Source organism: Myxococcales bacterium, assembly GCA_012517325.1.
In the GTDB taxonomy this organism is placed as follows: domain Bacteria; phylum Lernaellota; class Lernaellaia; order Lernaellales; family Lernaellaceae; genus JAAYVF01.
In genome coordinates, this window is record JAAYVF010000124.1 from 1 (window position 1) to 42,698 (window position 42,698).

General features: G+C 61.2%; 31 protein-coding genes and 2 tRNA genes. 21 read left to right on the forward strand and 12 right to left on the reverse strand.

The window, feature by feature from the left end:
* A partial coding sequence (locus GX444_20270; protein ID NLH50919.1) for a hypothetical protein occupies nucleotides 1-163 on the forward strand: 163 nt, incomplete at its 5' end.
* Nucleotides 164-422: 259 nt separating this feature from the next.
* Here the strand turns inward: GX444_20270 and GX444_20275 are convergent.
* On the reverse strand, nucleotides 423-1,325 hold the full coding sequence (locus GX444_20275) for a hypothetical protein (GenBank protein ID NLH50920.1): 903 nt from the start codon (nucleotides 1,323-1,325) through the stop codon (nucleotides 423-425).
* Between the two features lie 230 nt (nucleotides 1,326-1,555).
* Entirely contained in the window at nucleotides 1,556-3,004 is a 1,449-nt protein-coding gene (locus tag GX444_20280) for a radical SAM protein (protein ID NLH50921.1), read from the reverse strand.
* Nucleotides 3,005-3,261: 257 nt separating this feature from the next.
* Here GX444_20280 and GX444_20285 point away from each other — a divergent pair, with 257 nt between their 5' ends.
* The 3 genes from GX444_20285 to GX444_20295 all read left to right on the forward strand — a co-directional run bounded on the left by GX444_20285 (nucleotide 3,262) and on the right by GX444_20295 (nucleotide 9,162).
* Nucleotides 3,262-4,683 carry a hypothetical protein gene (locus GX444_20285; GenBank protein ID NLH50922.1) on the forward strand — a complete coding sequence of 474 codons (1,422 nt, stop codon included), beginning with the start codon at nucleotides 3,262-3,264 and terminating at the stop codon, nucleotides 4,681-4,683.
* A gap of 37 nt (nucleotides 4,684-4,720) precedes the next feature.
* A complete protein-coding gene (locus tag GX444_20290; GenBank protein NLH50923.1) occupies nucleotides 4,721-6,430 on the forward strand; it encodes a DUF3459 domain-containing protein in 1,710 nt (569 codons plus the stop codon).
* A 92-nt stretch (nucleotides 6,431-6,522) separates the two neighbouring features.
* Entirely contained in the window at nucleotides 6,523-9,162 is a 2,640-nt protein-coding gene (locus tag GX444_20295; GenBank protein ID NLH50924.1) for a formylglycine-generating enzyme family protein, read from the forward strand.
* A 12-nt stretch (nucleotides 9,163-9,174) separates the two neighbouring features.
* Here GX444_20295 and GX444_20300 read toward each other — a convergent pair whose 3' ends face one another.
* Together GX444_20300 and GX444_20305 are read right to left on the reverse strand one after the other, a co-directional pair.
* Entirely contained in the window at nucleotides 9,175-9,684 is a 510-nt protein-coding gene (locus GX444_20300; GenBank protein ID NLH50925.1) for a hypothetical protein, read from the reverse strand.
* A 152-nt stretch (nucleotides 9,685-9,836) separates the two neighbouring features.
* Nucleotides 9,837-10,355: an EF-hand domain-containing protein gene (locus GX444_20305; protein ID NLH50926.1), complete on the reverse strand. Its 519-nt coding sequence runs from the start codon at nucleotides 10,353-10,355 to the stop codon at nucleotides 9,837-9,839.
* A 449-nt stretch (nucleotides 10,356-10,804) separates the two neighbouring features.
* On the opposite strand from GX444_20305, the gene GX444_20310 reads away from it, so the two are divergent.
* From GX444_20310 to secA2, 7 genes are all read left to right on the forward strand, one after another.
* Nucleotides 10,805-11,545, forward strand: coding sequence for a response regulator (locus tag GX444_20310; GenBank protein NLH50927.1), 741 nt, complete (start codon nucleotides 10,805-10,807; stop codon nucleotides 11,543-11,545).
* On the forward strand, nucleotides 11,542-12,837 hold the full coding sequence (locus tag GX444_20315; GenBank protein NLH50928.1) for a HAMP domain-containing protein: 1,296 nt from the start codon (nucleotides 11,542-11,544) through the stop codon (nucleotides 12,835-12,837). Before GX444_20310 ends, GX444_20315 begins: the two co-directional genes overlap by 4 nt.
* A 133-nt stretch (nucleotides 12,838-12,970) precedes the next feature.
* Entirely contained in the window at nucleotides 12,971-14,326 is a 1,356-nt protein-coding gene (locus GX444_20320; GenBank protein NLH50929.1) for a TolC family protein, read from the forward strand.
* Between the two features lie 31 nt (nucleotides 14,327-14,357).
* Nucleotides 14,358-15,596, forward strand: a complete 1,239-nt coding sequence (locus tag GX444_20325; protein ID NLH50930.1) for an efflux RND transporter periplasmic adaptor subunit — start codon at nucleotides 14,358-14,360, stop codon at nucleotides 15,594-15,596.
* A 9-nt stretch (nucleotides 15,597-15,605) separates the two neighbouring features.
* Entirely contained in the window at nucleotides 15,606-16,352 is a 747-nt protein-coding gene (locus GX444_20330) for an ABC transporter ATP-binding protein (protein ID NLH50931.1), read from the forward strand.
* Complete coding sequence (locus GX444_20335) at nucleotides 16,349-17,578, forward strand: FtsX-like permease family protein (GenBank protein NLH50932.1); 1,230 nt, start codon at nucleotides 16,349-16,351, stop codon at nucleotides 17,576-17,578. Before GX444_20330 ends, GX444_20335 begins: the two co-directional genes overlap by 4 nt.
* Nucleotides 17,579-17,749: 171 nt before the next feature.
* Nucleotides 17,750-20,101: an accessory Sec system translocase SecA2 gene (secA2, locus tag GX444_20340; protein NLH50933.1), complete on the forward strand. Its 2,352-nt coding sequence runs from the start codon at nucleotides 17,750-17,752 to the stop codon at nucleotides 20,099-20,101.
* 123 nt (nucleotides 20,102-20,224) lie between these two features.
* Here secA2 and GX444_20345 read toward each other — a convergent pair.
* Both GX444_20345 and GX444_20350 read right to left on the reverse strand, forming a co-directional pair.
* A tRNA-Glu gene (locus GX444_20345) sits at nucleotides 20,225-20,299 on the reverse strand.
* Nucleotides 20,300-20,352: 53 nt separating this feature from the next.
* Nucleotides 20,353-20,426: transfer RNA gene (locus GX444_20350), tRNA-Gln, on the reverse strand.
* Nucleotides 20,427-20,791: 365 nt separating this feature from the next.
* Between GX444_20350 and acs the strand changes: the two genes are divergently transcribed.
* Nucleotides 20,792-22,756: an acetate--CoA ligase gene (gene acs, locus GX444_20355; protein NLH50934.1), complete on the forward strand. Its 1,965-nt coding sequence runs from the start codon at nucleotides 20,792-20,794 to the stop codon at nucleotides 22,754-22,756.
* Nucleotides 22,757-23,082: 326 nt separating this feature from the next.
* On the opposite strand, the gene GX444_20360 is transcribed toward acs, so the two are convergent.
* The 3 genes from GX444_20360 to GX444_20370 form a co-directional block, all read right to left on the reverse strand.
* On the reverse strand, nucleotides 23,083-25,188 hold the full coding sequence (locus GX444_20360; protein NLH50935.1) for a hypothetical protein: 2,106 nt from the start codon (nucleotides 25,186-25,188) through the stop codon (nucleotides 23,083-23,085).
* Nucleotides 25,189-25,588: 400 nt separating this feature from the next.
* A complete protein-coding gene (locus tag GX444_20365; GenBank protein ID NLH50936.1) occupies nucleotides 25,589-26,080 on the reverse strand; it encodes a hypothetical protein in 492 nt (163 codons plus the stop codon).
* Nucleotides 26,077-26,742 (reverse strand): TVP38/TMEM64 family protein, encoded by a 666-nt coding sequence (locus GX444_20370; protein NLH50937.1) that lies wholly within the window; start codon nucleotides 26,740-26,742, stop codon nucleotides 26,077-26,079. The genes GX444_20365 and GX444_20370 overlap by 4 nt, the downstream gene beginning before the upstream one ends.
* Nucleotides 26,743-26,780: 38 nt before the next feature.
* On the opposite strand from GX444_20370, the gene GX444_20375 reads away from it, so the two are divergent.
* The 3 genes from GX444_20375 (at nucleotide 26,781) to GX444_20385 (ending at nucleotide 31,157) form a co-directional block, all read left to right on the forward strand.
* Nucleotides 26,781-28,091: a glycosyltransferase family 4 protein gene (locus tag GX444_20375; GenBank protein ID NLH50938.1), complete on the forward strand. Its 1,311-nt coding sequence runs from the start codon at nucleotides 26,781-26,783 to the stop codon at nucleotides 28,089-28,091.
* Nucleotides 28,088-29,686 carry a hypothetical protein gene (locus GX444_20380; GenBank protein NLH50939.1) on the forward strand — a complete coding sequence of 533 codons (1,599 nt, stop codon included), beginning with the start codon at nucleotides 28,088-28,090 and terminating at the stop codon, nucleotides 29,684-29,686. The genes GX444_20375 and GX444_20380 overlap by 4 nt, the downstream gene beginning before the upstream one ends.
* A 154-nt stretch (nucleotides 29,687-29,840) precedes the next feature.
* A complete protein-coding gene (locus tag GX444_20385; GenBank protein ID NLH50940.1) occupies nucleotides 29,841-31,157 on the forward strand; it encodes an ATP-binding protein in 1,317 nt (438 codons plus the stop codon).
* Between the two features lie 19 nt (nucleotides 31,158-31,176).
* Here the strand turns inward: GX444_20385 and icd are convergent, their stop codons facing one another.
* Nucleotides 31,177-32,388, reverse strand: a complete 1,212-nt coding sequence (gene icd, locus GX444_20390) for an NADP-dependent isocitrate dehydrogenase (protein NLH50941.1) — start codon at nucleotides 32,386-32,388, stop codon at nucleotides 31,177-31,179.
* 241 nt (nucleotides 32,389-32,629) lie between these two features.
* Here icd and GX444_20395 point away from each other — a divergent pair, with 241 nt between their 5' ends.
* The 6 genes from GX444_20395 to GX444_20420 all read left to right on the forward strand — a co-directional run bounded on the left by GX444_20395 (nucleotide 32,630) and on the right by GX444_20420 (nucleotide 39,228).
* Nucleotides 32,630-33,943: a hypothetical protein gene (locus GX444_20395; protein NLH50942.1), complete on the forward strand. Its 1,314-nt coding sequence runs from the start codon at nucleotides 32,630-32,632 to the stop codon at nucleotides 33,941-33,943.
* A 65-nt stretch (nucleotides 33,944-34,008) separates the two neighbouring features.
* Nucleotides 34,009-36,303, forward strand: a complete 2,295-nt coding sequence (locus tag GX444_20400; protein NLH50943.1) for a hypothetical protein — start codon at nucleotides 34,009-34,011, stop codon at nucleotides 36,301-36,303.
* 259 nt (nucleotides 36,304-36,562) lie between these two features.
* A complete protein-coding gene (locus GX444_20405) occupies nucleotides 36,563-37,105 on the forward strand; it encodes an ECF transporter S component (protein NLH50944.1) in 543 nt (180 codons plus the stop codon).
* The gene (locus GX444_20410; protein ID NLH50945.1) at nucleotides 37,102-37,719 is read left to right on the forward strand and encodes a methyltransferase domain-containing protein; all 618 of its coding nucleotides are present in this window, start codon (nucleotides 37,102-37,104) and stop codon (nucleotides 37,717-37,719) included. Before GX444_20405 ends, GX444_20410 begins: the two co-directional genes overlap by 4 nt.
* Before the next feature lie 7 nt (nucleotides 37,720-37,726).
* A complete protein-coding gene (locus GX444_20415) occupies nucleotides 37,727-38,503 on the forward strand; it encodes an energy-coupling factor transporter transmembrane protein EcfT (protein ID NLH50946.1) in 777 nt (258 codons plus the stop codon).
* Nucleotides 38,497-39,228: an ABC transporter ATP-binding protein gene (locus GX444_20420; GenBank protein NLH50947.1), complete on the forward strand. Its 732-nt coding sequence runs from the start codon at nucleotides 38,497-38,499 to the stop codon at nucleotides 39,226-39,228. The genes GX444_20415 and GX444_20420 overlap by 7 nt, the downstream gene beginning before the upstream one ends.
* A 15-nt stretch (nucleotides 39,229-39,243) precedes the next feature.
* On the opposite strand, the gene GX444_20425 is transcribed toward GX444_20420, so the two are convergent.
* On the reverse strand, nucleotides 39,244-40,629 hold the full coding sequence (locus GX444_20425; protein ID NLH50948.1) for a sigma-54-dependent Fis family transcriptional regulator: 1,386 nt from the start codon (nucleotides 40,627-40,629) through the stop codon (nucleotides 39,244-39,246).
* Between the two features lie 12 nt (nucleotides 40,630-40,641).
* A partial coding sequence (locus GX444_20430; GenBank protein ID NLH50949.1) for a HAMP domain-containing protein occupies nucleotides 40,642-42,698 on the reverse strand: 2,057 nt, incomplete at its 5' end.

The window sequence follows — 42,698 nt, forward strand, 5'->3', positions numbered from 1 at the left end:
ATACGCGGAATACAGGGACGGCGCCTGGCATGAGGAACTGGTCGACGTCCCGGAACACACGACTCCACTAAAATATATTCTGGATTACGACTCGCAAAATCGTCCCGGCGTGGCCGTGCACACCAACGAGGGCGCCATCGACTTCTATTGGCGAAACAAATAAGCGATACGAATTTTCTCCTCTTTACGAAAGCGATGAGCAATGGATCACTGGTCAGTGATTTCTTTGCTTGACCCTGTTTCATGGGATTTATTTCCCTCATTCCCAGCCCTTCTTTCACGAAGCAAAGAATGGAGGCATATTCATCGGAAAGCATTTCACCTGTTTGCCAACCCGCGAAGCCGACAATGAGTTATCGGCGCTATTAAAAAACGGAGGCGGGGTCGCCCCCGCCTCCGAAGTGTTGCGGAATTTTTTCCGACTACTTCGAGCAGCCCGCCGGTTCCGGATTGGTGGGATACTCCGACTCGTGGAAGTAGATGTTGATGTAGGTCAGCGTGTCGGCGAACACGGCCGGCACCGGTTCTTCTTCCTCGTCACCATCGACGTTGGCCGTAAAGGTGTAGGAACCCGGATCCACCAGCAGGGACAGGAAATAGCCGTCGTTCGGGTTGGTGCTGGTGCGGCTGGTGGACGGCATGCCGGTGTCGTCCATGTAATAAACGGTGTCGCCGCCGCTGCTTTCGACCTCGGCGCAACCGATATCTTCCATCAGGTTGCTGGTTTCCCACCATTTAACGCCGCCGACCACCGCGCCCTTGGTGTCATCGGGGGTCAGGCCGAGCAGCACGAAGATGCCCGTCCGGGTCAGATTGCTGACCACGTTAAAATACCAGCTGATGTCGGTATCGTAGTTGAAGAAGTAGGAATCGACGTAACCGGTCTTGGTGAACTTGACCGAGAACTTGTCGCCTTTGTCCTCGCTGTTGAAAAGGCAATAGCCGTTGGCATCGGAAGTGGTGGTAACGGCCGGATCGAAGGGTTCGCCGTCGTCGTTCTGGACCAACTCACAGGTCGCGCCGACAATCGGATCGCTGGTAAGAAAATCGACCAGGCGGATGCTGATCGGTTCCGTGGTCGGGGTCTCGTCGTCGTTGTCGTCGTTGTCGTCGTTATCGTCGTTGTCGTCGTTGTCGTCGTTGTCGTCATTGTCGTCGTTGTCATCGTTATCGTCGTTGTCGTCGTCGTCGCCGGTATCGTCATCCACCGTGTCATTGTCGTTATCGTCGTCGTCATCGTCGCCGGAAGAACAACCGAACGTCCAGGCGGCGGCCAGCAATCCCACGAGCAAGGCCAACCACGACCAATGGTTGAGCTTCTTCATCTTTTCCTCCTCATAAAATATATTTCTCGAAAAATGAACGATTTTTCAGACCGGGCGAGCACAGAATCCAGTTCGATTCCGTCCTTCGGTTCGATTCGATTTTTGCACCCTGCACCAGCCCAATGGCGACTCAATCTTTAGCAAGATAATCGCTAATCGTCAAATATTTATTTACCCAACCTTTTCAATGCTTTAGGCGTTGTCAAATTCGGCCGGCGCCGGCAGATGGATCAGAATTTCTCGGGGGCGCGTAGCGCTTTGCCGGTTCGGCGGTCCTTGGCTTGCCGCATTTGCCGGATCAGCATCTTCAACGCAATGAAACCTTTCAGGAAGTAGCGCGGGTTGTTTTTCAACGTCAATCGGAAAAGATTCCAAATCACTCCCGGCCGCGAGTAAAAAGTTCGAAAAGCCTTGGCGCAGGCTTGTTCGATTTGCTCTTCGGTCAGCGCGGTGACTTTCCCGTCCGGGTATTCTTCGGCGATTCTGGTCTTCGGAATGATATAAAGCGGATGAAAATCGGCCAGATTCGGCCTGTGCCGCAAGACGAAATCCAGGTTGGCCGCCATCGTTTGGTGTGTTTCGCCTGGTAAACCGTAAATATAGGTGACAATTGTCAAAATGCCGTTTTGACGGCAAATGGCCAGCGCGTCGGCCAGCATTTCGGGTTCCTTGGGTTGACGATGAATGTTGACCAGGATGTCCGGTGACGCCGATTGAGCGCCGTAGGAGATCACCCGGCAACCGGCCTTGGCCATCAACGAAAGAATTTCGGCGCGCTGCGAGCCGAATGAGGAGGGGTGCAAGATGCATCCCCAGAGGTTCGACCATTTTTTCGCCGCCAGTTTTTCGCAAAATTCGCGCACCCAACCGATATTGGGCCCAAAGGTGTCGTCCAGAAAGCTGAAGTAGGTGTCCGGCCATTCCTGACGGGCGGCGGTCATTTCCGCGAGCACGTTGTCGACCGAACGCCAGCGGACGCGCTTGCCCCAGACCAGATGCGAACTGCAAAAAGTGCAATCGAACGGACAACCGCGCGAAGCAATGATCGCGGTATAGATCCCTTTTTGCAGCGGGTTCATCGGTTCGCCGTAATACCGCGCCAGTTGCGGAATACGATGGGGAAAAGGCAGTTGGTCCAAATCCTCGATGGGCGGCGCGGGCGGCGTGACGATCACCTCGCCGTTTTGATCGCGGAAACAGAGGCCGGCCAGATCGCCGAGCGGTTTGCCCCGGTGCAGGGCTTCGATCAATTCGATCAGCCGGCCTTCCGCTTCGCCGATCAGCACCGCGTCGGCCCCGGCCTCGACATAAGGCCGCGGCTCGATGGCGCCCGGTCCGCCGATCATGACCTTCGCGGCGGTCTGGGCTTTGATTTTCTGGATCAACCGGCAGACGCCATAGCGGGTCAGGACATTGGCGTGGATGCCGACGATCTCAAATCCCTGTTTCTCGATTTCCGTCAATACGTCGTGATGATTTTTTTCCTCGATGACCTGATCGATGAAACCAAAGCCATAACCGTGGCGTTTGAGAATCGCCATGACGTATTGCAGACCGGAGGAAGGCCGGTGAAGGTCGTCGCCGGTGCGAATGCGCTCCCAATTCGAATCGATGTTGGGATAAAAAAGCAAAACGCGAGGCGTACGCTCCCCCGCGGTTTCGGCCGACGATTTCACCATGCCTGCGGATGCTCCTGGATTTTTTCGGTTTCGCCGTCCGGCGCGGCGAACCTCCCGATCGGATCATCATAGCGGCGATTTCAAAATTTTCAATTTCGTCACCGATGCCGTTCAATCTTCGACCGTTTTTTGACGATCATTGATTTATCCGGCGCGATGAAGCAAACTTCGCGCCAGTACCGGCCGGCCGTCGCACCGGGAAAACCGCGGGGCAGGTCCGCGGTCCGACGGCCCGGCGATTTGAAAAAGGGCAAAGTATGCGGCGCGTATTGCTGGCTTTGATCGCCTGTTGTTGCCTGTTGCCGGCCGCTTTCGTCCGGGCCGCCGATGACGACCTGGCCGCGGTCGAGCGGGCAATCGCCGAAAAAAAATTATCGTGGCAGGCCGGGCCGGCTTACCTGGATCCGAAAGATTTCCAGGCGCGGCTCGGCATCAACGGCCTGCTGAATGAAGACCCGCCGGCGCCGTTGCCGATCCCGCCGGTCGATCTGCCCGAACAATTCGACTGGCGGAACGCAAACGGCGTGACGGACGTGCGCAACCAGGGTCCCTGCGGCTCGTGCTGGGCCTTCGCTTCCATCGCCGCGTTGGAATCCGCGGCGGTCATCCAGGGCGGCCTGCCGAACACCATCGATTATTCCGAGCAATATCTGGTCAGCGATTGCTATCCGCAATACGGCTGCGGCGGTTCGTATTCGATCTGGCAGCCGATCGTCTTTCTGGTCACCAACGGCACCGTGGACGAGGAATGCATGCCTTATCAGGCACAGGACGGGCCGTGCGATCTCTGCCCCGACGCCGACCAACACCTGGTCGGCCTGGCCGACCGCGGCGCCGTGGAGCGCGAAGTGGACGCCTTGAAACAGGCCGTGTATCAGCGGGGGCCGGTCGCGGTGACGATGAACGTCTACGAGGATTTCAACTACTACACCTCGGGCGTCTATGCCTACGCCGAAGGCGCCTACCTGGGCGGCCACGCCGTGTTGGTCGTGGGGTATGACGACAACGAGGAATGCTTCGTGGTGAAAAATTCCTGGGGGCCGGGGTGGGGCGAGGACGGCTTTTTCCGCATCTCGTACGGCGAGGTCCACGGGCGTACCCGGTTCGGATCCGAGGCGGAATACGTGTTTTTCGATACCGGCAGCTATCCCGCCGGTATGACGCCGGCCATCGATAACTTTCGCCTGCTCGACAAAGAGGGGCAACCGTTTGCCGCTCCCTATCAGGTGACGCGCGATCAGAGCATCACGATGCTGTTCACCTTTGATTACACGGACGTCGACGGCAACCTCGAAGCGGGCGTGCTGTATGCGACCCTCGACGGAGCGGTCTACCAACTGGGCCCCCTGTGGAATATGGAAAAGACGGGAACGCTGGGCTTCGCTTTTGGCATGCTGATGACTGACGGCGCGCATTCCGGCTCGTTCTACGTCGAGGATACCGCCGGCAACCGGAGCAACCAGCTGCCGTTCGCCTTCGAGGTCGTCCAGGCGGAAGAGTCCGACGACGATACCGCTGACGATGACGCGACCGACGACGATACCGTCGGCGGAACCGACGACGACGCATCCGACGACGATACCGGCGGTGCGGACGACGATCAGCTCGGCGACACGCCGACCCCGGAACCGGACGAATCCGACGGCGACGATGACGACGACGATCATGGCTGCGCCTAGGCGGTCGCTTTCGATTACTATCCAAACCAGGGGCGTGATGAAGCGGTTCAAGCCGATCATCGGGCTATTGCTTGGCCTGGCGTTCGCCGGGGCGATCATCGGTTCCTGCGCTGAAGAAGAATCGTCGGACGACGAATCCGCCGCGCCGGCCGGCGGCGATGACCCCGGATCAGGTCCGGGGCAGGTTCAAGATGATGACGATTCGGCCACCGGCGGCGGCGAATGGTGGCGCCGGGCGGTGTTTCTGGAAGTGTTCGTCCGCAGCTATTACGATTCGAACGGCGACGGCATCGGCGATCTGCCGGGCCTGACCGAAAAACTGCCCTATTTGAGCGACCTGGGCATCGGCGCACTCTGGCTGATGCCGATTTATCCGACGCGCTTCGAGGATTCCGGCTACGACGTCGCCGACTACACGGACATCAATCCGGAATACGGCACCCTGGACGATTTCGAGGCGCTTCTCGCCGCCGCCCACGCCCGCGGCATCCGGATCTTTCTCGACGGCGTTTTCAATCATACGTCGGTCGCGCACGCCTGGTTTCAGGAATCGCGGCAAAGCCGCGACAATCCCAAGGCCGATTGGTACCTCTGGGCTGACGAGCCGCCCTTCGATTGCGTCGATCCGCTGGCGTCGGCCACCGAGGGCGAACGTTGGACTTTCGACGAGGCGCGCGGCCAGTATTACTACCATCACTTCCGCGAGGGGATGCCCGACCTCAACTACTTCAATCCCGACGTGCGCCGGGCGGTTCTCGATGTGATGCGCTTCTGGCTCGACCTGGGCGTCGACGGCTTCCGCCTCGATACGGCCCACCTCTATTACGAGGACGAGGATTATTGCGAACACCATCCGCTGACCCGCGAATTTCATCGCGCGATGCGGGCGTTGCTCGACGAGTACGACGATCGCGCCCTGGTCGGCGAACTGGTCGGCCCGCCCGCGCTGGCGGCTTCGTACTTCGGCGACGGGACCGACGGGCTGCACATGGTGTTCAACTTTTTTCTCGATTATGCCTTTTTCGCCACCGACTATCTGCACGCCCCCGAATTGGTGAACCTGGTGTTGAACGCGGAAAACGCCGCGGCGCCGCCGGGCGCCCAATGGGCCAACTTCACCGCCAATCACGATTTCTACCGGGATTATGATTTGCTGTTGCGCGACGAGAGGCGGCTGAAACTGAGTTCGACGCTGCAACTGACCTTGCCCGGCACGCCGTTTTTGTACTACGGCCAGGAAATCGGCATGGGCAACGGCTGGCAGCAGCCGATCGATTACCGCGACAGCGCCCGGACGCCGATGCATTGGACCGGCGGGCGTTACGCGGGGTTTTCGACGGTCACGCCCTGGCTGGCGCTGGCGCCGAATTACCGCACCCATAACGTCGCCGTCGAGCGCGACGATCCCCGCTCGCTGCTGAGCCATTACCGGCGCTTGCTTCGCCTGCGCAATTCGTCGCCGGCCTTGAAGGCCGGCGAAATGGCAACGGTCGCCACCGCCGATCCCGCCGTTTACGGGTACTTCCGCACGGCCGGGGCGGAGACGATTCTGGTGCTGTTCAATTTCGCCGGCGAGCCGCGTTCGGCGACGGTTTGGCTGGGCGGCACCCCTTGGGAAGGCGGCGCCGGCGTCGTGCGCGATCTCTACACCGAAGAAAATCCGTCACCGCTCGTCGCGGGAACCGCCGAATATTCCGTCGTTCTGCCGGCTTACGGTTTCGCGCTGCTGCGCCTGGAGGCGGATTGAGCCGACGGCGACGGGGGATTTTTCCACACCGCCCGCCATGCTATCCTCTCCATCTCTTGCACGGTAACGGACAATCGCGAAAGGGACCGACCATGAATAATCTGGCCAAATACCTGCTCGTGTTGTTGGTTTTGCTAGCCGGCGGCCTGGTACTGGCGGGCTGCGGCAACGGCGACGACGATGACGATTCCGGCGGCCTGCCGGCCGACGATGACGACAACGACGATTTCACCCCCGGGGACGATGACGACGACGATAACGATAACGACAACGACGACAACGACACCGGCGATGACGATGACGACAACGACGACGATGACAACGACGACAACGACGACAACGACGACGACACCACGCCGCCGCTGCCGACGGTCTTCGTGACGATTCCCAACGGCGTTTTCACCATGGGCAGCCCGGCCGGCGAAGCGGGACGGCGCGATGATGAGACGCAGCACCAGGTCACGCTGACCAACGACTTCGAAATCTCGGCCGTCGAGATCGACCAGGAGCAATTCCTCGCCGTGATGGGCTTCAATCCCAGTCACTTCCCGTATTTCGGCGAGGATACGTTGCGGCCGGTGGATTCGGTGAGCTGGTTTGATGCGCTGGCCTATACCATCAAACTGTCGGAAGCCAAGGCCTACGCGCCGTGCTACGTCCTTTCCGACATCGTTTGCGAGGACGAGCAACCGGGCGACACCACCGATTACTGCAAGGACCACGGCGGCATCGACAGCGCCACGGTCGCCTTGAACGGCGTCGCGTCCGTTTACGAATGCGAGGGTTACCGCCTGCCCACCGAATCCGAATGGGAGTACGCGGCCCGCGCCGGCGCGACCACGGCGTTTTACAACGGCGGCATCACCCAAAAAGGGTGCACCCCGCGCGATACCAACCTCGACGCCATCGCTTGGTATTGCGGCAACTCGCACGACACGACCTACCGCGGCGGCCAGAAGGAACCCAACGATTTCGGCGTCTACGACATGCTCGGCAACGTCTGGGAATGGACGTGGGATTGGTACAACCAGGCGTATCCCGGCACGGTCACCGACCCGGAAAGCCCGGCCGACGGCTATTTCAAGGTCGTGCGCGGCGGCGCCTGCCGCTTTGCCGGCGCGGTTTATAACCGGCTGGCCCGGCGCGTCGCGCAGACCCCCGGCTGGCGCGATTTCTACATCGGCTTCCGCGTCGTGCGCACGCTGCCGGAATCCGGCGCGAAGCCGTTCGTCGCCACGGCGCCGATCGTCGACCAGGTCGATCAGGTCCCGGCGGATTACCCCGATGAGCTACCCTTCGAGTTCACCCGCCCAAGCGTCGGCGGCCCGATGACCCAGGAGGAGATCGACGCCTTCACCGCGAAAATCACGGGATTTCTAAAGAACAGCAATTACCTGCATTGGCTGCAATGGGTAAGCCACGGCATGGCGCCCGAGAATCCCGGCGGCTTGCCGGATTACAAGCTCTTCTACGGCGACATCAGCCTCACCAAGGCCAGCGGCGTGTTGACCTTCACCCACACCGGTTTCGACGACAACCTGACGATTCCGACTTCCAAGCTGTACAACAACGTCATGGCCTATTACCTGACAACGGGTGACGCGGAAGCCGGCCGGCTGGTGAAGGAATACGCCAAGGGTTACGTGGCGCTCTTCCACGGCATGCAATGGGCCGAGGAGGAATACGAGCCCGAACACCGCATCCTGGCGCGCGCCATCTTCACGCAGAATCACGACTTCACCGAGGAAGGCGGCCGGCTGGGGCACGTCGATTACGATCCGGTCAAGCATTACTCCTACGACTGGAACGCGCACACCATTCCCAATCCGAACAACCCCTATTGGGGCGATATCTGGGTTCGCAACATGCGCAGCAAGGACGACGTGCCGCACATTTACCGCGTCGTGCCGATGCTGATGCGCGTGGTGGAGGACGGCGCCGACGCCGACGTGCGCGAGGCGGCCGCCGAGGCGCTGACCTATCTGCAGGATTTCGCGCGCGACGTGGTGGACACCGGCTGGTTCATCCGCACCAAGGAAGACGGCGATCAATGGGTGCCGCGCGACGAGAACGGCTACGTGGTCGATCTGGCCAGCTACGTGCAATTCACCAAGATCGTCGCGAACGCCGAATGCAGCGGCCGGCTGTCGTCGGCCCTCATCGGTTACGGCGACCCGCTGGACGTCGATTGCGGCAACGGCATCGGCTGGCTCTACGAGATCGTGGCGACCTACGGCCACTATTACAACTACGCCATCGTCCGCTATTTCCACGTGGCGACAATCACCAACGCCCTGATGGTCGGCGCCAACGATACGGCGTATGCGAACCTCGAGGGCCTCGCCGAACGCGTCGATTACATGCTGTATACCGATCCGATGCGCGCCCAACACACCGAGTGGGACGCCGACGGGGCGGCCTTCATCATGGCTTCGGCCACCGCCGGCCTGCCCCTGACCAACGCCGAGGCGCGGCTTGTGGCCGACGAATACGGCAAGGCCGCCGATCATTACAGCACCTGGGGTTATTGGGATCCGTGGGATGCGTCGGTGCCTGACGGTTCGGTGCCGTTCACGCCCAGCCGCGACGCGGTCGCCGGTCCGGTGGTCTCGTGGGACGACATGCTGTTCGTCCTGGAGTATTGCTACTCGCCGTTCCTGAACCCGGCCACCGCGCCGTTGGTCAACTGCGACATCGTCCGCGACCCCGACCTCTGGGGCACGACGCCGTAAGCCGACCGGCGGTCAGCGGTTTTGCGCCGCTAAAAAGGCGGCCAGCGCCTGGCGTTGGCCGGCGCTGAGGCTGCCGAAAAAGACGACTTTCGCCTCGATCATCACGGCTTGGGAATTCGGGTTCCGGCCGCGGTACGACTGGCGCAACCGCTCGCCGAGCGCGGCGAAATCGGGCGCCGCTTCTTTCGATTCGTTTTCGAAGGCCAACTGGACCTGGCGATGCAAGCGGTAAAGCGCCAATGCGGCGGCGGTGTCAGCGGCCCGTTGCGCGCGCAATTCGCGTTGGAGATGTTCGGTGTCGACCGCCAGCATGTATTTCAGGGCGCCGAGCTGGTCGTCGTCGAGCTTCAGGGCGTCGCCCAGATAGGTCAGGTCGGTTCCCATTAATTCAAGGATGGCGAAAGGGGGCGCCGCCAGCGAGTCGGCGGCGTCGTCGTCACCGCCGTACAGCAGCGGGCTAGCGCCGCAGAGAAGAAACATCAGGATCACGACCAGCCATTGTTTTTTTCCGGTGAAGCCCATGTTCACCTCCGCTTACTCCAGAGATCCTCGATTTCAAACTACCGCTAATGGGCGGCGATCTCCGTCGCGTTTGTGTCTTAAACGGTATCCGACGGTATCCGTCTCGCGGCGTGAAAAAAGCCGGGACCCGCCGGACCCCGGCCATCGACGGGCTAAATCTCGATCGACAGGTTTTGTTTTTCCTGTTCGGCCGTCGACGTCAGATACGCATTCAAGGATTCCAACAGGTTCTTGGTGGCGGTGGTGGTCGCCGTCGTCGATTCGGTGCTGGAAGTCGAGTCCTCCTCGTCCTCTTCCTCACTGAGCGTTTCCGCCAGCAACTGGGCCAGACTCACCTTGTTGAGCTCGGTGTTGGAGCCGATGCCCGCCAGGTTGTTGGCCTGGGCTTTCATGTTTTCCTCGAACTTCTTGTACTGGGTCTCGTGCTCGTCCTTGGTGATGACCCCGTCGCCGTTGGAATCGACCTCGGAAAACAGGTCATCAATGTCGGGCGCTTCGCCGTTGGGTCCCGCCGGCGCGTCGGCCATGAAGTCTTCCAGTTCGCTTTTCGTGACCTGACCGTCGCCGTCGGCATCCATCTTGTTCCACATTTCGTCCGAACTCATTTTCGGCGGACGACTCATGGCCCCCACGGACATCTGGCCGGTGACCCCGGAAATTGACGATACCATCCTCTGCCTCCTTTCGTTGGATGAAATGGCGGGAGCCGGAAAAGGTGAAACCAAACTACCTTGGAGGAATCGATTCTCGGACGCTTTTCACTCCGATCCGGCCCCTGTTCATGATCAAACATCGGTAGTTTGATCGATTTTCTCCGTTGTGAATGTGTATCTCTTTGTGGGGCTTCGGCATTTCGGCCGGGATACAGAGCGACACAAAGAGAAACGCAAAGCTAACTGACGTAATCGGTCGCTCACGTCATTGTTTTCCCGAGCGAAGGCAACGTCCGGGCCGCCGGCGTCCCGGGGGCTCCCCAACCCCACAAACCGGCGGACCGTGCCGTTGCACAGGCGAGCGGCGGCAGGCATTGGAAAGCCGCCGCCGATTTGAGACAATCAATTGCCGCCACCGGCGTCGAGACGAAATCGACGCGGCGCGGCCATCGACGGAGACGCTGTTGATGGAGAGTCTGGAAAAAAACCGGTTGTTGCTGATCGAGGATGACAACAAGCTGGCCCAGGTCGTGCGCGAATACCTCGAAACAAACGGTTTCCGGGTACAAATCGAAGGACGAGGCGACCGGGCCGTTCAACGGATCATCGACGAAAATCCCGATTTGGTGATTTTGGACATCATGCTGCCGGGCAAGGACGGCTTGACCGTCTGTCGCGAAGTGCGGCCGCATTACCATGGGCCGGTGCTCATGTTGACCGCGCGCGGCGAGGAAACCGACGAGATCGTCGGGCTGGAAGTCGGCGCCGACGATTACATGGCCAAGCCGGTCCGGCCGCGGCTGCTGCTCTCCCGCCTGCAGGCCCTCTTGCGGCGCGCCGCCGCGACGCCGATCACGTCGACCGATCCCGCCGCCGTTTTCGGCGAGGTATCGATGATTCCCCAGCGGATTGAGATCGGCACCCTGATCGTCGACGCCGGCAACCGGGTGGTCCACCACCACGGCGAGCCGGTCGAGATGACCACTTCCGAATTCGATTTGTTGTGGCTGCTCGCCCGGCACGCCGGGCAGATACTGACGCGCGAACATATTTATACGCGCCTGCGCGGCATCGACTACGACGGGCTGGACCGGTCGATCGATCTGCGCATCGCCCGGTTGCGGAAAAAGCTCGGTGACGACGGCAAGCTGCCGCAGCTCATCAAATCGGTGCGCGGCGTCGGCTACCTGTTGGTGAAGGATCCATGAGACGGCTCTTCCTGCAAATTTCGCTCGGCATTCTGTTTACGCTGGCCGTTTCCTTTTTTCTTTCCTCGCTGATCGTCAAGTCCCGCATCGATCGCGATTTTCACCGCGGCCTGCCTCCCGGTTCCGCCGATACCTATCTTTTCGGCCTGCTGGCCGCCGACCTGGAGAAGCTGGGACCGGAAGAACAGCGCGCGGCGGTGCGGAATTTCCAATCGCGGTTTCCGTTTCCCATTCAATTGCTGGAGAATACCTCTAGCCTGGAACCCGAGCTCCGGAATCGCCTGGCGCAAGGCTTCCCCGAAGGCGGCCACTCGGATCGCGGCCCGCTGATGTATCTGCCCTTGCGCAACAGCCCGCAGGTGCTGGCTGTCGGACCGATAATGCGGCACGGGCCGGTGCCGTTCAGTCACCTGTGGATGTCGCTGCTCAGCACCTTGCCGATCGTGATCCTGGTCGGATTCGTGCTGGCGTATCCGGTCGTCCGCCGGCTGAAAATCCTGGAGGTCGCGGCGGCACGGATCGGCGAGGGCGATTTGTCGGCGCGCGCTCATATGGCTTCGTCCGACGCGATCGGCAGCCTGGCCGCGCGTTTCAATTGGATGGCCGAACGACTGCAGAGCCTGCTGGAAGGCCAGCGCCACCTCTTGCAGGCGGTATCGCACGAATTGCGCACGCCGATCTCGCGGATCGGCTTTCAACTGGAAATCCTTTCCCAGGCGACCGACGAGGAAATCCGCGCGGTCCGCGTCGCGGCGATCGAGGCGGAACTAGACGAACTGGCGAAACTCGTCGACGAATTGTTGCTGTTCAGCCGGCTGGATCGCGAAAAACCGGGTTTGGATCGCAAGCCGATCGTCGTCGGCGATGTCGTCAGCCAGGTGGTCAACCAACTCACCAAGGTGCCGACGCATCCGACCGTCAACATCGTCCGCAACCACGAGCAAGCCGCCATCGCCGCCGTCAACGAGCGCTATTTCCGGCGGGCGTTGCAAAACGTCATCGGCAATGCGATTCGCTACGCCGACAAACAGGTGATCGTCACGATCCGGCGCAATGATACCCTATTAAGTATTGAAGTCAGCGATGACGGTCCGGGCGTCCCGGAATTTGAGCGGAGACGAATCTTCGAGCCGTTCACCCGCCTGGACAACAGCCGCAGCCGCGATTCCGGCGGCGTCGGTCTGGGTCTGGCGATCGTCAAGCGGATCATGGAAGGCTGCGGCGGCGCCGTCGAGGTCGGCGAGGCGGAAATCGGCGGCGCGAAATTCATTTTGACCTGGCCGGTTAGCTGAAAAATATAAGCAAATCAATAAATTCCCCCATTTTGTTACAATCGGTTACTCGCGGGTACTAAATCCCAATAGAAAAAATATGACCGGCTTCTAGTATGCCTCTCGTGATCGGTTACAGGAGGCATGACGCCAGATGAATTGTCAAAAATTATTCACCTCCCTGGTTTTTGCCCTGGGATTGATCGCCTCGGCCGCCGTCGCCGGCGCCGCCGAATTGACCTTGAATGAGGCGATTCAGACTGCTTTGCGGCGGAATCCCACCGTCCAGGCGGCGCAACTTCAGGCGACCGCGGGCGCCTGGTCGGTCGGCGAGGCGGCGGCCGGCTGGTTGCCGCGGTTGTCGTTCGATTCGAGTTGGTCGCGGCCCGACGACCAAACTTATGACGATGCCGATCAGCAGTACCAAGCTGCGAAACGCGCGGGCTCGGAAACCGAACGCACACTCTGGCGCGACAACTATTCCAGTTCGCTGGTCGCTTCTCAACCGATCTTCAACGGCGGCGCCGAATATTGCGGCTTGCGCATCGCGCTGAGCCAGCGCGAGGCGGCCCGTTTTGCCGCGGCCGATGCGCGATTGCAGGCGATCCGCGATGTCACCGTGGCCTTTTTCGGTGTTCAGCAGACGGAGGCTTTGTGGAAGGCCGCCAAGGAGACCCTGGCTTGGGCGAAGGAATCGTTGGCGTTGTACCGAAAAAGGTTCGAACTGGGACAATCCGCGTCGCCCGAGGTGCTGCGCTGGGAAGCCGAGGAGGCCCAGGCGGAGAGCGATCTGGCCGTGGCGGAAAACGACTATCGGCAGGCGCTGATGGATCTGGCGCAGGCGATCGGGTTGCCGCCGTCCGAGGCGGTCGTCCTGCCGCCGGCCGAGGAGCGGATCGACGCGAAGTCCTGGCAACGATCGGCCGAGATTCTGGCCGCCGCGGAACCGGCCACGGCCGCTTGGGATCGGCACCCGTTGCGGCGGCAGCAGCAAGAGACGACGAAACAGGCGGAAATCCAGCATTGGCAGGGAATCGGCTCGTTTCTGCCGTCGGTGAACGCGACTTTCCAATACAACTGGGCGACCAACGACACCCTGGCGCTCGACGACCGCACTTCGTGGACGGCGGGGGTCGGCGTGGAGATCCCGCTCTTCCAGGGGCTCAAGGCCCTTAGCGGCGAACGGAAAACCGCCGCTGAATTGCAGGCCCGGCGGTGGACGGAAAACGCGGAGCGTTGGGCGTTTCAACGACGTGGGCAGGCGGCGTTTCTGCAGTTGAAGTCCGCGCGGTTGCGGATCGTGGCTTCCGAACGGGCACGCGAACAGGCGAAGGCCAATCAGGATCTCGTCCGTCAGCGGTTGCAGGTCGGGCTGGACGCCAATCTCCAACTGTTGGATGCGCAAAAAGCCTACCGGACCGCCCAGGCCGGTCTGATTCAGGCGGTCGGCGATTTTCAGATCGCGCTGGCCGAATGGGATTACGTAACCGCGGTGGCGTCCGGCGACTGACGGCCGGCTGCGACCGCTTTTGAGGTGTGCGATGAAAAGGCAACGTTTGTTGGTTTGGTCCCTGATGTTCGCCCTGCTGGTGGTCATCGGCTCGGTCTGCTGGTACTGCCAGGCGTCCGGTGCGCCCAAAGTCCTGTATCAGCTCTCCAAGGTCGATCGCGGCGACATCGCCGCCAAGGTCACCGCCAGCGGCACCGTTTCGGCGCTAGTGACGGTCGAGGTCGGCAGCCAGGTTTCCGGCCGGATCCAGACTCTGCTGGTCGATTACAATTCGCCGGTGAAGAAGGGGCAGGTTTTGGCCACGATCGATCCGCAACTATTTCAAGCGGCGGTGGAGCAATCCAGCGCCAACCATACCGCGGCGGAGGCGCGGCTGACCCAGGCGACCGTCGCGGCGCAGGAAGCGGAACGATTGTACCGCCGGACTCGCGACCTGGCGGAGAACAAACTGGCGTCGACGGCCGACCTGGAAACGGCCGAGGCATCCTGGAACAAGGCCAAGGCCGAGGTGGCGGCGGTCAAGGCCGAATTGAAACAGGCCAACGCCGCCCTCCATCAGGCGTTGGTCAACCTCGAGTACACCCGCATCGTTTCGCCGATCGACGGCGTGGTCATTTCGCGGGATATCGATCTGGGCCAAACGGTGGCCGCGTCTTTTCAGGCGCCGGTACTGTTCACCATCGCCGAGGATCTGCGGCGCATGCAGGTCGATGCGAACGTCGCCGAGGCCGATGTCGGCAAGCTGAAGGCCGGCATGGCGGCCCAATTCATCGTCGACGCCTTTCCGGAAACGCCGTTCCAGGGGATCGTGCGACAGGTGCGCCTGGCCCCGCAGACGAACCAGAACGTGGTGACCTACGATGCGGTGGTCGACGTGAAAAACGATCCGCCCAAGCTCATGCCCGGCATGACCGCCAACGTCACCTTCGTTTACGACGAGCGTAAAAACGTGCTGCGGATTCCCAATACCGCTCTGCGTTACCGGCCGGCGGCCGACGAAAAAGTGGCCTCGACCGGCCATGCCGCCGCCGCGGAAGGCAACGCGGGCTCCTCCGACTGCGACGGTGATTGCCGTTCCCTCTGGGTACTGCGGCGGCAACTTCCGGAAGCGGTTCGGGTGCAACTCGGTTTGTCCGACGGGGCCTACACCGAGATCGTGAAGGGCGAATTGCATGAAGGCGATCAGTTGATTACCGGCAAGATCGGCGAGGAAAAATCGAAGAGCGCGGACAAAGGCGCCAATCACGGGGGCCCGCCGCGGCCGTTTTAGGAGTGTGCCATGAACGAAGATCGTCCCGTCGTCCGCATCGAACAGGTCGACAAGGTTTACCGGGTCGGCGAGGTCGATGTGCCCGCGTTGCGGGGAATCGATCTGGACATTTTCTCCGGGGAATTTCTCACCATCATGGGTGCCTCGGGTTCGGGCAAATCGACCCTGATGAACATTCTGGGCTGCCTGGATCGACCCACCAGCGGCCATTACCACCTGATGGATCGCGACGTCGCCGGCCTCAACCGGCGCGAATTGGCGGCGGTCCGCTGCCGGACGCTGGGGTTCATTTTTCAAAGCTTCAACCTGCTCCCGCGCACCACGGCGCAGGAGAACGTCGAACTGCCCTTGTACTACGCCGGGGTGCCGGCCGCGCGCCGGCGGACCCTGGCCCGGGAGGCGCTGGAACGCGTCGGACTGGCCGACCGCATCCGCCACCGGCCGAATCAATTGTCCGGCGGCCAGCAGCAGCGCGTCGCCATCGCCCGGGCGCTCGTCAATTCGCCGCGCCTGATCCTGGCCGACGAACCCACCGGCAACCTCGATTCGCGCACCAGCATCGAGATCATGGGCTTGTTTCAAAGCCTCGGCGAAACCGGCATCACCCTGGTGCTCGTCACCCACGAACCCGACATCGCGCGTTACGCCTCGCGGGTCGTGCGGATGAAGGACGGCCGGATTCAAAAGGAATGGCGGCAACAGCCGCTGCTCGCCGGCCACGAACCGGTGTCGGAAGCGGGAGATACGGAATCATGAATCCCTTGTTAGCCGTGCCGACCGCCTTGCGGGCGCTGGCCCGCAATAAGATGCGGTCGTTCCTGACCACCCTGGGCATCATCATCGGTGTGGCGGCGGTCATCGCGGTGGTTTCGATCGGCGAGGGTGCGAAGGCGCAGGTCATTTCCTCGTTCCAATCGATGGGCACCAATCTGGTCATCATCCTGCCCGGCTCGTCGAAGACGGGCGGCATGCGCGGCGGCTTCGGCTCGATGGTGACCATCACCTGGGACGACTACAAGGCGATCCATCAGGAAGTGCCCGGCGTGCGCTATTTGTCGCCCTCGCTGCGGTCGAGCGGCACGCTGATCGGCGAAGGCCAGAACTGGACCACCTCGGTGACCGGCGTTTCGCCGGAATATTTCGGCATTCGCGAATGGTCCGTCGCGCAGGGCGACTTGTTTTCGCAGTCGGATCTCGATTCCGGCAACAAAGTCGTCGTGCTGGGGCAGACCGTCGCGGACGAGCTGTTCGGCGCCAACGCCACGCCGGTGGGGCAGATCGTGCGGCTCAATTCCATCCCGTACCAGGTGATCGGGGTGATGGCGAAAAAGGGCCAGTCGCCGATGGGGCAGGACTACGACGACGAGGTTTTCATCCCTTACACGACATTTCTCGCCAAGGTGCAGGGCGGCTTGCAGAAATACATCGGCGGCGCGGTGATGGTCGGCGTCGAAGCGGCCGACAAGGTGACGGCGGTTCAGGACGAGATCATTCAGTTGCTGCGGTCGCGCCATCACCTGACGGCCGACGAAGACGACGATTTTTCGGTGCGCAATTTCGACGAGGTCGCCAACGCGATGGAGTCCAGCGCCCAGACGCTGATGTACCTGCTGGCTTCGGTCGCCGCCGTTTCGCTGCTGGTCGGCGGCATCGGCATCATGAACATCATGCTGGTCAGCGTCACCGAACGGACGCGCGAAATCGGCTTGCGGGCGGCGGTCGGCGCCGCGCCGCAGCAGATCCTCTGGCAGTTTCTGGTCGAGGCGTTTTCGCTTTCGCTGATCGGCGGCCTGCTGGGCGTGGCCCTCGGCCTGTTTCTGGCCAGCCGGCTCGCGGCATCTTTCGGCTGGCCGTTTCTGATGCAGGTGCAGGTGATCGCCATTTCGATCGGCTTCAGCGCGCTGGTTGGCATCGGATTCGGCCTTTACCCGGCGTACAAGGCTTCGCGCCTCGATCCGATCGAATCGCTACGGTACGAATGAAAACGGCCCCACTGAAGGGGCCGTTTCATTAGTCAAATCAATATCCTGAACGCATCCGCCCATTCGGGTGTCTTCGCGGGTGATAATCAAATATTTTATCCTAATCGCGGTTTTTCGCTGCATCGGCGCCAATCCGTCCTTATCCTTGCGCTACAAGGAACGAACCGGAAGATGAGTCCCATGAAGCCACGTTTGCAGGCATTTCTTCAACGGTTGCGCGGTATTCCGATTGAAACCGACCTGAAACCTTACCGAAAAGACCTGGTGTTCGTCCGGCGACGCCGGGATGAAATGCGCCGTGAAGACGATGACTCGTTGCGCGCGCTGGCCGCCGAATTGAAACGGCGGGCTCGCGCCGGCGAAGACGAAAATGGATTGTTGATCGACACTTTTGCGCTGGCCGGCGAAGCGGCGCGGCGGACGATTGGCCTGGAACCCTTCGACGAGCAGATTCTGGCCGGTCTGGCGATGAGCCGGGGCCGGTTGGCGGAAATGCAGACCGGCGAAGGCAAGACCCTGGCGGCGGTCTTGCCGGCCGCCTGGCGCGCGTTTTCCGGTGCCGGGGTTCACGTGCTCACGCACAACGACTACCTGGCGCGGCGCGACGCCCGCTGGATGGGACCGATCTATCGTTTTCTCGGGCTCGCGGTCGGCGTCATCCAGGAAGGTATGACCGCGGCCGACCGGCGGCACGCTTATCGATGCGACATCACTTACGTCACGGCGCGCGAGGCCGGTTTCGATTATCTGCGCGACCAACTCGTCTTTTCGCCCGCGGAAACGGCACACCGTGAGTTACATTTCGCCATTGTGGACGAGGCCGACTCCCTATTGATCGACGATGCGCGGGTGCCGCTGGTCATTGCGGGTGCGCGCGGGGCGCGGCCGGCGAGCGCGCGGCGCATGGCGGAACTGGTCGGTGAACTGCGCCGGGGCGAGGACTACGACCTCGACGAATACGGCCGCAACGTTTTTTTCACCGAGGCGGGGCTCGATCGCGCCGAGTCGGCGTTGGGCGCCGGCCGGTTGCACGATCCGCCCAACCAGGCGCTGCTGACCGAACTGAACCTGGCCCTGCACGCCGCGGTGCTTCTGCGGCGCGATGTCGATTACCTGGTCCGGGAAGGGCGGATCGAGCTGGTCGACGAATTCACCGGCCGAGTGGCGCAAAACCGCCAGTGGCCCGACGGTTTGCAGGCCGCGCTGGAGGCCAAGGAGGGGCTCGATCCGCGACCGGACGGTTCGATTCTCGGTTCGATCACCTTGCTGCATTTTCTGCGGCTGTACCCCTGCCTGGCCGGAATGACGGCCACCGCGCAACCCGCGGCGGAGGAACTCAAGCAATTCTACGATCTGGCGGTCGCCGTGATTCCGCCGCATCGGCTGTGTATCCGCCGCGATCTTCCCGACCGGGTATTCACCCATCGCGAAGCCAAGCTGGCGGCGCTGACGGCGGAAATCCGAGGTGTTCAGGCGAGCGGCCGGCCGGTGCTGGTCGGGACGACGAGCGTGAAGGAATCGGAGGAACTGGCGACGACGTTGCGGCAGGCGGGCGTGGCTTGTCGGGTTCTCAACGCGAAAAACGACGAACGCGAGGCGGAAATCATCGCCGGGGCGGGCGCGCTGGGCGCGGTGACCATTTCCACCAACATGGCCGGGCGCGGCACCGATATCCGGTTGGGCGGCGCGGACGGATCCGACGGGGAACGCGTCACGGCGCTCGGCGGTTTGTACGTGATCGGCACCAACCGGCATGAAAGCCGGCGCATCGACGACCAACTGCGCGGCCGGGCTGGGCGGCAGGGCGACCCGGGCGAATCGCGCTTCTTCATCAGCCTCGAAGACGACCTGGCGACGCGGTTCGGCTTGGAAGGCCTGCTGCCGAAGAAACGGCGCGGCTGGCGCCGGGACGAACCGCTGGACGACCCGGTGATCGCCTGGCGGGTCGCCCAGTTGCAACGAATCATCGAGGGACAGAACTTCGCCATCCGGCGCACCCTCTGGAAATACTCCATGCTCGTCGAGGAGCAGCGCGTCGAATGGCAGGCCCGGCGAACCGAGGTGCTGCACGGCCGTTTCGACTCGGTACTGGACGAGGAACCGACCCGGGAAAAATTCCGCGCCTTGCAACCGCGGGTCGGCGAATCCGTCTTACGCGAGGCGGAGCGGCGGCTCACGCTTTTCCACCTGGATGAACTCTGGCGCGAACATCTGGCGCGGATCGCCGATCTGCGCGAGGGCATCCACCTGGCGCGTTACGGCAAGCAGGATCCCTGGATGGAATTTCAAAAGGAAATCGCGGCGGCTTTTTGGGAATTGGGCGATCAGGCCGCAGAGCGGGTCCGGGCCAGTTTTCTACAGGCGAAGGTCACGGCCGCCGGCATCGATCTGGAGAGCGAAGGTCTGCGTCGACCCTCCTCGACCTGGACCTACCTGGTGAACGACGATCCGTTCGGCGACGAAATCGGCCGGTTTTTCCTCGGGCTGAAGAAAGCGGTGGTTGCGGCGGTGACCGGAAAGTAAATAATAATGGGGAATGCGGAATGTAAGAGCGGCTTGGCAGCCGCGATACCACTCATGCCGCAAGGAATAATGGGGAATGCGGAATAAAAAAATAGCCCTGCGAAATCGCGGGGCTTATTTATTTGGCAGTCCCAAGGGGAATCGAACCCCTGTTTCCGGCGTGAGAGGCCAGCGTCCTAACCGCTAGACGATGGGACCATTCGGTGGGGCTCGTCGGGCCGGTTTCGCCCGGCCCGAGCGTCTGAGTGCCTTGGCTCCGGGCCAAGGATTCGAACCTCGACTGGCGGAGTCAGAGTCCGCTGTCCTACCATTAGACGAGCCCGGAATAATAAGGAGCAAAAAAGCAAGCGGTCTTATAATCGAGGGTACCGGGGATGTCAAGGCCAAAAAAAGCCGGGAACCGAAAGGATGGGGCGATCCGAGGCGAAAAGGGGCGGATAAGGAACGAATTGGGTCGGATTTGGTATTGACAGCCAGGGGCACTCTTGCTACGCTCTTCGCCTCTGAATTTGAATGAATCTTCATTCATTGCATGGTTTCTTGCTTGTAGTGCACGCCGACGATCGCGACAACCCGATCGCCGGAACCGATTCCGAACGATAGACGTCAAGCCGCCGGCCGTTGGCGCGGGCGGTTAGCGAAAAATTTCGTGTCTCGTTCAACAGCATTTGTATGCAGGAGGGATTTCAAATGGCAGATGAAGTGAAAACCAATCTCGAAGGGAAAGTCTTCCCCGTTCCCGAACTGTTCAAGAAAAAGGCCTACATCAATTCGATTGAGATGTACAAAAAGATGTGGGAAGAATCGGTGAATAGCCCGGACACCTTCTGGGGCAAGATCGCCGAGGAATTCTGGTGGGCCAAGAAGTGGGACAAGGTTTACAACTGCGACTACAACACCGTCAACCTTAAATGGTTCGAAGGCGGCAAGACCAACATCACCTACAACTGCCTGGACCGTCACCTGGCGACCCGCGGCGACCAACCGGCCATCATTTGGGAAGGCAACGAGCCCGGCGAGGAAAAAACCCTCACCTACAAGCAGTTGCACGCCGAAGTCTGCAAATTCGCCAACGTCCTGAAGAGCAAGGGCATCAAGAAGGGCGACCGCGTTTCGATCTACATGCCGATGACCCTCGAATTGCCGATCGCCATGATGGCTTGCGCCCGCATCGGCGCGATCCATAGCATCGTGTTCGGCGGCTTCTCGGCCGAAGCGCTGCGCGACCGCATTCTCGACAGTAAATGCCGCGCCCTGATCACCACCAACGCGGTGTTCCGCGGCAAGAAGATCGTCCCCCTGAAGGACGCGGCCGACGCGGCCATGCAGATGTGCGAAGAGCAGGGCCACAAGGTCGAATTCTGTGTCGTTTACAACCGCGTCGAGAACCCGACCCAGATGAAAGCCGGCCGCGATTTCTGGTGGAACGAAATCATGCAGGGCGTTTCGGCGGAATGCCCGGCCGAAACGATGGACGCCGAGGATCCGTTGTTCATCCTCTACACCTCCGGCTCGACCGGCAAGCCCAAGGGCGTGCTGCATACCGTCGGCGGTTACATGGTGTACGTGGCGACCACCTTCAAGTACATCTTCGATTATCATGACGGCGACGTGTTCTGGTGCACCGCGGACATCGGCTGGATCACCGGCCACTCCTACATCGTCTACGGTCCGCTGCTCAACGGCGCCAAGTCGGTCATGTTCGAAGGCATCCCGAATTACCCGAATCCCGACCGCTTCTGGCAGATCGTCGAAAAGCTGAAGGTCAACATCTTCTACACCGCGCCGACCGCCATCCGCGCCATCGCGAAAGAGGGCGACGAGTGGGTGAAGAAGCACGACCTGTCCAGCCTGCAGCTCCTGGGTTCGGTCGGCGAGCCGATCAATCCCGAGGCGTGGTTGTGGTACTACAACATGGTCGGCGGCGGCCGTTGCCCGATCGTCGACACCTGGTGGCAGACCGAAACCGGCGGCATCCTGATCAGCCCGCTGCCCGGCGCCACCGCGATCAAACCGGGTTCGGCCACCGTGCCGTTCTTCGGCGTCAAAGCCACGATCGTCGATGAAGCCGGTAAACCGGTGAAACAGGGCGACAAGGGCTATCTGCTGATCAATCAGGCGTGGCCGGGCCAGATGCGGACCGTCTACGGCGATCACAACCGCTTCAAGGACACCTACTTCGTGCAGTTCCCCGGTTCGTACACCACCGGCGACGGCGCCTTCCAGGATAAGGACGGCTTCTTCTGGTTGATCGGCCGCCTGGACGACGTCATCAACGTCTCCGGTCACCGTATGGGCACCGCCGAAGTCGAAAGCGCCCTCGTTTCGCACCCGAGCGTTGCCGAGGCCGCGGTCGTCGGCATGCCGCACGAGATCAAGGGCCAGGGCATCTACGCGTACGTGACCCTGAACACGGGCGTCGAGAAGAGCGACGCGCTGAAGAAAGAACTGGTCGCGCACGTCCGTAAGGAAATCGGCCCGATCGCGACCCCCGATAAAATCCAATGGGCCGACGCGCTGCCCAAAACCCGTTCGGGCAAGATCATGCGCCGCATCCTGAAAAAGATCGCGGCGAATGAAATCGGCGACCTGGGCGATACCTCGACGTTGGCCGACCCGACCGTCGTCGATGTATTGGTGAAGGGCCGCCTGTAAATCAGACAGTTGATCGAATCATCCCGGGTCACGCTTCGGCGTGGCCCTTTTTTTATTCCGCTCGGTTCCCACTTTGGCGGCGGCGTCATAAGTCGGCCGCCATTTCATACCATCGTCCCGCGCACCGGAGACTTTCGAGATATTTAAGCGAAAATTGGCATACCGGTAGGAGTGCCTTTCGGGGCGCAATCAGTGCCATCGCTGGTGATGAGTCTCAACTTGCCGCTCGGCGAATGCGTCGGATCTTCATTGGTAGTGGTTTGTATTAAATGAAAAGCCCCGCCGGTCGGGCCGGCGGGGCTTTTGATTCAGCTAATGGTCAGCGATCAGCAGCCGCAGCCGCTGTCGTCATCGTCGTCATCGCCACCGCTGTCGTTGTCGTCATCGGTGACGTCATCGTTGTCGTCGTCATCGGTGCCGGTGTCGTCGTCGGTGGTGTCGTTATCATCGTTGTCGTCGTTGTCGTCGTTGTCATCATCGTCGCCGGTGTCGTCGTCGGTGGTGTCGTTGTCGTCGTTATCGTCGTTGTCGTCGTTGTCGTCGTTGTCGTCATCATCGTCGTCGTCATCGTCGGCGATGCCTTCCATCAGGTTGTACTGGAAGATGTTCGTGGGGGTGAAGCCGCCGGTCGAGCCGTTGACGACGAAAGCGTAATCGCCGAGCTGCGCGCCCGCGGTGCGGTACACCGGGGTCACCAGATCGCCATAGAGGTCCCAGGTGCCCTTCGCCGACAGATCGCGGAGGTAGGAACCGGCGAACAGCGCGCTGGAGGCATCGACGCCGCCCGCGACCGCCAGGAGTTCACCCTCGGTGCCGCCCTGGATGCAGGCCATGCCCCACAGGGTTTGCGGCAGCGAGATCGGGTCGGCCGACCAGGAGTTGCCGGCGATGTCATAGATGTAACCGGAAGCCGTCGGAGTGGAACCGGCCACACCGCCGACCGTGTAGATGTCGCCGTCATACGCGAAGGCGCAGAAGAAGGCCGGGGTGTTGGTCATGTTCGCCATCGCCGTCCAGGAGTCGCCGGTCGGATCGTAACGGTAAACGCTGTTGAGGTTGCCGCCGCCCGGGGTGTTGGCGCCGCCGAGCAGATAGATGTAGCCGTCATAGGCCACCATAGCCGCGCCCCAGGTGCCGCCCGCCGGCACGTTGCCGTGGTCGGCCCAGGTGTTGGCGGTAATGTCGTAAATCTGGAACAGCAGGACGGTTGGCGTGGCGGTGCTGCCGTCGATGCCGCCCGCGGTCACGTAGATTTTGTCATTGAGCGCCGCCGCGGCGACGGTGTAATCCATCGTGTGGGTGGAGTTCGCCATCAGCGACCAGGTGCCTTTGGTAGCAGAGTAGCGCTCGATCGTGTTGGTGCCGGAGCCCGAGAGGGTATAACCGCCGACGCGATAGATATAGCCGTCATAGGAAACGGCGGCGTTATCCTGCGTGGCGATCGTCGGGAGAGAACCGCTCAGAATCCAGTCGGCGGAAGCGGAGGTGGTCAAAGTCATGTCATCGGAATAACCACCAAGGTCGACTTCCACATCGACGGTGTCAAAATCGCCCGGCGAAGCGGTGTCAGGAATGGTGACCACGACATCGAAAGTGCCGACCGCGCCGTCAGCGACGACGATCGACGACGGGCAAACGGTATCCCAGGTGTTGCCCGTGCAATCGATATCGACGGTGCCCTTGGAGCCGGTGTTGTTGAAGACGGACATGGTGTAGGTCACGTCACTGTCCGGATAGCCGTCCAGCGCATCGGGGCCGCTCAGGAACAAGCCGTCCGCGACACCGATCCACACGGCATAGCCGGCGGACAGGAAAGCGCTGTTGCAACCCACGGTCAGCGGATCGCTGCCGTCGGAATTGTTGATGCCCACGGTGGCGCCGCTACCGGCCTCGGTCGAGGGATCCGAATACTGGAGAACGATTTCGCCGTTTTCAAAGAGAATGATTTCGGCGGTGACGTCATCGCAGCCCACGCCGCCCGGATAATTGCACAGGTTCTGGAATTGAATCACGGTGTATTGATTGGGGGTCACGCCGAACGTCTGGTAATAGGTCGGCGCGGACGTGTCGCCGGCATCCATGTCGTCCCAATACAACGCGATGATGTTGTACGGGGTGGTGGAATTCAGCGGGCAGTCGTTGCTCAGGTCGGACGAGCCGGCGCCGAAGGTGATGAAGCCGTTGCTGCCGGCATAAAACTGGGTTTGGGTTCCGCCGTAGAACGGGAAATCGAACCCGATGTTGAAGGGACCGGCATAATTGTCGTCACTCAAGGTGATCAGCGTGCCGGTGCCGGAGATATCGATCCACGAGTACGTGTAAGTCGAATCGTCCCAAGTATACCCGGCCGCGTTGGGACCGCCGGATGCGGCGAAGGCCGCCCCGGTAGTCAAAATAACAACTAAGAGGGAAAGGAAAACTCTTGATCTCATTACCGCCTCCCAAGTTAAATTAGTGGGATTTTTCCCAATTGATGTTACCTGTCATACCAAAAAATCATCCCGGGCGTCAAACCATTAATTGTAATCGGCCATGTTTTTTTTCATGGGTGTGGACAAACAAGATAATTCAATGTTTGTAAATATTTGTAGTATCCAATTGGGTGCGGGAAGTCTTGATTTTTTTTCAAATGAACCGAAAAGCTCGATAAAAACGCTTTCTTGACAAATAGTTAGGACTTTGGGTCTAAAATGTCGGAATGAATGGTGGCTGGTAGCCGTCCGGCTGGTGTCTTTTTTTTTAGGGCGGTTTGAATTTTCCCCAAAAAACTGCTTCAAAAAACGGGAGTGGCGGCTTTAGATAGGTAAGTGAACGGAGAGGCTCGTTTTTTTGTTAGTGCGGCCATTGCCCGATCCACTGGGTAAACCAGCGGCAAAAAGGATCGTTCGGTAAAACGCCCAGTGTTTTCAATGCCTTATCCCGGTCGCTGGATGCCAGATAGGCGATGGTCAGGGCGCGTACATCGGCAAACTGAAACTGGCCTGACGCAAGCAAAGCGTTGCGCGAGGCGATGGCTTCCGGCCGCGGAGCCCGGCACAGTTGCGCCAACTCGCCGCTGATTGTTGCCTTCATCGCCAGTTTTTTATCTTGCAGGTGAAAACGCATTGCCTCGAGATAAAGCCGTTGTCCCCGCAGATACGCCTCGCAGTCGCCATGCAGCCCGGTGCTCATTTCACGATCGGCTTTTTCAAGAATGGCGTGTTCGGCCTGATTTCTCCGCTGCTGAAGATAAAAAGCCGCCACGGCCAGGGCAAAGACCAGCAACAAAGCCAGCCAACCGATCCGGCGGTTGCGGGAGGTTTCGGGTGATTCGGACGGTTTCATGATTCGTCCCTCCGCGGCGGTTGTTCGGTCGTTGCGCGCTTTCTGCGGCGGCGGTCCCATAGCCACCAGGTCAGCAGCATGAAAGGCACAAAGATCATCGAAAAAACGTAGAGTTGCCACAAGGTGACGCCTCGATCCTTCAGGGTCGAGGCGAACAGAACGAACAGCGCCTGGAAGAAAGCGGTTCGCGCCAGGATGCCGACCAGACTGCCGGCGAAATAAGCCCAGAAGCGGAGCTCCACCAGGCCGGCGGCATAATTGAAAAACCGATAGGGCGTCACCGGCAACAGGCGCAGGATCAGAATCGATCGCCAGGTCGCCTGATGCAGTCGCCGGTTGAACATCTCCAGCCGTTTTCCGGCCAAAAGCGCGACCAGGTCGTAGCCGCCGACGCGCGACAGCCAGAACGAAACCACGGCGGCCATCATTTCGCCCAGCCAGATCGCGAGAATGCTGCCCAGGCCGAGTTGATCGGCGCCCAGGAGTTTGACGGCATCGCGGCCCGGCAGCGGCAGCACCGAAATGGCGCAATAGAAAAGGATGATCAGCAGCCACAGCCGCAGGGTGCCGAGCTGCTGGGCCAGGGCGCTGAGTTCGGCCAGCGGCATGTTGTAATGCCAGGCCACCAGGCCCAAGCCGATCAGGATGGCTACAACCGCCAAAAATTTGGTTATAATCCAGGCAATCCGGCGGCGATCGTTTGTCATGGGAGGGTATTGATAGCATAGTTGCCGGCAAAATCAATGAATGGAATTTCCCACGAGGAGGCGGCGCCATTCGCATCCTGCTGGCCAACAATCGATATTTCCCGTCGGGCGGGCCGGAGCGTTATCTGTTCGCCGTCGAAGCCGGCTTGCGCCGGGCCGGGCACGAGGTGTTTCCGTTCGCCCTGGCGTATCCGCAAAACGAACCGGCGGAGACGCGCGCTTATTTTCCGCCGCCGCCGGTCGAGGGTGATTTTTTACTCTACGGCGACCGCGCGCTGTCCCTGGGGGAGAAGCTTTCGCTCGCCTGGCGGGTGGTGAACGATCGCGCCGTTTATCGGGCGGCGCGGGAAGCGTTGCGGGCGCTCCGGATCGACGTGGTCTACGCGCTGCAGATCGCGCACTATCTTTTCCCCGAAGTGCTGTTGGCGGCGCGCGATGAAAACATCCCGGTGGTCATGCGGCTTTCGGATTACCAACTGGTCTGTCCCGCCTACAATTGCCTACGCGACGAAAAGCCTTGCTTTCTTTGCCGCGACGGCTTTTTGCCCGCATTGACGCATCGCTGCCTGAAAAAATCACTGCCGATCACCGCTGTGCGCGTGGCGGCGATGCTGCGGGCGCGCTGGACGGGCGCGCTGGACGCGGTGCGGTATTTCATCGCGCCCAGCCGTTTTCTGATCGGGCTCCTCCGCCAGGCGGGTTTCGCGCCGCATCGGTTGCTGCATCTGCCCACGCCGATCGATCTGCCGCCCGATCCGGGGCCGGCTCATTCCGACGCGCCGCTGCTGTACGTCGGCGGCTTGTACGAGGCGAAAGGCGCGCACCTGGCGATCGAGGCGCTGCGCGGCACCGGCCGGGCGCTGCTGATCGCCGGCGACACCAACACGCCTTACGGGCGGCGGCTGGCGGAGAAGGTGGAACAGGAGCGGATCAGCGAAGTCCGCTTTCTCGGTTTTGTGCGGGGCGAGGCGCTGGCCCGGCTTTACGCGGCGGCGCAGGCGGTGATCGTGCCGTCCATCTGGTGGGAAAACGTGCCGCACGTCGCCCTGGAAGCGATGGCCTATCGGCGGCCGGTGATCGCCGGCGATCTGGGCAGCCTGCCCGAGGTGATCGCCCACGGTGAAACCGGGCTGCTGTTTGCGCCGGGCGATCCCCAGGCGTTGCGGGCGCGGGTCGAAGAACTGGCGCGTTCGGGACTGGTCGAACGCTACGGCGACGCGGGCCGCGCGCGCGTGGCCGCCGGGCACGATCCGCAACGGCATCGGCAACGGCTGGAAGAGATCTTCGCGGAGTGCCGCCGATGAGCGAATTCCGTCTGCCGCGCGCCGCCTGGGCGTTGCTGTCGATCCACCTCGTTCTGACGGCGTCGCTCGCCCTGGACAATCCGCACGTGCATCTGCTGGACGACGCGTTTTATACGCTGACCGTGGCGCGAAACCTGGCCGCGGGGCAGGGCTTTTCCTACGGCGGTTTTCCGACCAACGGCGTGCAGCCGTTGCTGGCTTTTCTCGCCGTGCCGTTCATGGCCTTGGCGGGCGACCGGCCGGAAACGGCATTGCGGCTCATGGTGCTATTGATGGCGCTGTGTTCCACGGCGCTGCTCTGGCTGTTGATGCGGCTGGCGCGCGAGGCCGCCGACGGCGAGGCGGCGATCGCGGCCGGCGTGCTTTACACCGCCAACGCCAACCTGCTGACGCACGATCTTTCCGGGCTGGAAACGCCGCTCCACGCGCTTTTGTTCTGGCTGTGCGTCTGGATCTATCCGCGGATTCGCGACGGGGCGGTCGTCCGGCGCTGGCTCGGCCTGGGCTTGTTACTCGGCCTGCTTGCCTATGCGCGGTTCGACGCGGTTTTTCTGTTTCTCGCGATCGCCATCGATTTGGCATGGCGGCACCGTCGTCGGCCGAGCGATCTGGTGCGGCGCGGCTTGTGGCTGTTCGCCCCGGCGGGTCTGCTGCTGGCGCCGTGGTTTGTTTGGAGCCGGCTGGCCTGCGGCTCGTTTTTCCAGTCGAGCGGCGCGTTCCATCGCTGGCGCGGTTTGCTGAGGCAGGGGGTGCCCGATTCGCTGCTTGGCGAGGTGAAATTCGCGGTGGCCAAATGGGTCAGCCTGGTCGCCAAACTGCTTTTCGAGCCGCTGTGGGGATACGAAGGGCTGATGCGGTGGCTGGCCCGGTCGTTGCTCGGCGTCGAGCGGATGCAAGCCGGTTTTCTCGTCCAGGTGATGCGCCAACGGCCGGCGGCGGGTCTGGCGCTGGTGGCGGGCGGGGCGGCCGTCGCCTTCATTTTGATCTGGTTCGGCCGGCGGCATTTGCGGCGCTTGGGCGCGCTGCGGCCGTATGCCTTCGTGCTGCTCGCGGTGGCCGGCGCGGCGATCTTTTATCCGCTGTACCTGCTCAACTATTCGATGCGTCATTTTTATCCGTACAGCGTCGGCATGGCGTTGGTCTGGGGCGTCTGGCTGTCGGGCTTCGCCGCGGGCGCCCCGCGCGCGCGGAAACTGGCTTTGGGCGCGGCCGCCGCCGTGCTGGGAATCTCGTTGGCCTTGCCCGGCGTTCGCCTCTGGCTGTCCGATGCCCGGCCGGTCGCCGCCTGGAAAATCACCGACGACATCCGTCGGGCCGTGCCGCCCGGCGCCTCGATCGGTTACACCGACTGCGGAATCTACGGTTACTATCTGCCCGAGTACAACATCGTCAACCTGGATGGCATTTTGAATTTCGAAGCCTTGCAAGCCATGAAGGAAGGCGATATCGGCGCTTATCTGGAGCGGCACCGGGTCCGCTATGTGTTGTATCTGCACAACTTCCAGGCCGAATTCGCGGACCAGTGGAATCGCGACGTCGCGCCGCGGGTCGAGCCGGTCGACGGTTCGTCCTGGTTGTTTCGAATGAAAGAGTAGCAGGAGATGAGAGGTGGAAGCGGAGCTTGGACCTCGGAAAAGGAGAATGGTCATCGGTGGCTGAAATCCGGATTGACGGATTATTGAAAATCTGGTAATTATTATTGCCAGTTTAGGCTTGATCCGGGAATAAATATTACCAGTAGGTTTGCCATTGCTTGCGACCCTCCAATCACTGATTCTGGATTTTCAAGAGACAACCTGGGAATCCGGGGTGCCGCGACACCTGAAGATCGAGACAGTCCCGGGCAAGGCTTCCGTTTGTATCGGTGTGCGCCGAAGCGGCAAATCGACCTATTTGTTTCAGATCATGGAGCGGCTTCTCGAGGAAGGCGTACCGCGTGAAAACATTCTCTACCTGAATTTTTTCGACGATCGGCTCCACGACCTGCGGCAAGGGAATCTCGGGTTGATTGTCGAAGCCTATTATTCCCTTTTTCCGAAGAAGAAAGACTCGTCGACCGTTTATTGTTTTTTCGATGAAATCCAAACGGTGTCGGGGTGGGAACCTTTCGTGGACCGCTTGATGCGTACCGAAAAATGCGTCGTCTACTTATCCGGATCCTCGGCCCGGATGCTCTCCAAGGAAATCGCCACGCAAATGCGAGGTCGCGCGCTATCCTGGGAATTGTTTCCTTTTTCATTCGGTGAATTTTTGGATTGCCAAGGAATCGATTACCCTCGTTCGCTGACCACCAAACGGCGGCTGCTCATTCAGAAATCCTTTGCCGAGTATTGGGAAACCGGTGGCTTTCCCGAGGTTGTCGGCTTGGACCGGCGGCTCCGAGTCAAGATCCATCAGGAATACTACCAAGCCGTGCTTTTTCGCGACTTGATCGAACGGTATGATATTTCCCATCCCAAGGCGGTGACGGACCTTGCGCACCGTTTGGTCGATAACATGGCGACTCATTATTCGATCAATAGTCTAACCGGCTACTTGAAATCATTGGGCCATAAAGCCCCCAAGGCAGCCGTGTCGGATTACCTGGAATGGTTCGAGGATGCATTTTTCCTTTTTTCGGTGAGGATATTCGACGCATCGACGGCCGTCGCCAATACCAATCCGAAAAAAATCTACTGCGTCGACCATGCGCTGGTGACCTCGGTCGCTTCTGGTATTCTGGTCAACTCCGGTCATTTATTGGAAAATCTCATCTTTACGGGTTTGCGTCGGGTGACCCCGGAAATCCATTATTACCGGACAGAAAACGGCAAGGAAGTGGATTTCATCGTGCATTTGCCGGAACAACCTCGATTGTTGGTTCAGGTCTGCGAATCGATTGCCGATCCGAAAACGAAAAGACGGGAAATCGAAGCCTTGAGCGACGCCATGGCCGAACAGGGGGTGCAATCTGGAACGATCGTCACTCGGAACGAAGCAGCGAAGTTCGAGCTTGATCACGGGATCATCGACGTTGTCCCAGCCTGGCGTTTTTTACTCGATCTCGAAAAGCCATTAACGATTTAATTGGATTGGAAAGTTCCTTTTATCCCCTGACCATCGCGTCCTCGACCATCTTGCCGAAGCCGCTGCACGAAACGAGCGTGGCGTTGTCCATCACCCCCGCCAGGTCGTAGGTCACGATTTTCCGCATGATGGTTTCCTCGACGGCGTTCTCGATCAGGCGCGCGGCCTCGGGCCAGCCGAAGTAATCGAGCATCATCGCGCCGGATAGGATCACGCTGGTCGGGTTGACCTTGTCCTGCCCCGCGTATTGCGGCGCGCTGCCGTGCACGGCCTCGAAAACCGCCACGCCGTCGCCGAAATTCGCGCCCGGCGCCATGCCCAGGCCGCCGACCTGCGCCGCCGCCGCGTCGGAAAGGTAATCGCCGTTGAGATTGGTGGTGACGATGACCTCGTGCGATTGCGGCCGCCGGATCAGGTCTTGAAACATCGCGTCGGCGATCTTGTCCTGCACCAGGATCTTGCCCGGCGGCGGGTTGTGGTCGGCGTCGGCTTCCTCGGGCGTCGCCAGCCGGTCGCCGAGCAACTCGCGCGCCAGCTCGTAGCCCCAATTCCGGAAGGCGCCCTCGGTGAATTTCATGATGTTGCCCTTGTGCACCAGGGTGATCTTGCGGCGGCCCTTGGCCAGCGAGTACTCGATGGCGCGGCGGATCAGGCGCTTGCTGGCGAATTCGCTGATCGGCTTCAGACCGACGGCGCTGCCTTCCCGCACGTTCGAACCCCAGCCGCGCACCGTTTCGATCAACTGCACGGCTTCTTTCGAGCCGGCCGCGTATTCGACGCCGGCGTAAACGTCCTCGGTGTTTTCGCGGAAGATGACCACGTCCAGCAGTTCCGGACGGAGCAGGGGACTGGGGACGCCCGGAAAATAGCGCACCGGCCGGACGTTGGCGTACAGGTCGAGTTGCTGGCGCAAGGCCACGTTGGCGCTGCGATAACCTTGGCCGACGGGGGTGGTCATCGGCCCCTTGAGCGCGACCCCGTATTCGCGGATCGCCTGCAGCGTCGTGGGCGGGAGAATGTCGCCTTCCTGACGCAACGCCTCCGCGCCGGCGGAATATTCGCGCCAATGGAGGCGCCGCGCGCCGCCGTAAGCCCTGTCGACGGCCTTATCCACCACCTTCAACGCCGTCGTGACGACCTCCGGTCCGATCCCGTCACCGTAGAGCACCGCCACCAACGGGTCGTCGGGGACCCGCAAATGGCCGTTTTCATGGGCGATTTTTCCCGGCATGCCGCGATCCTCCTTTTTCCCGAATATAACCACTCTTTCCGGGATGCCAGGGGCCGGCGCCACGGCGGACCGAAATTCCCTGGCAATAAACATTTGCCCTCATAATATTTTTCTTGACCCGAATATTTTGTTTTGGTATGAAAAAGTGGGGGCGCCGAAAAGGGCGTCCCTTATTTATTTAACGGTCGATCGGGAACCTCTATTTAGTTAATGAAATATAACGCGGATGAAAGGAAGACAAATGAGTTTTCCCCAAGTTATCTTAGTCCTTCTTTGGTTTTTGCTCGTTGGTACTTCCGGTTGTTTCTCCACGGACGACGACGGCGCCGCGGATGACGAACTCGACGCCGATGACGACAACAACGATGACGCTATCGATGATGACGATGATGACGACGATAACGACAATGACAATGACAACAACGACGACGATGACGACGATGCGGCGGATGATGATACGATCGACGAGGATTATCCGACGAACGACTTGTTGGTGATCGGCCGCGATGCGAACGGTCATTTGACTTCCTTTCTGGGGGTGGGCGTCGGGTGGGAAGAACAGCCGTTTCCCGCCAGCCTTGCCGAAGACGAATTTCATTGGGCCGGTCCTTCCTTTTTCGTCGACGGGCAAAAGGGATATCTGGCTTACAACAGAAGCTATTCGGGCCCCGCGGGGTTGGTCTATTTCAATTTGCTGACCGAAGGCTATCGGTGGGTGACCTATACGCCCGACGGCGGCTGGACCTTGCGGCAGGCGCCGCTCGCGTCCGGCATCCTGAACAACGCGGGAATGGTTTTCGCGCCGACCGCGGATACCTTGTGGGCTTATACCAACTTTACCAGCGATCAAACGAATCACGGCTGGCCTGGATATATTTACGTTCAGCACGGCTATCTCTATCGCTACGCGGAACGCGTTCCCTACCGCGAATGGGGCGACAGCAATCAACACATCGATGCGTTGTTTATGCTTGGCCCGGATTACGGACTGGCCGCTGCGCGCCCTGATCTGGGCACCGGTTCATTGCTCGTTTACGACGGCGTCGCCTGGCAACCGCAGGCCATGCCGGAAGGTTTTGAAGACGGCCGGTTCGTCTGGTTTTGGCTGTTAGAGGAAAACAATGGTTTCGGTATCTGGCGAAGTGACGACCGGGCCACCTATGAAGTCGCGCGACTGGCGGACGGCGAATGGTCGCGGCTCGATCCGCCTTTCGGCTGCGCGACCATGATTCCGACCCGCGTCTGGGCGCGCGACGATCGCGCCCTGGTCATCAGCCAAGGCGCCGACAACGATAATCGCTATTGGGATTTGCGCGACGGGCAGTGGCAGTGCCGCTGTTTGGCCGAGCCGGCGAGACTCCTGGACGCCGTGGTTCTGAACGACGGCCGGACATTCATCAGCGGCGTCTGGTTAGTGAACGGCAGTTCGTTTCTGGTGGAAGTCATCGCCGACAACGTGAGGCAGTACGTGGCGCCGCAACTGGATCCGTTGCGATTGCACGCGGTCGGCGACAAGGCGCCGCCGGCGAGTCCCTATTACGAGGTGGAATGGTAAACAATCAATCGATACCCATTATACATTGCATGATGGACGGCATTTTAAACGAGGAGGGTAGAAACATGGGAGTGATCGGTTGGAAATGGTTGGCTTGTTTATTGGTGTTGCTCGCAGCAGCTTTCGGATGTTCTTCCGGCGACGATGACGATTCCGCCGCCGACAGCCAGGATGACGATGCCGCGGACGACGACGCCGGCAACGACGATGACGACGACAACGATGATGATGACAGCGGCGATGACGACGATAATGACAATGATGATGACGAAGCCCCCGGCAGCTTGCTCGTGCTGGGAATGGTCGGCCGCTTCCTGACCTTCTTCTCGGCCGCCGAAAATCAGACGATCGATCCCGCCGAGCAAGTGATGCAAAACGGCGACGTGCGAATGGAACTGATCCACGGCGGCGCCGTCGCGCCTTATCAGGCGTCGGTGGTCTGGCTGAGCGGCGCCGCACCGTTCGCTTTGCCGTCGGTCTGGCGCAACGCGCCGCAAATCGGCTACTTCGATTTGCAGGCCGACGCGGCCGGCTTTTTACACGTCGCGTTTTTCGACGCCGAACACCGGCTCAACTACGCGAACAACACCAGCGGCGATTGGGTGACGCAAGTCGTGGCGGACGATCCGGCCGCCGCGTATTACTCCGAACCGGTCGAATTGAAAATAGACAATGCCGGCGCGGCACATCTCCTTTATCACGGTGATCCGGTCAGCACGCTTTGGTACGCGACCAACGCCGGCGGCCCCTGGCAAGCGGAAGCGATCGAAAGTCGGATGAATGACGGGTATCGCCTGGCCGTCGATGCGTCCGGCCGGCCGCGCGTGGTCTACGAGGTCGCCAAGGTCTGGCAGTCATCCATGGTCAATCTGGCCTATGCCGAACGGACCGCGAAAGGGTGGCAGACCACGATCATCGAGAACGGCGCGTACTCCGGCGGGGCGGGCCTCTACGCCAGCGCGGCGGATATCGTGGTGACCGCGGATGGAACGACGCATCTTTCCTATGCGTGGACCGAGGCCTTCGGCCACTGGTGGTTCCCGGTCATCAAATACGCCACTTTGCGGAGCGGGGTCTGGAAAAAGGAGGAGGTCGGCGACGGCGATTATTACTATACGCGCCTCGCGGTGCGACCGGACGGCTCGGTTCATATTTTCAACAATGATCAATATTTCACCAACGAAGACGGCGCGTGGCGGATGGAAAAGGTGCCCGCCGAGGTCTTGCAAAACGCCTCGCTCACCATGCGCGCGGACGGCTCCTTTGTGCTGGTCCAGGCCGAGGGAAATAACCTTTCCCTGATCGAGAAAAAATCCGGCCAGTGGGAGCGGCGGGAACTGCTGCCCGATCAGCTCACGCAAACCGGCGCGCACCCGTCGATCGCCGTTGACGCCGCGAACGCCGTGTACATCGGTTTTATCAACACGGATGCCTTCTCGGTATGGCATGGAACGAACGCAACCGGATCTTGGGTGATGGAAAGTGTCGCCGGGCCCGCCGCCGCCAGCATCACCGCGACCGATTTGCTCCTCGACGAAAACGGGCATTCGTATCTCAGCTTCCTGCGCGGCATCGAAGGCGGCGAAGCCGCGATTTGCGACAACGCGTCGGGCGACTGGTCGACGACCGTGATCCAGATCCACGGGACGGACGACATCGAGCGGGACAACGGCCTCGCCCGCGACGGCCAGGGTTATCTGCACGTCGTTTACGGCTTTTCGATCGATGACTATTGGAATCACCAGTTGGGCTACGCCACCAACCGGAGCGGCGCCTGGGTTTGGGAGACCTTGCCCGTGGCGGACGAGCAGGACCCCTGGTTCGCCAGCCTGGCGCTCGACGATGCGGCGCGGCCGCTCATCGCCTACTACGACGAGGAATTGGGCGATCTCTGGCTGGCCACGAAACCCGCCGATACCTGGTTGTTCGAGCCAATCGATACGACCGGCGACGTCGGCCAATATGTGTCGCTGGTGCGCGGCGCGGCCGAGCAATGGACCTTGGCGTACTACGATGCGACCAATCGGCAATTGAAATATGCCGTCGGTACTCCCGGCGATTGGGCCATCGAAACGGTCAACGAACCGGGCGAGGGCGGTGCCGCTTGCGTACTGCGGCGCGATGAAGACGGCGCGGCGCACCTCGTTTACGGCGACGAATGGGCCGACATTCTGTATTACGCGACCAACCGTTCCGGGGAATGGCGCACGACGACCGTCGATGCCGAGGGAACCGTCAGCGATCCCTGGGCCGCGCGTAAAGCGTTGGCCATCGACGGAGCGGGGATCGTGCATGTCGCTTACCATTCGGCGAATGCGCTCTACCACGTGACGTTCCCGGCGGGATACCACAACGATTAGCGATTTCCCGTCGGCGGTATCCGGTCGCGGCGATGTCTGATCGGCACTGCCGGGCGGTTTTACCACGCTCCGCGTTGGGGTTATGGGCGGGGCGGTGGTTCATTCCGGGGACCCCGGTCGCTCCGATCCTCCTTACATCGCTCCAAATAATTCCGGTTACTGGTTGACAAACCAGGGAATCGCTAGTAACACCTTTTCAGCATTCGTGCTATCAATATCTCCGTATCGGGCGAATCCCGACAGATTAAAAGGGAATGCGATGAAAGGTTCCTTGCCGACGCCCCACGATCTGGCTTACGGCGGCTTGTTCGGTGCGATGGCGCTGCTCCTGCCGACCGTGTTTCATCTGGTGCATTTGGGGCATGTATTCATGCCGATGTACCTGCCCTTGGTGGCGCTGGCGTTTTTCGTCGCACCGGCCACGGCGGCGGGGACTGCCCTGGTGGTTCCGTTGCTGTCGGGCCTAGTGACCGGAATGCCGCCGTTTTACCCGCCGGTTGCGCCGATCATGTCGCTCGAATTGGCGCTGATGGCCGGTCTCATCGGGGTGGCGCGACGCCTTTTCTCCCCGTTGTCGGTCTGGTGGATCCTGATTCCCGTCTTGTTGATCGGCCGCATCGTCGGGTTCGGTCTGGTCTACGCGTTCGCCTTGATCATGGACCTTCCGGCCGGTTACGTGGCGGGCGCGTCGCTGCTTTCCGGATGGCCGGGTATCGTGTTGATGCTCATCGTGATCCCCCCGTTGGTGCGCCTGACCGGACCGAATCGAAAACGAGCCGGCGAACGAAAGGACACCCCATGAGTTTTGCCGAAAAACAGGCCTATTTCGACGAGATTGCGCCGCATTGGGACCAATGGACGAGCCCGGAGACGGTGGCGGCGCGCCTGCGGTCGGAACTCGCCTCCTGGCGGATCGAACCGGACGAACGGATCGTCGACCTCGGGTGCGGGACGGGCAACCTGACCTTGGTGTTGTTGGAAATTCTGTCGCCGGCCGGGCGAGTGGTCGCCGTCGATCCGGCGGGTAAAATGCTGACCGTCGCCCGCGCGAAAAATCCCGATTCCCGGGTCAGTTGGGCGCAGACGGATGCCGCTCATCTGCCGCTGGCTGCTCGTTCGGCCGATCGGGTGATTTGCTTTTCCGTCTGGCCGCATTTGGACGATCCGGCGGCGGCGCTGGTCGAATTTCACCGGGTGCTCAAGCCGGGCGGATTCCTCCACGTCTGGCACATCGATTCGAAAGAGACGATCAACAAAGTTCACGCTTCGGCGGGACCGGCGGTGGCTTGCGACGTGCTGCTGCCCGCCGTCCAACTGGCCGAATTGGCGTCGGCGGCCGGGTTTATTCCAGTGGAAGTGGTCGATGACGATCACCGCTACCTGGTGAGCGCGCGGCGACAAGCGGGCGGGGAGTAGGGCGGTCGTGGGACGGGCGCTTTCGTTTTTCCGCCCGGCCGCGTCGCCGCCGCGTCGCCGAGGCCTGCACCCCGCGACGTATCTGCTCACCGGCCTGGCAATGCTGGCCGGTTGTTTGCTCCTGGATCCCGTCGACCCCGTGGGAATGGCGGGAATCCTGCTGACGGTCGGCGCGGCGTGGTTTCTGTTTCGGCCTGATGCGGCATCCTGGTCACGATTCGCGTTGTTCGGTCTGGCGATGTTCGTTCCCGTTTTCATTTTTCTACCCTGGGTCACGGTGCCGGTCGGAACCCCGTCCCTGTTGTCGGCGAGCGGCTTTCTGTCGCGCCTCGCCGTTCTTTGGCGAATTTTCGCCCGCGGCCTGGCCATTCTTCTGGTGATGAGCGCCACCGTCGTCTCGATGACCATGTCCGAATTTCAGACTGCGCTGGCCGCGCTCCCCCTGCCGCGTCTCCTGGTCGCGTTGACGGCCCAGATCGTTCACCACACCGGAATGCTGGCGGCGGAATCGCGGCGCATCGGTCAGGCGATGGCGCTGCGGGGCGGAACGACCGGCTGGCGCGCCTCGCTGCTGGTCGTCGGCTCGCTGCCGTCGGCTTGGCTGCCGCGGGTTGTCGAGCGAGCCGACCGGGTGGCGACGGCGCTCGAACTGCGGGGCTACGACGGCCTGCCGATCGATTTCGATGACCGGCGGTTTCACCGGCGGGATGTCGTCATCTTGTGGTCGGCGGTTTGCTGGGTCGCCGCGGCGATCCTGTTTCGCTGGAAAGGAATCTCATGGTGACCTCGGCGCCGGCTCTTCGCTTTCGTCACGTCCAGGTTCGGTATCCGGGTCATGAAACGCCGGTCTTGCGGGAGTTGTCGCTGGAGGTCGCGGCCGGCGAACGCGTGGCCCTGCTGGGCTTGAACGGCTCGGGAAAAACCACGTTGCTGCTGGCGGCGGTGGGGTTGATCCCCTTCGAAGGCACGATCGAGATCGCGGGGATCGAGCTTTCGCCGCGGACCGTTGCGCGGGTGCGTGAACGGGTCGGCTTGCTCTTCGCCGTTCCGGCCGATCAACTCCTGTTTCCCCGGGTCATCGACGATGTCGCCTTTTCCCTCGTTCGCCGGCGCGTTCCCAAACCCGAGGCGCGGTTCCGCGCGCGCGGCGCGCTGGAAAACTTCGCCGTCGCCGACCTGGCCGATCACTCGCCCTTTGAGTTGTCGCACGGGCAAAAAACGCGGGTGGCCCTGGCGGGCACCATGGTGACCGATCCCGCCGTCCTTTTGCTGGACGAACCGTCGGCGGGGCTCGACCCGCCCGGCCGCCTGGGGCTCATTCGCACTCTGGTTTCCCGGAATGTTTCGATGCTGGCCGCGACGCACGATCTGGAATTCGCGCGGCGGGCTTGCCAGCGGGCGGTGTTGCTGGAAGACGGCCGCCTGGTCGACGAGCGGGCGGACCTGGAAGCGCTCGCGAAAAAGTGGTCGGCGGCGGACGGTTTGCCGGGAGGCGCCGGCGAGGGCTGATTCGGCGAACGCGGGTTACTTCGTCGGCGCCAGATCCTCGATGCCGTACTTCTCCATTTTGTAGCGCAGGCGGTTGCGGTCGATGCCCAGCAAGGTGGCGGCCCGCGCCTTGACGTAGTCGGATTCGATCAGCGCGCCCTGGATCAATTCCTTTTCGTACTTTTCGATTTCGGCGTCGAAGTTGATCGGCCCGGTCAGGCGCGGCGCGGTGGCGATCGCGCCGGTGATGTCCTGGGGCAGGTGGTCGACGGTGATGCGGTCGCCCTGGGCCAGCACCGTGGCGCGTTCGATGACGTTTTGCAGTTCGCGGATATTGCCCGGCCAGTGGTACTTGGTCAGCAGGATCATCGCCTCGGGGTCGAGTTTCTTGACCGGTTCGCGGCCGGCGTACTGCCGTAAGAAATGTTCGACCAGCATGGCGATGTCGTCGGACCGTTCGCGCAGCGGCGGCAGGAACAGCGAGATGACGTTGAGCCGGTAGTACAGGTCCTCGCGGAACGTGCGCTTGCCGATCAATTCCTTCAAATCCTGGTTGGTCGCCGAAAGGATGCGCACGTCCACGCTGATCGTTTGCGTGCCGCCGACGCGCTCGAACTCCTTTTCTTGCAGAAAGCGCAACAGCTTGACCTGGACGTTGTGGCTGATGTCGCCGATTTCGTCGAGGAACAGCGTGCCGCCGTGCGCCTGCTCGAACCGGCCGATCTTGCGCGCCACGGCGCCGGTGAACGAACCCTTTTCATGGCCGAAGAGTTCGGACTCGAGCACGCCCTCGGCGTAGGCGGCGCAATGCGCCCGGATGAACGGCCCGTCGGTGCGCTGGCTGTTGTAGTGAATGGCGCGGGCCACCAGTTCCTTGCCGGTGCCGCTTTCGCCGAGAATCAGCACCGAGGCGTCGGATGCCGCCACCTTGCGGATCGTGTCGAAGACCTTCTGCATCGCGGCGCTCTTGCCGACGATTTCGTTGAAGTTGTAGCGCCGCGTCTCGTCGTCGTGCAGGGCGGCGAGGCTGGCCCGCATGCGGACCATTTCCTGCTGTACCGACGCCTGGCCCAGCGCCTTCTCCAGCTTCACCTTGATCTCGTCGATGGTGAACGGCTTGGAGATGAAATCGAAGGCGCCCTTGCGCATCGCCTCCACCGCTTTTTCGATCGAGCCGTAGGCGGTGATCACCATCACCACGCCTTCCGGGTGGATCGTCATGCCCCGCGAAAGGATGTCCATCCCCGACGCGCCCGGCAGGCGCAGGTCGGTCACCACCACGTCGTAGGGCTGCTGCTCGACCGCGGCCAGGGCCTCGGTGCCGTCGTAAAATACCGACACCTCGTGGCCGAGCCGCTGGCCGATCTGCGCGATGCTGTCGGCGGTGGTTTTGTGATCGTCGACGACCAGGATGCGCGCCATGAAACCTTCCTCCTACACAGGCAGCGCCACGACGAAGCAGGCGCCGCCCTCCGGATGATTGTGGCAGGAAATGGACCCGCCGTGATTGACGATGGCCTTGTGCACGATCGCCAGCCCCAATCCCGTGCCGTCGCTCTTGGTGGTGACGAACGGGTGGAAGATCCGGTCGCGCACTTCCGGCGAAATCCCCGGGCCGGAATCGCGGACCTCGACGCGGAATCCGCCGCCGGTGGTTTCCGGCCCTTGGATGGCGAGATACACCCGGCCGCCCGGCGGCATCGCCTCGCAGGCGTTTTTGATCAGGTTGACCAGCACGCGGCGGATGGCCCCGGGGTCGAGCACCGCCGGGGGAAGCGGGCTGTCGTACCGGCGCACGATCTCGATCTGTTTTTCCTCGATCGCCGGCAGCAGCAGCATGATCGCGTCCTCGGTCAGTTCGACCAGGTCGGCCGGGGTTTTTTCCAGCGGCTTGGGCCGCGCGAAGGCGAGAAACTCGGTCAGGATCGAGTTGAGGCGCGACACCTCGTCGTGGATGCGGATGAAGCGCTCGTCCATCACGCCCTTTTCGCGCAGGTCCTCCTGCACGAGGCCGAGCATCAGTTCGATGCCGTTGAGCGGATTGCGGATTTCGTGTGCGATGCCGGCGGCCAGTTCGCCCAGCGCGGCCAGGCGCTCGCGCATGACCAGCTCGTTTTCCAGCCGCTTGAGTTCGGTGCGGTCGACCAGCGTCAGGCTGTGTCCGATCGGTTCGTTGCGGTGGTCGGTGAGCAGGGCGATGTTGCTTTCCAGCGCCAGTTCCGCGCCGTCGCGCTGGATGGTGATCTCGCGCGGCTGCATGGTTTTCTTTTCCCGCCAGATTTCCCAGAGCGCCGGAAACGGCGCCAGGCGTTCACTCATCGTCGTCGGGGCGGCGGGCGGATCGCCCAGCAGCTTGGCGGCCGCGGGGTTTTCGGAGGTCAGCACGTCGTCGTTGTTGGCGGTGAGGATGGCCGAATAGGCGGCGCGCAGGACGTGTTCGTAAAGCTGGCGGGCGTCGGCCAGGGCGGCCTCGTTCATCCGGCGGATTTCGGCGTCGCGCGCCCGGATGTCCTCGGCCATGTCGTTCACGGTCTGGCCGAGAAAATTGATCTCGTCGGTGCCCGAGACCTTGTAGCGGACGCTGAAATCGCCCATGCCGATTTTTTCGGCTGCGTCCACCAGTTTGCGGATCGGGCGCACCATGGTCTGGGCGATGACGAACGAGGCGACGACGACGATCAAAAACGCGCCCGCCGCGGTCAGCATGAGCTGGTGCTTCAGCTTGGCCAGCAGTTCGTAATCCTGCGCGTCGTCCTCGATCGAAAGCAGGCCGATCAGCTTGTCCTGCGCCAGCAGCGGCACGTAAACCGCCTTGATCAGCTTGCCGCTTTGGCGGTACGTCTTGCCGGTGACCGGCCGGCCGGAAACGAGCGCCTGCATGTCGATGTTGGTCAGGTAGGGCGTCGGGATCTTATCCAGCGAGTCCGGGGTAAGTGTTCCGGCGAGGTAGATGAACCGCACGCCCGCCACGCGGTAAAGGTAGGCGCCGCGGATGTCGACCAGGGACGTCAGCTCCAGCAGAAAATTCGACAGCGCGCCCAGCTTGGCCGACGCTTCGTGATCCTCTTGCGTGACGCGCAGCGATTTTTCCACCAACGGATCGTTGACGGCGAGGCGGCCGATGCGCAGCAGCTTGTTGTCGATGTTGGACTGCATCAACTGGCCCATGGTCGTGAAAACCATATAATTGGAAATTCCCCAAATCGGTCCCGTCCACAGCGAAGGATTTCCCGAAGCGCGGACGTTGTACATCTTTTCCATCTTTGATAATGTTCTTACACCAAACGGAGCGTTAAAAGTTTTTTCATTCTTAAAATGCTCATCTACAATTCTTTTTGCTTGATCTTCTGTTGCAATTCCCGCCCACATTACCATGAAGCCGCTCCACACCTCAATTCTTTGAATCAAACATTCGTAATCTCTTGGGTAACCGCTGTGTAAAATTATTTTAGGATCGCTTGCAAAAGGTTTATATGCGTAAGGAAGAAGAT

Excerpts from the sequence above, each read along its gene's own strand:
- GX444_20275 (NLH50920.1), bottom strand. The coding sequence starts at position 1,325 with ATGAAGAAGCTCAACCATTGGTCGTGGTTGGCCTTGCTCGTGGGATTG.
- GX444_20280 (NLH50921.1), bottom strand. The coding sequence starts at position 3,004 with ATGGTGAAATCGTCGGCCGAAACCGCGGGGGAGCGTACGCCTCGCGTT.
- GX444_20285 (NLH50922.1), top strand. The coding sequence starts at position 3,262 with ATGCGGCGCGTATTGCTGGCTTTGATCGCCTGTTGTTGCCTGTTGCCG.
- GX444_20290 (NLH50923.1), top strand. The coding sequence starts at position 4,721 with ATGAAGCGGTTCAAGCCGATCATCGGGCTATTGCTTGGCCTGGCGTTC.
- GX444_20295 (NLH50924.1), top strand. The coding sequence starts at position 6,523 with ATGAATAATCTGGCCAAATACCTGCTCGTGTTGTTGGTTTTGCTAGCC.
- GX444_20300 (NLH50925.1), bottom strand. The coding sequence starts at position 9,684 with ATGGGCTTCACCGGAAAAAAACAATGGCTGGTCGTGATCCTGATGTTT.
- GX444_20305 (NLH50926.1), bottom strand. The coding sequence starts at position 10,355 with ATGGTATCGTCAATTTCCGGGGTCACCGGCCAGATGTCCGTGGGGGCC.
- GX444_20310 (NLH50927.1), top strand. The coding sequence starts at position 10,805 with ATGGAGAGTCTGGAAAAAAACCGGTTGTTGCTGATCGAGGATGACAAC.
- GX444_20315 (NLH50928.1), top strand. The coding sequence starts at position 11,542 with ATGAGACGGCTCTTCCTGCAAATTTCGCTCGGCATTCTGTTTACGCTG.
- GX444_20320 (NLH50929.1), top strand. The coding sequence starts at position 12,971 with ATGAATTGTCAAAAATTATTCACCTCCCTGGTTTTTGCCCTGGGATTG.
- GX444_20325 (NLH50930.1), top strand. The coding sequence starts at position 14,358 with ATGAAAAGGCAACGTTTGTTGGTTTGGTCCCTGATGTTCGCCCTGCTG.
- GX444_20330 (NLH50931.1), top strand. The coding sequence starts at position 15,606 with ATGAACGAAGATCGTCCCGTCGTCCGCATCGAACAGGTCGACAAGGTT.
- GX444_20335 (NLH50932.1), top strand. The coding sequence starts at position 16,349 with ATGAATCCCTTGTTAGCCGTGCCGACCGCCTTGCGGGCGCTGGCCCGC.
- secA2 (NLH50933.1), top strand. The coding sequence starts at position 17,750 with ATGAGTCCCATGAAGCCACGTTTGCAGGCATTTCTTCAACGGTTGCGC.
- acs (NLH50934.1), top strand. The coding sequence starts at position 20,792 with ATGGCAGATGAAGTGAAAACCAATCTCGAAGGGAAAGTCTTCCCCGTT.
- GX444_20360 (NLH50935.1), bottom strand. The coding sequence starts at position 25,188 with ATGAGATCAAGAGTTTTCCTTTCCCTCTTAGTTGTTATTTTGACTACC.
- GX444_20365 (NLH50936.1), bottom strand. The coding sequence starts at position 26,080 with ATGAAACCGTCCGAATCACCCGAAACCTCCCGCAACCGCCGGATCGGT.
- GX444_20380 (NLH50939.1), top strand. The coding sequence starts at position 28,088 with ATGAGCGAATTCCGTCTGCCGCGCGCCGCCTGGGCGTTGCTGTCGATC.
- icd (NLH50941.1), bottom strand. The coding sequence starts at position 32,388 with ATGCCGGGAAAAATCGCCCATGAAAACGGCCATTTGCGGGTCCCCGAC.
- GX444_20395 (NLH50942.1), top strand. The coding sequence starts at position 32,630 with ATGAGTTTTCCCCAAGTTATCTTAGTCCTTCTTTGGTTTTTGCTCGTT.
- GX444_20400 (NLH50943.1), top strand. The coding sequence starts at position 34,009 with ATGGGAGTGATCGGTTGGAAATGGTTGGCTTGTTTATTGGTGTTGCTC.
- GX444_20405 (NLH50944.1), top strand. The coding sequence starts at position 36,563 with ATGAAAGGTTCCTTGCCGACGCCCCACGATCTGGCTTACGGCGGCTTG.
- GX444_20410 (NLH50945.1), top strand. The coding sequence starts at position 37,102 with ATGAGTTTTGCCGAAAAACAGGCCTATTTCGACGAGATTGCGCCGCAT.
- GX444_20420 (NLH50947.1), top strand. The coding sequence starts at position 38,497 with ATGGTGACCTCGGCGCCGGCTCTTCGCTTTCGTCACGTCCAGGTTCGG.
- GX444_20425 (NLH50948.1), bottom strand. The coding sequence starts at position 40,629 with ATGGCGCGCATCCTGGTCGTCGACGATCACAAAACCACCGCCGACAGC.